This is a genomic window from Amycolatopsis dongchuanensis (assembly GCF_039542405.1).
GTDB lineage: Bacteria > Actinomycetota > Actinomycetes > Mycobacteriales > Pseudonocardiaceae > Amycolatopsis_E > Amycolatopsis_E sacchari.
In genome coordinates, this window is record NZ_BAABIB010000170.1 from 1 (window position 1) to 47,058 (window position 47,058).

Genomic DNA, 47,058 nt, shown 5'->3' on the forward strand with positions numbered 1-47,058 from the left:
TGAACAGAGCCTCCGGTAACGCCCTGACCAGGTAAAACGTACTAACTTAGCGGTATTGGGCCGGCGGGCAGGCTCCAGGATGATCGGGGCCCAAAGGGATCTCACCTGGGGTGGGTGTTCGAGTTGAGTGATCATCCCGTCGCCTGCGGTTTGTGCATGGACCACCGGTATCAGGCGACGGGATGATCACCCAACTCTAGGGTGCGAAAACCCCGCCGCACCTGGCGGTGCGACGGCCTTTCCCTCTCAACAATGCGGCGCCACAGGCCCATCCGACCCGGTGTACAGATAGGCGTCCGAAACGTACTGACCCGGCCCGATACGGTCCCAGATCGCGCTCGTTCCGTAAGTCCCTGTCACCGAATCGCCTTCGACGTAGCATTCTATGGTCACCTTGGCGTAGTTCGCGGCCAGGCCCTTGACGCTCGCCGTCGTGCTCGGGGCGGAACGGACGTTCATCGGGCCACCCGCGGTCTTCACCTTGCCGGTCGGGCCGGTGCCGGTCCACAGGTACGTCACGTCGACCCAGCCGTTGTCCGGCATCTGCAGCCCGTCCCAGAAAGTGCCGTCCGCGAGGTCGATCCCGGCCGGGTTGGCCACCTTGCGTCCGTACTGGTCCTTGCCCCCGTTGTTTGTACCCGTCCTGGTACGCGGCCTGCGCCTCCGGTTCACCCTGCGGCAGGTCCGTCCACATCTGACGGTCCGCGTTCCAGTAATCGTCCTGGGTGTTCCACGGGCCCTTGTCCCACACCGGCGCGTACTCGCAGCGGCTGTTGTCCGTCTTGCAGACCCGCACGGTGTAGTCGCCGGTGCCCTTCGGCGACATGCTCCTCCCCGAAGGCAGCGCCACGAAGTGGTCCCGGCCGGTGATCACGTGCCCGTTCGCCGTCTGGTTGCCCGTCAGGCCCTCGCGGGTGGCGAAGACCCGGTACGTCAACGGCGTCGCCGCGGCGGTGACCAGGATCCGTGCGACTTCATCCGCCGTGAGCCGGACGCCGGTGACGGCCGAGCGCTGGTCGGCGACCTCGACCCGGACCTGCACGGTGGTCACCTCGGCGGGCAGCACGGCCGCTCCCCCGCTCGCCGGAATCCACTCGGTCCAGTCATGGCCGTCGAGCCGGCCGCGCACGTCCACCTCGAACCCGCCGCTGCCACGGGCTTCGGCGACCACCCGGTTCACGCGGCGGTCCAGCTTCCGCGCCGGCAGCACGAGGTACCCGGACTCGGTGCCGGTCGCGCGCAGTGCGCCCCCCATGTAAGCCACCCCGGCGTCATCATCGTCCACAGTCGACAGATCGGCCTGCCAGCTGACCCCGCCCGGCACGGCCTGCGCAGGCGCGGCGAGCGCGAGCGGCACGGACAACACGGCCGCGACGGCCAGCGCGATTCTCCGGTTCATCCCAGCCACGGTGTAGTGCTTACCCCGCGGAGTCTCGAAAACCCCTGTACACGATCCATACAATCGCAAGGGTGAACGAGCCGCTCACCCCGTTCCGCATCGACGTGCCGCAGGAGCAGCTGGACGACCTGCGAGAGCGCCTGCGCCGCACCCGCTGGCCCGACCCCGAACCCGTGGCCGACTGGTCGCAGGGCGTGCCGCTGTCCTACGTCCGGGACCTGTGCCGCTACTGGGCGGAGGAGTACGACTGGCGCACGACCGAGGCGCGGCTGAACGCGCTTCCCCAGTACATCACCGAGATCGACGGTGTCCGCGTCCACTTCGCACACGTGCGCTCGCCGCACCCGGACGCGCTGCCGCTCGTGCTCACCAACGGCTGGCCCGGCTCGCTCACCGAGTACCTGAAAGTGGTCGAACCGCTCACGAACCCACCGGACCCCGCCGACGCGTTCCACCTCGTCCTGCCGACCCTGCCGGGCTACGGGTTCAGCGGCAAGCCCACGACCACGGGCTGGGGTGTGCAGCGCATCGCCCGCGCCTGGGCGGAACTGATGGCGCGCCTGGGTTACGCGCGTTACGGCGCCGCGGGCAGCGACTGGGGCACGAGCGTCACGACGAGCCTTGGCCAGCAGGACGCCGCGCACCTCGCGGGCATCCACGTCATCCCGCCGATCGCCGCGCCGGACCCCGCGACGTTCGACGACCTCACCGACGACGAGCGCGCCACGCTGGAGGCGCTCGAGCACGCCGGGGAGCACGAGTCCGGCTACTCGGCGGAACAGTCGACGAAACCGCAGACCCTCGGCTACGGGCTGGTGGACTCACCGGCGGCGCTGTGCGCGTGGATCGTGGAAAAGTTCCGCTCCTGGACCGAACGGCCGGACGTGCTGACCCGCGACGAGCTGCTGGACAACGTGATGCTGTACTGGCTGCCGGGCACGGGCGCGTCCTCCGCGCGGCTGTACTGGGAGAGCTTCCGGCAGGTCTCGGAGTGGTTCACGCGCACCACCGACGACACGATCGACGTGCCGGCGGGCTGCTCGGTCTTCCCGCGCGAGGTGCCGAGGCCCTCCCGCCGGTGGGCGGCGCGCCGCTACACCGACATCCGCTGGTGGCACGAGCCGCCCCGCGGCGGGCACTTCGCCGCGCTGGAGGAGCCGGAGCTGTTCGCCGAGGAGCTGCGCTCGTTCTTCCGGCTGGTCCGCTGACGCGACCCAGCATCTGGACGTCGTTGCGCGCACGGGCGTGCGGCGGTGCACTCGGACAGCCGGCCGAACCGAGGAGCACCCATGTCAGTCACCGACGAACTGCTCGCGAACAACGCCCGCTACGCCGAAACCTTCACCTGCCCGCTCCCCCTCCCGCCGGCGAAGCACGTCGCCGTGGTCGCTTGCATGGACGCCCGGATCAACGTCTACGGCGTGCTGGGCCTGGCCGAGGGCGAGGCGCACGTGATCCGCAACGCGGGCGGCGTGGTCACCGACGACGAGATCCGCTCGCTCGCCATCAGCCAGCGGCTGCTCGGCACCGAGGAGATCATCCTCATCCACCACACCGACTGCGGCATGCTCACGTTCACCGACGACGGCTTCCGCAAGTCCATTGAGGACGAAACGGCCGTGCGGGGCTTCGTGTTCGACGTGGCCACCGGCAAGCTCGCCGAGGTGGTCTGACGCCTCACCAGTCCGACAGGACGGTTTCGAAGGCGAGCTCCGCGGCGCCGAGCAGCTTGGCGTCCGAGCCCAGTGACGACGTCACCACGTCGGTGCCGCCGAGGGCCCGGCTGACGAGGCTGCGGCCGCGCATGGTCTCCTGGATCCTCGCCACCAGCGGGGCGGGCAGGGCCGTGAACAGGTCCCCCAGCACGACGAGCTGCGGGCACAGCAGGTTCACGACGTTGCCGAGCCCCAACGCGAGCCACTCGACGAACTCGTCGAGCCGCTCCAGTGCCTGGTCTCCCTGGGCGGCCAGCGCCCGCAGCTCCGCGACGATCGCACCGACCGGTGAGTCCTCGTCGATGCCCAGCGCCCGGCACAGCGCCCGCTCGCCGACCTCGGTCTCCCAGCAGCCGCGCGACCCGCAGTAGCAGGGCAGCCCGCCGGGCTTGACCACCATGTGGCCGACCTCGCCGATGTGGTGCCCGCCGACACCCCGCAGCGACCGGCCGTTGGAGATCACCCCGCCGCCGACGCCCACCTCGGCGCTGATGTACACGACGTCGTCGGCCCGCCGCGCCGCACCCCGCAGGTGCTCGGCCAGCGCGCCCAGCTCGGCGTCGTTGCCCATGTGCACCGGCAGCTTCAGCGCGTGCGACAGCCAGGCGCCCAGCGGCACGTCTTTCCAGTGCAGGTTCGGCGCCTCGTGCACGAACCCGTCGGCCCGCCGCACCACGCCGGGCACGGACACGCCGACCGCGACCGGCCCGACCTCCTGCTCGGCGACCAGCGGGCCGACGTAGTCCATGATCTTCGTGAAGACCTCGCGGGGCTCGTTGCTGCCGCGCACGCGCCAGCTGTCCCTGCCGAGGATCTGCCCGCCGATGCCCACGAGCGCCATCGCCGCGCGCTCCACGCGGATGTCGATCGCCAGCACCACCGCGGCCTGCGGCTGCGGCAGCACCAGCAGCGACGGGCGGCCCGCCCCGCTGCGCTGGGCGGGCACCCGTTCCTCGACCACGCCGTCCTCGGCGAGACCGTCCACCAGCGCCTTGATGGTGCTGCGGTTGAGCCCGAGCGCCGTCGCGAGCGTGGCCCTGGTGGAGGGCCCGTCGACGTGGAGGCGGCGCAGCAGGGCCGCCCGGTTGTGGCGACGGACGTCGTCCGGGCGCGTCCCGGAGGTCGAAGTCGTCGTCACCTAAGGCTTCCCTGCTGCTGTCGTCTCCTCTTCGGACGCCACCGAGCTCAGCGTGCCGCCGCGGCACGCCTGCGGGACAGGGCGTCCACGGCCGCCGCCACCAGCAGCACCAGTCCGGTGATGATGTTAACCGTGTCCGCCTGGTAGCCGAGCAGGCCGAGTCCGTTCTGGACGGTCGCCAGCACCAGGCCACCGATCACGGCGTCCCGGATCCGGCCACGGCCACCGAACAGCGACGTGCCACCGATGACCGCGGCGCCGACGGCGAACAGCAGCGTGTTGCCGTTACCGGCGTTGCCGTCCACCGAACCGACCTTGGAGCTGTAGACGATCGCGCCGATCGCCGCGACCGACGAGCAGATCACGAACACGCTCATCCGGATCTTGTCGACCTTCACACCGGCGCGGCGCGCGGCCTCCTTGTTGCCGCCGACCGCGTAGACGTGCCTGCCGTAGCGGGTGCGGTCGAGCACGAACGTGCCCGCGACCAGGAGCACCAGGATGATCGGCACCACCCACGGCACACCCGAGATCGTCGTGAGGTCGGGGTTGGGCGAGCGGTTGATCGTCAGCAGGTAGGTCGCCACGGCGCCCAGCACCACCACGGCGCCAACCTTGATCGCGATGAGCGTGGTCGGCTGGGCCACGAGACCGTTCCGCAGCCGCGAGAAGTGGCGGAACAGCACCACGACCGCGTACCCGCCACCGGCCACGATGAACAGCACCCAGCTGGCCACGGTCCCGAGGTTGCCGTTCGCGACGTCGTAGAGCACCTTGCTGTCGCGGATCGTGATCGTGCCGCCCTCACCGACGAGCGCGAGCACGACGCCGTACCAGGCGATGAACAACGCCAGCGTCACGACGAACGACGGGATGCCGATCTTGGACACGAGCGCGCCGGTGATGGAACCGATCACGCCGCCGATCGTGATCGCGAGGACGATCTCGACCCACGGGTTGTTCGTGAACCCGACCAGCAGCACCAGCAGCGCGACGGCGGACAGCGCCGCGCCGATCCAGATCCGCATCCACGCGCACAGCGCGATCGCGACCACGGCACCGATGACGAAGCCGTAGAACATCGTCGGCCCCATGGCGCCGAGCAGGTTGCCGTGCTGCGTCCAGTGCAGCGCGAGGATGGAGGCGCACACTCCGGACGCGGTACCCGCCGACAGGTCGATCTCGCCGAGCAGCAGCACCGGCACGATGCCCATCGCGATGATCGTCTGGCCGCCGCCCTGCGCGAACAGGTTGGCGATGTTGTTGAGCGTCAGGAACGAGTCCGACAGCCCGGTGAACACCAGCACCAGCACCAGCAGGCCGAGCAGCGCGGGCACGGCGCCCAGCTCGCCGCCGCGCAGGCGGCGGAAGTAGTCGCCGATCGCCTCGCCGGTGGTGCGGGAGGTGGTGTCGATCCCGAAGTCGGCGATCGCCGAGTCGGGCTCGGAAGACTTGATGGGTGTCTCAGTCATTTCGGTTTCCTGCCCTTACACGGCCGCGACTTCGGGCCGGGCCAGTCCGAGGTCACCGGACCGGCCGGCGGTGATCAGCTCGACCACCTGGTTGTTGGTGACGTCCTTGGTCGCCACGTCGGCGGCGAGCCTGCCGAGGTAGAGCACCGCGATGCGGTCGGCGACCTCGAAGACGTCGTTCATGTTGTGGCTGATCAGGACCACGCCGAGGCCCTGCTCCGCGAGCCGGCGCACGAGGTCGAGCACCTGGCGGGTCTGGGCGACGCCCAGCGCCGCGGTGGGCTCGTCGAGCAGCACCACCTTGCTGTTCCACAGCACGGCCTTGGCGATCGCGACGGTCTGCCGCTGCCCACCGGACAGCGCGGACACGGGCGTGCGCACCGACTTCACCGTCCGGACCGACAGCGAGGCCAGCGTCTTGCGCGCGGCGAGCTCCATCGAGGCCTCGTCGAGCAGGCCGCGCGCCGTGCGCTCGCGGCCGAGGAACATGTTCTGCACGATGTCCAGGTTGTCGGCCAGCGCGAGGTCCTGGTAGACGACCTCGATGCCCAGCGCGGCGGCGTCGCGCGGGTTGTGGATCTGCACGGGCTCGCCGTCGAAGAGCACCTCACCGCTGTCGATGCCGTGGATGCCCGCGATGCACTTGACGAGCGTCGACTTGCCGGCCCCGTTGTCACCGACGAGTGCGGTCACCTCCCCCGGGCGCACCGTGAGGTCCACGTCGTGCAGCACGTGGACCGGGCCGAAACTCTTGTTCACACCGCGCAGCGCGAGGATCGGCTCGTTCACCGCGGTACCTCCACATCATCGGGGGCAGCAGGCGCGGGGAAGCGCCGAGGGGCGGCGCTTCCCCGCTGGTCCCGCTGCGCAGGGATCAGGAAATGCCCAGCTGGGTGCACACGGCGGCGGCGCTGTCGGTGCAGATCTCGCTGGCCTTCACGTAACCCTGGTCGATCACGGTCTTGACGTTGTCCTTGGTGATCGACTGCGGGGTGAGCAGCACGGACTTCACGGTACGACCGTTCTTCGGGTCCTGCGAGGACGCGGTCGCGATCTTGTCGGCGGCGGCGGTGTCACCCTTGGCCAGCGCGGCGGCCAGCTGCGCGGCGGCGTCGGCCTCCTGCTGGATCGGCTTGAACACGGTCGAGTACTGCAGGCCCTGCAGGATGGCCTTCAGGCCGGCCGCGCTCGCGTCCTGCCCGGTCACCGGCACCTTGCCGGCCAGCCCGGCCCGCTGCAGCACGGTGATGATCGCGCCCGCGAGACCGTCGTTGGCGGCGAGCACGCCGTCCACCTTGCCGCCGTTGGCCGACAGCAGCTGCTCGAAGGTGGTGCCGCCCTTCTGGTTGTCCCAGCCGTCGATGGCCTGGCTGGCGACCTTCTTCAGCGCACCGGAGGTGTACAGCGGGCCGACGATGTTCTCCTGCCCGTTGTGGAACAGGGTCGCGTTGTTGTCGGTCGGCGAGCCTTCGATCTCGATGACCTGCGCGCCCGGCTTGTCCTTCAGCGAGTCCGCGAGCGCCTGGCCCTGCAGCTCACCGACGCGGGTGTTGTCGAAGCTGACGTAGTAGTTGGCGCTGCCGCCCAGGTTGAGCCGGTCGTAGTCGATGACCGGGACACCCTGCTGCGCGGCCTTCTGCTCGACGGTGGCGCCGACGTCACCGCTGGGCGCACCGATGATCAGCACCTTCACGCCCTGGCTGAGCATGCTGTCGGCGTACTGCGAGAACTTCTGGTTGTCGCCCTGGGCGTTCTCGATGATCGGGTTGAGCCCGGCCTTGGTGAGCGCCGCCTGCAGCATGGGCTGGTCGAACGCGGCCCATCGTGCGGAAGTCGCGGTCTCGGGGAGGATGACGCCCACCTTCGGGCCGCCGTTGTTGCTGCTCCCTTGGTCGCCGCTGCCCGAGCCGCCGCTGGAACTGTTCGCCCCGCAGGCCGTCAGCGCCAGGGCCACGCCCGTCCCGGCGGCCAGCAGGGCAAGGGTCTTTCTCCGCTTCATTGCGTCCCCTAGAGGAAATGTTGTGGTCGGCAACATTTGAATGTTGTGTGCGACAACATACGTCCGGAGACGGCGGAAGTGGAAGATCTCCGGATCGATTCAGTCACGAAGAGTTCTCACGTTCTGGTAACGGTCGCCCGATCGGCCCCCGGGAGCGCGATGTCGAGGAAGGCCCGGGTGGCCGGGGTGACCTTGCCCGCCCGGTGCACGAGCCACTGCGGCAGCCGCTCCGGCGGGTCGAAGCGGCAGACCTCCGCACCCGCACGCAGCGCCAGCTCGGCCCAGCCGTCGGGCATCAGACCGGCCCCGATACCCCGCAGCACCATGGGCAGCACGACGCTGCGGTCCCCCACCTCCGCGGCCACGGCGAGACCGGGCACCGCCTCGGCGAGCCGGTCGAACAGCGCCCGCACGGCTGTCGCGGGTTTGGTCACGACGAACCGCATGTCCGTCAGATCGCGGAGAGTCACCACGCCGTCGCGGCCGGCACCCGTCCCCGGCGGGGCCACGAGCAGGAACTCCTCGTCACGCAGGTGGTGCGCCACGAGCCCCTGCCCCGCCGGGCGTTCGGCGCTGCCGCACACCCCGACCTCACACCGCCCCTGCGCGACCATCGCGACGACCTCAGCGGCCGACACCGCCGACGACGTGCTGACCAGGACACCCGGGTGCCGTTGGCGCAGCCGCGCCACGATGCTGATCACCGGCTCCAGCGCGGAGGACGACGTCGCGGCGACGTCCACCCGGCCCACCGGCCCGTCCCCCACGGCCCGCGCGGCGGCACGCAGGGCGTCGAAGTCCCGCAGCACCAGCCGCGCCCGGTCGGCCAGCAGCTCCCCCGCACTGGAGAGCACCGCGTGCCGGCCGACCCGGTGGAACAGGGCGACGCCCAGCTCGTGCTCCAGTTTCGCGATGGCCCGCGACAGCGAGGGCTGCGCCACCCGGAGCGCCTTGGCGGCGTGCGTGAACCCGCCGTGCTCGACGATCGCGACGAAGTACTCCAGCTGACGGCGTTCCATAGCCGGACGCTATCGAAGTAGTGCCACACATGTCTTGGACGACCGGCGCCCTGACGCGGGACACTGCGAGGATGTTCCAGACCCGCCCCACGCTGCAGGGCACCTTCGGCATGGTGTCGTCCACCCACTGGCTCGCCTCGGCCACCGCGATGGCGGTGCTGGAGGACGACGGGAACGCCTTCGACGCGGCCGTCGCCGCCGCCTTCGTGCTGCACGTGGCCGAACCGCACCTCAACGGCCCCGGCGGCGAGGTGCCGATCATCGTGGCGCCGGCGGGCGGGGCACCGCGGGTGCTGTGCGGGCAGGGGCCCGCCCCGGCGGGCGCGACCATCGAGCACTACACGTCCCTCGGGCTGGACCTCGTGCCCGGCACCGGCCCGCTCGCGGCCGCCGTGCCCGGCGCGGTCGACGCGTGGCTGCTGCTCCTCCGCGACCACGGCACGAAGTCCCTGCGCGAGGTGCTGCGCTACGCCATCGGTTACGCCGAGCACGGCGTGCCCGCGGTCGAGCGCATCGGCGCGACCGTCGAGACCGTGCGTGAGCTGTTCGAGACCGAGTGGACCACCTCGGCGGAGGTCTACCTGCGCGGCGGGCGGGCGCCGAAGCCCGGTGAGCTGCTGAAAAACCCCGCGCTCGCGGAGACGTGGCGGCGGCTGCTCGCCGAGGCGGAAGCCGCTGCGGGTGATCGTGAGAACCAGATCGAGGCCGCACGCCGGGTGTGGCGTGAGGGCTTCATCGCCGATGCGATCGCCGAGTTCGCCGCCAGGTCCACAATGGACACTTCCGGGCAACGGCACGCCGGTACGCTCACCGGCGACGACCTCGCCGCGTTCTCCGCCACGTACGAGGACCCGGTGACCGCAGACTGGAACGGCTGGACGATCGCGAAACCGGGGCTGTGGAGCCAGGGACCGGTGTTCCTCCAGCAGCTCACGCTCCTGCCCGGCGAACTCGACTATGGCACGCCGGACTACTACCACACGCTCATCGAGGGCACCAAGCTCGCGATGGCCGACCGCGAGGCGTGGTACGGGGACAGCACTGATGTACCTGTCGAGGCGCTGCTTTCCCGTGAATACAACGATTCCCGTCGCGCGCTGATCGGCGAGAAGGCGTCGCACGAGCTGCGCCCCGGCCGCCCGGGAGGCCGTGAACCGCGGCTGAGCAAGCACGCCGAGTTCGTCGCGGCGGGCGGCACGATCCTGACCCCCGCCGGAGCGGGCGAGCCGACCGTCGCGAAGGACGGCGCGACGCGCGGGGACACCTGCCACGTCGACGTCGCCGACCGCTGGGGCAACCTCGTCGCGGCCACCCCGAGCGGCGGCTGGCTGCAGTCCAACCCCGTCATCCCGAGCCTGGGCTTCCCGCTCGGCACCCGCCTGCAGATGGCGTGGCTCGACCCCGGCCTGCCGAACTCGCTCGCTCCCGGCAAGCGCCCGCGCACGACGCTCACGCCGTCGCTCGCCCTGCGTGACGGGGTGCCGGTCATGGCGTTCGGCACCCCCGGCGGCGACCAGCAGGACCAGTGGAACTTCCACTTCTTCCTCGCCGTGGCGCTGCGGGAGCAGGTGCGTGGCGGACTCGACCTGCAGGGCGCCATCGACGCCCCGAACTGGCACACCGACAGTTTTCCGGGGTCGTTCTACCCGCGTGGCATGGTGCCCGGCGGCGTCACGGTCGAATCGCGCATCGGCGACGACGTGATCGGGGCGCTGCGGGAACGCGGGCACGTGGTGACCGTGGGCGGCCCCTGGTCTGAAGGGCGGTTGTGCGCCGTGGCACGCGACCCGGAGACCGGCGTGCTTTCGGCCGCCGCGAACCCCCGGGGAATGCAGGGCTACGCCGCCGGGCGATGACGCCCGGTCCCTTGTGCCCGGAAGGTACAAAACCGCGATTCCGCTCACTCTGCGCGTTGTGCGAATTCGACGATGGGTGAGCGTTACCCGCTGCCCGTACTGGAAAGCGCTTCCGTGACTTTTTCCCGGCGGCCGCAACCCCTTGAATGCAAATTGCGCGGCACCTACCCTTCTCCGCACCAGCTCACCGTTTTTCCGAAGGGATGCAGGATCTCCGGTGGACACCGCTCGGCTGCGCAGCAGCTGGAACACCGTCGCGGGTTTCGGCGGCGGAGTCCCGTTGTTCTTCTATTCGACCTTGTTCCTGACCCGGCCGCACCTGCGTGAATTGTTTCCGGCGGGTATGTCCGCCCAGCGCGACAAACTGGTGCGCGCACTGGGCCGGGTCGTCGCCTCGGTCGACGAACTCGACGCCGCGGTCCCGTTCCTGCGGCAGCTCGGCCGCGACCACCGCAAGTTCGCGGTGACCGCGGACCACTACCCCGCGGTCGGCCAGGCACTGCTGACCACGCTCGAACACTTCCTCGGCGAGGAGTGGACACCCGAACTGGCCGCGGACTGGGCCGCGGCGTACAAGATCGTGGCCGACGTGATGACGGCCGCCGCCAAGGAAAGCGCGCACACCACACCGGCGTGGTGGAACGGTGAGGTCCTGCGGCACGAGCGCCGCGGCCTCGACGTCGCGGTGCTCACGATCCGGACCGACCGCCCGCTGGGTTACCGGGCCGGGCAGAGCGTTTCGGTGGAAACCGCGCTGCGGCCCCGGATCTGGCGGTACTACTCACCGGCGACGGCGCCGCGTGAGGACAACCTGGTGGAGCTGCACGTCCGCATGGTCGACGGCGGCACGGTCAGCTCGGCGCTCGTCCAGGCGGTCCGGCCCGGCGACGTGCTGCGGCTCGGCGCCCCGGTCGGCTCGCGGCTCACGATCGAGCACGAGCAGGACGTCGTGCTGATCGCGGGAGGCACCGGGCTCGCGCCGTTCAAGGCGCTGCTCGGCCAGATCGCGAACGAGTCGCTGCCCTCCCGGCGGGTGGAGCTGTACGTGGGTGCCCGCACGGCGCGGGAGCTGTACGACCTGCCCGCGTTGCGCGCGCTGGCCTCGGCGCTGCCGGAGCTGCGCGTGGTGCCGGTGGTGTCGGACGATCCGCGGTTCGGCGGGCCCCGTGGCACGGTCGGCGAGGTGGCGGTGCGCCACGGGCCGTGGCCGGGACGGGAGGTCTACGTGTGCGGCTCGCCCGCGATGGTGTCGGCCACGCGGAACCTGCTGGCGGGCGCGGGGGTCGCGGCCGAGCACGTGCACTGGGAGGACTTCTCCGGTTACCAGGACCCGGCGGAGGCCGGGGTCGGCTTCTTGACGAGGGGATGAGGACTTCCCGCGATGACAGTGCAGGCCAACGAATCCCGGCAGCCCGCCGCCCGGCGGATCCTGACCCCCGAGCGGATCCGCAGCATCACCTTCAGCAAGTCGCCGCTGGGCAGGCGGGGGATCGACCCGGACGAGGTGGAGTTGTTCCAGCGGCGGCTGGCGGAGGAGATCGCGGCCGGTGAGGCCGAGAACGCGCGGCTGCGCGCGGAGGTCGAGCGGTTGCGCGACTGGTACCGCAGCCACGGCGAGAACGTGGACCCGGTGCTACTGCCCGCGCAAGTGGACGTCGAGGCGGTGACCCTGCTGTCCGAGGCGCAGTTGCAGGCGGAGGCCTACATCGCGCAGGCGGAGGCGCACTGCCGTCGGCTCACCGGTGACGCGCGGCGGCAGGCGACCACGCTGCTGCGGGACGCGGAGCAGCGGGCCGAGGTGGCGGCGCGGGAGGCGGTGCGCGCGTACCGCGCCGACGCCGGGCCCGACCACACGGCGGAGCTCGAGGAGATGGAGCGGCGGATGGCGTGGCTGCGGGCGTTCTGCCACGCGGTGCAGGTCCAGCTGCACGCGGCCTCGGACGCGTTCGCGGAGGAGATCGACAAGCTCACCCAGTTCAGCCCACCGGAGCGGAGGCGGCCATGAGCAGCATCTACGAGCAGATCGGCGGCGAGGAGGCGTTGAGCGCGGTCGTGGAGGACTTCTACGACCGGGTGCTGGCGGATCCGGAGCTGCGGGTCTTCTTCGCCGGTGCCAACCTGAACCGGTTGAAGGGCAGGCAGGTCGAGTTCTTCTCCGGCGCGCTCGGTGGTCCGGACCACTACGAGGGGCTGAGCATGAAGGAGGCGCACCGCGGGCGCGGCATCGGCCAGGACCACTTCGACCGCGTGGCCACCCTGCTCGCCGCTTCCCTGCGCGACGCCGGGGTGCCGCCCGAACTGGTGGACCGGATCCTCGCGGCGGTCGCCCCGCTCGCGACGGACATCGTGTCCCCGGCGGCGGCCCCCACCCCGCGCGGCTGAAAGCCGGGGGACGCCCTACCCCGGACCGCGCCGCCCGCCTCCACGGGCGGCGCGGTTTTTCGGGGGTGGTGCGTGGGTGTGGCGGGGGTGTTGCGGGGTGGGCTGCGAGCGTCGTTCCCGGCCCCGCGTCGTTCCCGGCGACGGTGAGCCGCGTCGGTGGGCCCGACTGCGGGGTCGTCGCAGTTCGGCTCGGCAGCCGCGGGTGCCCCTGTGGCCACCATCGTCGCCTCCCAGCGGCGACAGCGGGCCCGACCACGAGGCCACCGCAACTCGCCCCGCCAGTGACGAATGCGGCCGACCCTCCCCTGCAGCCACGATCACCGGTTCCCACCGGCGCCCGTCCACGAGACGACCGCAACTCGCCCCGCCGGATACGGCCAGCCCTCCCCGCGCGGTCCCCATCACCGGTTCCCAGCGGCGCCGGTCCACGAAGCCACCACAACTCGCCCGCCGGACCGACCCTCCCCCGTGCGGCCACCGCTTGCTCGCGCTGCCCCGGCGGTCGCCGTTCCGCCCCGGCCCCGTCAGCCGTGGATGGCGGAGAGCCCGGCCGCGGCGAGGAGCTCGCGCACCTCGGCCTGCTCGCGTTCGCCGAGCGGGTGCATGGGCAGGCTCGTGGTGCCGTGGGCCAGGATCCCGCGGGCGACGAGCGCGTGTTTGAACGCGCCGATCGCGGAGGCGTAGGGCCCGAGGTCCGCGCCGCCGACGGTGATCATCCGGAACAGGGCGCGCAGGCGGCGTTGTTCGGTCGCGGCCTCGGCCCAGTCGCCCCGGCTGGCGGCGTTCCAGAGCCGGAGGTAGCCGTGGGGGTCGACGTTGCCGAGGCCGGGGACGAGCCCGTGCGCACCGAGGAACACGGCGACGTCTGCCATGGTCTCGGAGCCGGTGAAGACCCGGAAACGCGTGGTGTCGACGAGTTCGAGCACGGCGCGGAGGCCGTCGAGGTCCCCGCTGGAGTCCTTGAGCCCGTCGAGGGTGCCGTCGGCGGCCAGTTCGGCGACGGTGTGCGCGGGCAGTTTGGCGTGCACCGAGCCGGGGATGTCGTAGGCGACGAGCGGCAGGTCGACGGCGGCGCGGATGGCGCGGAAGTGCGTGCCGAACTCGACGGGCGCGGTGGGCGCGTAGAACGGTGCCGTCGCGACGACGGCGTCCGCCCCGTGTGCCTGGGCGGCACGGGCCTGCGCGATGACGCGGGGCGTGGTGGTGTCCACGACGCCGGCCAGCACGGGCACCTGCCCGGCCGCGACGGAGGTGACGACGTCGAGCACCCGGTGGCGGACGTCGTCGGTCAGGTAGGCCACCTCGCCCGTCGAACCGGTGACGAAGAGCCCGTGCACGCCCGCGTCGAGCAAGAAGCCGGTGAGCCGTTCCAGCGAGGGAACGTCCAGCTCGCGCCCTGGCGTGAGCGGCGTGCACAGCGGCGGGATGACGCCGTGGTCGGGGACGGGGGCAGGCATGAAACTCCGATCAGGACATAGGACGTTGGACGTCCTATGTTGCCGCTGGAGCGGGCCGGGGTCAAGGGGCGAAGTGGCAGCGGAGGGGCTACGGCGAGACAAGGCAAGGAACAAGGGCAAGCCAGCCTGAGCGGCCGCGGCGAGGAGGGCTTCCACGCCATGCGGCGATGAGCGGCGGGAAGGCAGCGGAGCCGGTTTCCGCCTGGGAATTTCGTCCTGATCACGTCGAAATCCTCATTCCTTCTGGCGCGGAAGCTGGATTCCCATCCACTCCGAACCGTCGGACGTCCTGGCAATCGGGAGAGCGCCGCCTAGAAAATCGGGAAGGGCGCCAGCCTAATTCTGCGAAGGCGCCATTTGCCCGATTTCACGGCATGCCTCGACGGCTGGCGGAATTGACCTTTCCTTGCTTCCGGAACGGGAGCAAGGAACCGATCCTGAATTCACCCACACCAAGACCGCCTTGGCCAGACCGCGCCACCAGTGCCGGAGGCCGAACACCATCCAGGCCCAACCAGCTCGAGCCGTCAGCCCCAACCCCCACGCAGCAAACCGCAAGCCCAACCCCACCCCGCCTCAACCCACGCCGGAGCCCCAAACCCAGCAGCCCAACCCCACCCCGGCCTCACCCCGCCGCGATGCGCTGCCGGATCTCGTCGAAGTGGCGGCTCACGGCTTCGCCGATCGCGCGGGGGTCGGCGGCCGCTATGGCCTCCAGGATCTCCTGGTGCTTGGCCACCAGGCCCTCCGGCTGCGACGTCGGCGCGCCCACGTGCGACTCGGTCTGCCGGTAGACGTCCCAGAACAGGCGGATCAGCTCCAGCGCCAGCTCGTTGCCCGCGGCCTCGCCGATCAGCTCGTGGAAACGGCGGTCGGCGGCGGGCGCGGTCGCCGGGTCGGCCATCCGGTCGACACACTCCCCCAGCGCGCTCAGCAGCTTCCCGTCCCCCACCACGCGCCGCGTCAGCTCCGTCTCCAGTATCTGCCGCACCTCCAGCAGATCACTGAGCCCCCGCAGATCGTCCCTCGACCGCGCCCTCGTGCGGAACAGCAGCGACGGGCTCAGCGCCGCCATGCTGGCCTCCCCCACGAACGTGCCGTACCCGTGCCGGATCTCCACGATCCCCAGCGCCTGCAACGTCCGCAGCGCCTCCCGCACCGAGTTCCGCGCCACCCCGAACTCCTCCATCAGCCGCGGCTCCGGCGGCAGCGGGTCACCCGGCCGCAGCTGCCGCCGGTCGATCAGCTCGACGATGGAATCGACCAGCTCCTGGCTGCGTGTGGTGCGCACTCTTGCCTCACTTCGACGTTCTGGGCTAGCGTACCGGCGCATCATATGACGTCCAACGTCCTACCACTCCTCGACGAAGAGGTGACCATGAGTTCCCCCCGCATCCCCTGGTACCGCCAGCTCGGACCAGGGCGGTGGAAGGCGTTCGGCGCCGCCTGGCTGGGCTACCTGCTCGACGGCTTCGACTTCGTGATCATCACGCTGGTCCTCACCGAGATCCGCACCGAGTTCCACCTGTCGCTGGCCGGCGCCGCGACGCTCGTGTCCGCCGCGTTCGTGTCGCGCTGGTTCGGCGGGCTCGCGCTCGGCGCCTTCGGCGACCGCTTCGGCCGCCGCCCCGCCATGATCCTCAGCATCGTCTGCTACGCCGTGGGCACCGCGCTCTGCGGCTTCGCCTGGAGCTACTGGTCCCTGTTCGTCTTCCGGGCGATCGTGGGCATCGGCATGGCGGGCGAGTACGGCTCCAGCAGCACCTACGTCCTGGAGAGCTGGCCGAAGCACCTGCGCAACCGCGCGAGCGGCTTCCTGCTGTCCGCCTACCCCGTCGGCACGATCCTCGCCGCCCGCGCGTACGACCTCGTCGTCCCGCACCTGGGCTGGCGGTGGCTGTTCTGGATCGGCATCGTGCCCGTGCTCGTCGCGCTGTGGCTGCGCCGCGCCCTGCCCGAGGCGCAGGACTGGACCGAGGAGGTCGCCGCACGCCGGGAAGGCAGCACGAGCGCCACGGCGCTGCTGAACCGCCGGTGGACCGCCGTCAACGTCGTCATCGGCGTGGTGATCGCCGTCTGCCTCGTGCTCATCTTCTCCGGGCACGCCGGCTCGCTCTACCCGCTGTACATCGCGCTCTGCGTCGCCGGGTTCGTCGCGTTCGCCGTGCAGGTCGCGGGCCGCTCGTGGGCGATGGCCGTCGGCCTCATGGCCACCGTGTTCTGCGCCTTCCTCTACTCCTGGCCGATCCAGTCGCTGCTGCCCACCTACCTCAAGACCGCGCTGCACTACGACGCCGGGCAGGTCGCCAACGCGCTGACCTGGGCCGGGCTCGGCTACGCGGCGGGCTCGTGCCTCGCGGGGATCGTCGGCGACCGGTTCGGCACGCGCACCACCTACGTCGGCGGGCTCGTGCTGTCGCTGGCGTTCGTGTTCCCCGCGTTCGCGCTCGGCGGGGGCAACGTCGTCGCCGTGTGGGTGCTGTTGTTCGCGCTGCAGGCCACCAGCTCCGGCATCTCCGGCCTGCTGCCGAAGTACATCGGCGACCACTTCCCGGTCCGGGTGCGCGCGGCGAGCCTCGGCTTCACCTACAACGTCGGCGCGCTCGGCGGCGCCGTGGCCCCGCTCGCCGGTGCCCAGGTTTCGGCGCACATCGGGCTCGGCCCGGCACTGGTGTGGCTCGCGGGCGGCCTGACGCTGGTCACGGCGCTGCTGGTCGGGTTCAACGTCCCGGCCAGGCTGGACCGGGCGCGCCGCGAGGAGGCCTCCGCCGCCGCAGGGTGAACCCCAGCAGCGCGCCGACGAGGAACCCGGCGACGTGCGCGGCGTAGGCGACCGAGCCCGCCTGCGCCGTGCCGTAGCCGGTCGCGTAGAACGCCTGCAGGACGAACCACATGCCGAGCATCAGCCACGCCGGCACGCGCAACGGCAGGAAGAACAGCACCGGGATCAGCCCCCACACGCGGGCACGGGGGTAGATCACCAGGTACGCGCCGAGCACGCCCGCGATCGCGCCGGACGCCCCGACGAGCGGCTGCGTCGAAGACGGGTCGGTGAGCGCGAAGCCGTAGCCCGCGGCGTACCCGCACACGAGGTAGAACAGCAGGAACCGCACGCGGCCGAGCCGGTCCTCGATGTTGTTGCCGAAGATCGCGAGGAACAGCATGTTGCCGAGCAGGTGCGTCCAGCTGGAGTGCAGGAACATCGACGTCAGCACCGACAACACGGGCGACTTGCCGTAGCCGGGCGGGCCGAGCAGGCAGCCCGCGCCCTGCGGGGTGAGCACGGCGCGGCCGGTGGGCACGAGCGCGGGTCCCTGGTTGCGCAGCAGCTCGGCGGGGACGGCACCCCACCGTTCCACGAACGCCTGCAGGTCGCACAGCTGTGCCAGGCCGGGGTTGCCGACGAGCGTGTGCGCCGCGGCGGGCATCAGCAGGAACACCACCACGTTCGCCGCGACGAGGGCGTAGGTCAGCCAGGGCGTGCGGCGCAGCGGGTTGACGTCGTGGACGGGGATCACGCGTCAGGCATACCCCACGAAAGCCCGGGTAGCATTCCGGGCGTGCGCGAGATCGCCGTTTTCAGCGGTAGTGCCCATCCCGAGCTGGCCGAGGAGATCTGTGCCCACCTCGGCGTCGACCTGCACCCGGTGAGCGTGCGGCGGTTCGCCAACGACTGCCTCGAGGTGCAGCTGCAGGCCAACTGCCGCGAGCGGGACGTGTTCCTCATCCAGCCCATCGTCGCCCCGGTGCAGGAGCACCTCGTCGAGCTGCTGCTCATGCTCGACGCCGCGCGGGGCGCCTCGGCGGCCCGTACGACCGTGGTGATGCCGCACTACGCGTACGCGCGGTCGGACAAGAAGGACGCGCCGCGGATCTCGATCGGCGGGCGGCTGGTGGCGGACCTGCTGGTGACGGCCGGCGCCAACCGGGTGCTCGCGATGACGCTGCATTCGCCGCAGGTGCACGGGTTCTTCAGCGTGCCGGTCGACCACCTGCACGCGCTGCGGGAGCTGGCCCGGCACTTCCGCCGCCACGACCTGGGCAACACCACCGTCGTCTCCCCCGACCTCGGCAACGCCAAGCCCGCGTCGCACTTCGCGCGCCTGCTCGGCGTGCCCGTCGCGGCCGGGGCGAAGGAACGCTTCGCCGACGACCGGGTGAGCATCACGTCGATCATCGGCGAGGTCGCCGGGCGGGACGTGATCGTGCTCGACGACGAGATCGCCAAGGGCAGCACGGTGCTGGAGCTGCTCGCGCGGCTGCGGGAGATGGGTGTGCGGTCGATCCGGGTGGCGTGCACGCACGGGCTGTTCGCGGACGGGGCGCTCAAGCGCATCGCGGACCAGCCCGACGTGGTGGAGATCGTCTGCACGAACACCGTGCCGGTGCGCCCCGACGAGACCACGCCGAAGCTGACCGTGCTGTCCATCGCGCCCGCGCTGGCGGAGGCGATGCGCCGCATCCACAACGGTGAGTCGGTCAGCGCCCTGTTCGACGCGCAGTGATCACGTCAGCCGCTGCCTGCTCAGGAAGTCCCACATCACCGTCGCCGCCGCGGCCTGCTCGCTGACGGCCGTGGTGTAGGGCGCGGAGATGTGGCCCGCGGTGGGCCAGTAGTGCGTCAGTCCGTTGTAGACGGCCGACGCCAGCTGCGTGCCCGCCGCGCACCCGGTCCACGTCGACAGCGTCAGCGGGCCGGTGTGGCTCGTGCTCGGCGCGCCCGGGCAGCTGTCGCGGCGTTGCCACTGCGAGATCGCCTGGGCGAGCGCCGCGGTGGCGCTGGGCGAACCGTGTTCGGCGCGCACCAGCGGGTCGGCCGTGCCCGCGGCGAGCAGTGCCGAGACCGGTTCGCCGCCGGGGCAGTCGGCGAGCGGAACGGCCCCGTAGGTCGCGATTCCGGCGAAGATCCCTGGATGTGCGCAAACCTCCTCGAACGACAGTTTCGCCCCATTGCTGTAGCCCACCAGGTAGACCCGGCGCGGATCGCTCGCGAAGTACCGGGAAGCGTCGGAAACCACGGCGGTCACGAACGCGGTGTCGGGCACGCCTTCCCGGCCCGCCACCCCGCAGCAGCCGTGCCCTGCGTTCCACGACTGGGAGATCCCGGAGGGGTAGACGATGTCCGCCAGCCCGCGCTGGGCGTAGGGCAGGAACCCGGTCCGCGCCGACTCCTGCTGCGCGGTGATGCCGCGGCCGTGCAGCACGACGAGCAGGGGAAGTCCCTTGTGGTGCAAGGAAGGACCGACTGCGAGGTACGTCCGCTTCGTCCCCGCCACGGTGAGGTGGCGCTGCACCGTCGTGGTGGCGGCGGTGACGGCCGGCTGCGCCGGCGCCGTGTGGGCGGCGGGCGCGGACGGCGCGCTCGCGGCGGGGGCGGCGCAGGCGGCCAGTGTGACGAACGCGGCGAGGCACGCCACCAACAGTCCTGTTTGTCCAGTTGCGCGCGGAAACCGCCGGTAGCGCCGCCTTTTCATGACCACCAGTGTGCCGGAACGACCGCGAAAAAAGCGTGAGCCGCGGGCGTTCTCAGCTCCCTCTCATCCGCCTGCCAGCGGGCTCCTAGGAACACGGACGAAACTCGCTCCGTGTCCGGCGGAACGCGCGAGGAGGTTTTCATGACGGTGTCCCGGTTGTTGTCCACCCGGGCGGGCGAGCGGCCGGAGGAGGCCGCGTTCCTGTCCGGCGAGGACGGACGGGCACTGACCTGGCGTGCGGTGGCCGGGCACGCCTCCCGGTGGCACGGTCTCGCCCCGCCCGGCAGCCGGGTCGGGCTCGTCGTCGCCGACCCGCTGGCCTTCACCGCCGCCTACCTCGGCTGCCTGTCCGCGGGCCTCACCGCTGCCCCCGTCGACCCGCGGCTCACCGCGGCCGAGCTGTCCGACGTGCTGGCGCGGCTGCGGGTGGACGTGCTCGCCACCGACGCCGCGGACCCCGTCATCCGGCCCGAGGTGGACACCGTGCTGGTGGACCTCGCCGGCCCGCGGCGGATCTGGTCCGCCACCACGGCGGCCCTGCCCAGCGACGACGCCGCGCTGCGGCCGGCAGTCCTGCTCACCAGCTCCGGGACCACGGGGCGCCCCAAGGGCATTCCGCTCACCGAGCGGCAGCTGCTGCACGCCGCCGCCCGCGTCGCGCGGCACCACCGCTTCGGCCCCGGCGAGCGCGGGTACACGCCGCTGCCGTTGTTCCACGTCAACGCCCAGGTGATGGGCCTGCTCGCGACCGTGGTCAGCGGGGCGTCGCTGGTGCTGGACCGGCGGTTCGACGCGGGCGAGTACTGGGCGCGCGTGGAACGCCACTCCCCCACGTGGCTCAACGCGGTTCCCGCCGTGCTGGCGTCGCTCGCGGCACGCCCGGCCCCGCCCGAGCACGTCACCGACCGCATCCGGTTCGCGCGCTCGGCGTCCGCTCCACTGCCGCCCGCGACCGCGACGGCCTTCGCCGAGCGGACCGGGATCGGCGTGCTGGAGACCTACGGCATGTCCGAGGCGGCCGGGCAGATCACGGCGAACCCGCTCGACCCGGCGCGGCGCCGGGCCGGGTCGGTGGGCCTGCCGGTCGAGCTGGACCTCGTCGTCGCCGGCCCGGACGGCCGCGAAGCCGGACCGGGCGAGGAAGGCGAGGTGCTGCTGCGCGGCCCGCAGATCGTGTCGCGGTACCTGGAGCTGACCGAGCGGGGGCCGGAACGGACCCGCCCCGCCCGTGACGACGACGGCTGGCTGCACACCGGCGACGTCGGCATCCGTGACGAGGCCGGGTTCCTGCGGCTGGCGGGCCGCGCGGACGACGTGATCAACCGGGGCGGCGAGAAGATCTACCCGCAGGAAGTGGAAAACGTGCTGCTCGCGCATCCCGGGGTCGCCGCGGTGGCGGTGGTCGGCGCGCCGCACGAGCGCCTCGGTCAGGTGCCGGTCGCGTTCGTGACCACCCGCGAACCGGACGCCGACGCCCTCAAAAGGCAACTGGGCACCTGGTGCGAGCAGCGGCTGGCGCGCTACAAGCGGCCCACCGTCGTCGAGGTCACCGACGCGCTGCCGCTCGGGCCGACGGGCAAGGTGCTGCGGCGGGCCCTGCGCGCGGAGCTGGCGGGCAAGGCGTGAGCGCCCGCGGCGAGCACCTGCACTACGTCGACCTGATCCGGGTGCTGACCGTCGGCCTGGTCATCGGCACGCACGTGCTGGCGCTCGCGCCCGTGCCGCCGACGGTGCTCGACGGCGCGCTGGGCATGGTCTTCCACGTCAGCCGCGAGGTGTTCTTCCTGCTCACCGCGTTCGTGCTGACCTACAGCACGGGCCGGAAGCAGGTGCGCTGGCCGCGGTTCTGGCGGCGGCGCTACCTGTTCGTCGTGGTGCCCTACGTGGTGTGGACGGTGCTGTACTTCCTCGCCGACGGTGGCCCGTTCCTCGGCGAGAACCTGCTGCACCAGCTGCTCACCGGCACCGCGCGGTACCACCTGTACTTCCTGCTCGTCTCGATGCAGATCTACCTGGTGTTCCCGCTGATCAGGGCACTGCTGCGGGCGACGGAGCGGTGGCACGGCGCGTTGCTCGCGGGTGCGGCGGTGTTCCAGCTGACCTTCACCTACGCCGTGCAGCAGCAGTGGGACCTCGGCCCGCTGACGGGCTGGGTCCGCACGCCCGACGCGCTGCTGCCCAGCTACCTCGGGTACGTCCTCGCGGGCTCGATCGCCGCGTGGCACCGGGACGCGCTCGTGACCTGGACCCGGCGGCACGCACGGGCGGTGTTCGCCGCGTGCGCGGCCATGATCACGCTGAGCGTGGCCGTCTACCTGGTGCACGTGTACGCGCTGGGTCAGCCGCCGTTGCAGGCGAGCGTGGTGTTCCAGCCCGTCGTCGCGGCCGAGAGCGTGGCGATCGCGTGGGCGTTCCTCGCCGCCGGGCTGCGGTGGCAGGAAAGCGGCCGCTTCGGGGAAAAGCTCGTCACCGCGACGTCGGACGCCTCGTTCGGCATCTACCTGCTGCACCCGCTGGTCCTGCAGGGCGCGCTGCTCGGCGCCACCTCGATCGGGCTCGTCGGCTTCGCCCAGACGGTGCCGAACGCCGTCGTGCTCGGCGTGCTCGTGGTCGTCGCGCTACCCCTGCTCTACCTCGTCTCCGGGGTCGTCACCGCCGCCGCCCGGCGCACCCCGGCGAGCCTCGCGCTCACCGGCCGCGCCCGCGCACGGGCGTCCCGGCCCGCCCCCGCCCCCGAACTCGCGCTCGTGAACTCAGGAGGAGCCCGATGAGCCGCACCACGATGATGATCGACACCGGCCTGCCGACGGGACTGTTCACCGACGTGATCGCCAGCCACGGCGAGCTCGTCGGGCTGGTCAAGTTCGGCTGGGGCACCGCGCTCGTCACCAGGGAACTCCACCGCAAGATCGCCGTGCTGCGAGAGGCCGGGATCGGCTTCTACTTCGGCGGCACGCTGTTCGAGTGGTACCTCGTGCAGGACCGGGTCGACGACTACCTGGCACTCGTCGAGCGCACCGGCGCCACCCACGTCGAGGTGTCCAACGGGACTATTCCCCTTGACCAGCAAGGCAAAGCGGAGTGGGTGCGGCGGATGTCCCGGTACCGGCCGGTGCTGGCGGAGGTCGGCTACAAGGACGCCGAACGCTCCGCGCGGCTGTCCCCCGCCGACTGGGCCGGTGCGATCCGGGAGGACCTGGACGCCGGGGCCGAACTGGTGATCACCGAGACGCGCGAGAGCGGCCGCAGCGGGATGGCCACGCCCGACGGGCACCTGCGTGACGACGTGCTGCGTGCCGTGCTGGCGCGGATCGACGCCGGGCGGCTGCTGTTCGAGGCCCCCACGAAGGACCTGCAGGTCGAGCTGATCCGCGCACTCGGGCCCGACGTGAACCTCGGCAACATCGCGCCCGCCGACCTGGTCGGCGTGGAGACCCTGCGGCGCGGGCTGCGCGGCGACACGCTGCTGCAGCTCACCCCCGTCGCCGTGCCCGCCTGAACCGTCCACAAAGGAGAGAGAATGCGCAACACCCACGACGCCTGCCACATCGCCGTCCCGGCGAAGGACCTCGACGAGGCGGTGGAGTTCTACGTCTTCGGCCTCGGCGCGAAGCTCGCCCGCCGCTACGACGACCGCGTCACCTTCGACTTCTTCGGCGACCAGCTCGTGTGCCACCTGTCCGACGACGTGCCCGAGGAGCCCGTGATGTACCCGCGGCACTTCGGCGTGAGCTTCGCCGCGGCCGAGGACTTCGACCGGTTGCTGCGGCTCGTCGAGCACCGCAAGCTGCGCGTGCTGGCCGGTCCCGCGCTCCGCTTCGAGGGCACGGCCGAGCAGCACCGCACGATCGCGCTCGCCGACCCGTCGAACAACGTGATCGAGTTCAAGAACTACGACGACCCGCGGCTGCAGTTCTGATGGCGGTGCTGCACCTGGTGCGCCACGGCGAAAGCGAATGGAACCTCGCCGGGCGCGCGCAGGGACAGTCCGCCGAGGCCGGTTCGCTCACCGCGCGTGGGCTGCGGCAAGCGGCGGAGACGGCGGAGTTGCTCGTGCGGCGGCCCGTCTCGGCGATCTTCAGCAGCGACCTGCCCCGCGCCAGGGCGACCGCCGACGTCATCGCCCGGGCGCTCGGGCTGCCCGTCCGGGAAGACCCGGCACTGCGGGAACAGCACCTGGGCCACCTGGAGGGACGTCGCTTCACCGACCGGCTCGGTGAAGGCACCGTGCAGGACGAGATCGACCGCCTGTGGCGCGAACCGTGGCGGCGGCCCGAAGGCGGCGAGAGCATCGCGGAGCTCTACGAACGCATCCACACGACACTGAACCGCTACGCCGCGCACGACGGCGAACTGGTCCTCGTCGCCCACGGCGGGCCCGTCCGCGTGGCCACCACCAGCGCCGATCCCCGGCTGCGTGAACCCGTGCCGCGCGTCGCTGTCGGTAACGCCTCGGTGACCACTCTGGACCGCTCGCGCTGTTGCTGAACAGACATCCGCGGACCGCACCGGCTATGGGAAAGTTACCGCGATGTCGTTCGAGTCCGGAAGCAGAGCATGGCGCCTCGTCGGTGCGGGCGCCGCCGCCGCGGTGGCCGTCGCCGCGGGGTTGCTCACGAGCGGGGGCACGCTCCCCGGCACCGTCGGGTGGACGATCGAGGTGGTCGCCGCGGCGGTGACCGGTCTGCTGGTGCTGCTCGCGTTCCGGCCGCCCCGGCGCGCGCCGCGCCCCGATCCGCCACCGCCGGTGCCGGCGCGGCCGGCGTCCGCCCCGGCGAGGGCGATCCGGACCCTGCGGATCGGCGAACTGGACCCGGTGGCGCTCGGCGTCCACCCCGCGTGGCTCCTGCCGGGCGGGGCACCCCTCCCCCCGTACGTCCCGCGCACCGCCGACGCCGAACTCGACCGCGCCCTCGCGCGCGGCGGGCTGGTGCTCGTCCAGGGCGACGCGGCGACGGGCAAGACCCGCACCGCGTACGAGGCCGTGCTGCGCAACGCGGAGCGCCTCGGCTGGGAGAACGTGCTCGTGCTCGCCGACGCGGGTGCGCTGCGGGAGCTGGCGCGCGCGCTGCCGCCGAAGACGGTGGTGTGGCTGGACGACCTCGAGCGCTACCTCGCGACCGACAGCCTCGACGACCGGGTCCTGACCACCCTGTGCACCCGCGGCCCGTCGGACACGGTGATCCTCGCGACGCTGCGGTCCCGCGCCAGGGAAGCGCTCGGCGTCGACACCGACGGTCCCGGCGGCCGGGCCCGGCGGGTGCTGACGCGGGTCACGCCGGTGGAACTGGAGCGGGCGCTGGACCGGACGGAAACCGCCGCGGCACACCAGTTCCAGTCGGATCCGCGGATCGCGGGCGCGTTGCTCGACGAGACGCGGCCCGGGTTCGGGGCGCACATCGCCGCCGGCCCGGAGGCGGTGCGACGGTGGCGCGAGGCCGAGAACGAGCGGGGCGCCGCGCTGGTGAGCGCCGCGGTCGACCTGCGGCGTGCCGGGTACCTCGAGCCGGTGCCGCTGGACTGGCTGGTGGCGCTGCACCCGCACTACCTGTCGCCGCGGTTCCGCAACCGCCTCGGCGAGCCGGACCTGGCGGGGGCACTGGAGTGGGCGACGCAGCCGGTGCGCGGCGCGAGCCCGTGCCTCAAGCCCGCCGGGCCGGACCGCTACGTCGCGTTCGACTACCTCGTGGACGCCGCCGAGACCGGTGGTGACGTGCCGGAGCCGGTGTGGCAGCGGCTGCTGGGCGCGCACGCGCTGACGCCGGACCAGACGTTCCGCATCGCCAGGGCGGCGGTCCGGTTCGGGCGGCTGTCGGAGGCGGCGAACCTGTGGCAGCGGCTCGCGCAGCGGGGCGACCAGCACGCGTTGTTCGACCTCGGGTGGGCGGCGCAGGCGGCCGGGGACCAGGCGGTGGCGGAGCAGTGGTACCTCCGGGCCGCCGAGGCGGGCAACGGCTGGGCGATGTCCAACCTCGGCACGCTCGCCGAGAACCGGGGCGAAGTGCAGGTCGCCGAGCAGTGGTACCAGCGGGCCGCCGAGGCCGGGGACACCACGGGCATGACCAACCTCGGCGGGCTGCTGGCGCAGACGGGGCGGATCGACCAGGCCCGCGCGGCCTACCAGCGGGCCGCCGCGGCGGGTGATCCGAACGGGCTGCGCAAGGAGGCCGTGCTGGAGTTGCTGCACGGGGACCGCAAGCGCGGGGCGGCGTTGTTGCGCAAGGTCGCGCTGTCCGGGGATCCGGCCGCGGTGCGGTTGATGGGGCTGTTGTCGCAGACCGAGGAGAACGCGCCGCACCGCCCGGACGTGGAGGCGCTGCGCCGGCTGGCGGCCGAGATGGGTGACGGCCAGGCGGCGCTCGACCTCGCGCGGAACCTGTGGAACCAGGGCGATCTCGACGCGGCGGAGACGTGGTTCCGCCGGGCGGCGGAGACGGAGAACGGCAGGGTCGCGGAGTTCGGGCTGGCGGTGCTGCTGGAGCAGCGGGGGCGGCCGGGTGACGCCGAGGTGTGGTACCGCCGGTCCGCCGAGCACGGCCTGCCGGAGGCGATGCTGAACCTGGGCACGCTGCTGCAGGACCGGGGTGTGTTCGCGGAGGCCGAGCGCTGGTACCACCGGGCGCTGGAGGCCGGGCACCTGCCCGCGGAGGTGAACCTGGGGGCGCTGCACTGGCGGCGCGGGAACCTCGCGGAGGGCCGGGCGTGGTACCAGCGGGCCGCCGACCGCGGGGACGAGCTGGCGAAACAGGCGCTGGAGAACCTCGAACCACGCCGGTGAGCGGCGTTCCCGGGCCGGGAGCGCGCTTCCCCAACGACCACCGCCGGCCGTCCAGCCGGGCAGGACGGGCGCGCCGGACCCCCGAATGCTTGTAGCATCCCCTTGATACAAGGAGGTGCCCGATGGCGCTCGACAACATCCTGGCCGTGGCGGTGCTGCTGGGCCTGTTCGGCCTGGTGCTCCTCGTCGTGCTGTGGCCGGGGCCCAAGCAAGGCCGCCGCCTGCTCGTGCGCTGGGGCGTGCCCGAACCGTCCGAAGTGGACACCGCGGAAGCGGTCCGCTACCTCAAGCGCCGCAGGTTCTGGTACCCCTGGCTGTTCCTGGCACTGCCCCTGCTCGGCGACGCCGCCGGCCTCGCGCGGGCGGACGACTGGACTCTCGTGTGGACGGTCCTGGTGGGCGGCCTGCTCGGCGAACTGCTCGGCTGGCGGCCTCCGGCCGGTCCCCGCCGCGAGGCGATGTTGCGGCACCGCGGCGTCAGCGACCTCGTGCCCGTCTGGGCGCTCGTCCTGCTCGCGCTCGCCGTCGCCGGGGGCGTGGTCCGCGCCGTGCTCGCGCGGGACTGGGCGTGGCTGGGCGTGGACGCCGGCTGCACGCTCATCGTGGCCGCGGTGGTGCTGCTCGCCCTGCGCCGGCCCGCCGCCGGGGACGCCGCGGTCGACCTCGTGCTGCGGGCCCGCAGCGCACGCGTCGCCACCGGGCTCGCCATCCTCGTCCCGGCCGCGCTGCCCCAGGCCTCCCAGACGCTGAGCCTGGGCCCGGTGCTGGTGTTCGTCGTGAGCCTGGCCGCCACGATCGCCGTGCTGGGGCCGGACCGGCACGTCGCGGCCGCCGCGGTGGCATGACCGCGCTCCGGGTCGTCGTCGACGTGGGCAGCGGGCTCGCGCCGTGGCGCCAGGTGCAGGACCAGATCGTCCGGCTCATCACGCGCGGGGCGCTCACGCCGGGCACCCGCCTGCCGCCGATCCGCCAGCTGGCGGGCGACCTCGGTCTCGCGTCGGGCACGATCGCCCGCGTCTACCGCGAACTGGAGGCGGCGGGCTGGGTCCGCACGGCACGCGCGCGCGGCACGGTCGTCGCGGACACCGCACCCCGTGCGGACGCGGCGGCGTTGCTGAGGGCGGCGGCCGCGGAGTTCGCCGCCACCGCGAAGGACCTCGGCGTCGACGCGGAAACAGCCGTCGCGGCGGTGCGCGAGGCCTACGGCCCGGGCTAGCCTGCCCGGCATGGTGCTGGAGTGGCTGCTCGACGCCGACCCCGGTCTGCGGTGGCAGGTGCTGCGTGACCTGACCGGCGCGCCGCCCGAGGAGGTGGCCGCCGAGCGCTCCCGCGTCGCGCACGAGGGCTGGGGTGCGCGCCTCCTCGCACTGCGCGACGACGGGCAGTGGGCGGGCGGGGCGTGCTTCCCGGCGGGGTTCGGCCGCGACTTCTCCGCCGGGCAGCCGTGGACGTCGACCCTGCCGACCCTGACCCTGCTGCGGGAACTCGGCGTCGATCCCGCGGACGCCCGTGTGCGCGAGACCATCGCGCTGGTGCGGGAGAACTGCCGGTGGGAGCACGCCGGGCAGCCGTTCTTCGCCGGCGAGGTCGAACCGTGCATCAACGGGCGGACCGTCGCGGTCGGCGCCTACTTCGGTGTCGATGTCGACGGGATCGTCGAGCGGCTGGTCGGCGAGCAGCTCCCCGACGGCGGCTGGAACTGCGAGGCCGAGAACGGGTCGGTCCGCTCTTCCTTCCACTCGACGATCTGCGTCCTCGAAGGGCTGCTGGAGCACGAGCGGGCGACCGGCGGCTCGCCCGCCTCCCTCGCCGCCCGGCAGCGCGGCGAGGAATACCTGTTGCGGCGGCGGCTGTTCCGGCGGGCGAGCACCGGCGAGGTGGTCGAGCCGGACTGGCTGCGCTTCTCCTTCCCCACCTGGTGGCACTACGACGTGCTGCGCGCCCTGGACCACTTCCGCGCCGCCGGCGGCGCACCCGATCCCCGCCAGGAGGAGGCGATCGCCGTCGTGACCAAGGCGCGCACGCCCGACGGACGGTGGCTGCTGGAGAACACGCACCCCGGCGCGGTCCACTTCCCACTGGAGGACGGCGACGGCGCGCCGAGCCGGTGGAACACGCTGCGTGCCCTGCGCGTCCTGAACTGGTACGACGGTGGCCGCCCGCCCGGCCCGGCCGGTCTCTAAGCTCACGGCATGGCGAAGTACTTCGACGTCCATCCCGAGAACCCCCAGCGCCGCGCGATCGACCAGGTCGTCGGGATCGTCCGGGACGGCGGGCTCATCGCGTACCCGACGGACTCGTGCTTCGCGCTGGGCTGCCGGCTCGACAACAAGGACGGGCTCGACCGCATCCGCGAGGTCCGGCACCTCGACGACCGGCACCACTTCACCCTGGTGTGCTCGGATTTCGCGCAGCTCGGCCAGTTCGTCCACCTCAGCAACACCGTGTTCCGCGCCCTCAAGGCCGCCACCCCGGGCAGCTACACCTTCATCCTCCCGGCCACCAAGGAGGTGCCGCGGCGGCTGCTGCACCCGAAGAAAAAGACCGTAGGCGTGCGCATCCCGGACCACGTCGTCGCGCAGGCGCTCGTCGCCGCGCTCGGGGAGCCGCTGGTGTCGAGCACCCTCCTGCTGCCGGACCACGAGGAGCCGCTGACGCAGGGCTGGGAGATCAAGGACGAGCTGGACCACGCGCTCGACGCCGTGATCGACTCCGGGGACTGCGGCACCGAGCCGACGACCGTGGTCGACTTCTCCGAGGACGAGCCGGTGATCGTGCGCCGCGGCGCGGGTGACCCGGCGCGGTTCGAGTCCTGACGGGCGCGGGCGTGGACGCCGGCATCGTCCGCGGCACCCCGGCCTGGCGGTACTTCGGGGACTTCCGCGGCATCCTGCTCGCCGGTTCGACGCTCGTGCTGCAGACCGCGCACCCGGTGGTGGCCGCCGGGGTGCGCGACCACTCCGACTACACGCGCGACCCGTGGACCCGCCTGATGCGGACGGCCGCCTCGCTGTCGATCTACGTCTACGGCGGCCCCGAGGGCGCGGCGTTCGAGGCACGGCGCCTCCGCCGCCTGCACCGGGCGTTCACTGGGATCCGCGAGGACGGGAGGCGCTACTCGGCGCTAGACCCGCACGCCTACGCCTGGGTGCACGCGACCCTCGTCCAGCTGCCCGTGGACACGCAGCGTTTCTTCGGGCGCCCGCTCAGCGCCGCCGAGCTGGCGGAGTACTACGCGCAGATGCGCCGCGTCGGCCTGCTGCTCGGCGTCCGCGACCAGGACCTGCCACCGGACTGGCCCGCCTTCCGGGCCTACTACGACGACATGGTCGAGTCGTTGCGGCCGAACGACACCATCACGGCGCTGTTCGACACGATCCGCACCGTGCCCAAACCGGTCCGCCCGCTGCCGGACGCCGCGTGGCCCTGGCTGCGGGACCGGCAGGCCACGCTGCAGCTGTTCCTCATCGCCGCGACCCTGCCGCCCGTGTTCCGCGACCGGCTCGGCCTGGACTGGTCACCGGCACGCCGGCGGCGGTTCGACCGGTTCCGCCGCGCCGTGCGCCTCGTGGCCACCGCGGTGCCGCCGCCGCTGCGGGCCGCCCACATCCGGGCCGTGGCGCGGCTCAACGTCTGGTACCGGCAGCGGGCGTGAGGTTCAGTTCAGCGTGGGATTGGGCGGCAGGCACACGGCGAGCCGGGACCACGGCGGCGCCTGACGCGCGGCGGACGGCGAAGGCAGCGTCAGGTACGCCCAGACGCTCATGCCCTCCTCGCGGTACACCACGCCCCAGCCCGCCGAACCCTGCGGGCCGTGGCCGTCCATGAACCCGGGCCGGGTGGGCGGGACGAGCTGGGGCCCTTCCACGTCGATGCGCAGGTAGTGCGGGTCGGTGCCGCGGACGAGGCAGACCTCGATGGGGAACTTGTCGGCCTCCGGCGCGCCGCACAACTCGTCGACGAACGACAGGACGCTGACGACCGTCTGGGCCGCGCAGTCGAAGAGCAGCCCGCAGATGGCGTTGCGGAGCCGCCCGAGGTCGGCGAACCCTCGGACACGCCTCCACACGATCTGCTCTCCGCAGGGTCGTTCGAGCGACATGAGCGGTTCCTCCGCTGTCGGTCTCAACGGTCGGTCCCGGCGAGTACCCCGCGCGCCGCGGTTAAACCACACCTTCGGAGGTTGTGCTGGCGTCCCGTCCGCGCGTGGGCGAGACTGAGCCGATGACGGACCGGACAGCCCCGCCGAAGCAGCCGTCCGGCGACGATCTGACCCTCGCCGAACTCCTCGGTGACGTGGTGCGCACGCTCGAAGCCGAGCCCGATGTCGAAAGCACGGTCGAGCGCGTGGTGCACGCCGTCCTCGGTACCGTACCCGGCGTCGAGGAAGCCGGGGTGTCGCTACTGGAGCGGGACGACGTCAAATCGGTCGCGCCGAGCAGTTCCCTGGTGGCCCGGCTCGACCGACTGCAGCACGAGCTGCGGGAAGGGCCCTGCGTGGGCGCGGTGTTCGACGACCCGGTCTACCGCACCGACCAGATCGGCTCCGACACCCGCTGGCCCCGCTTCGGCGCCGCGGCCTTCGACCTGGGCATCCGCTCGATGCTCAGCGTCCGGCTGTTCACCACGTCGGCGAACCTGGGTGCGCTGAACCTCTACGCCACGCGCGAGAAGGCGTTCGACGCCGACGCCGCGCACCTGGCGGGGCTGTTCGCGGCACACGCGGCGGTGGCGCTGGCCGGGTCCCGGCGGCAGGAGCAGCTGCGGGAGGCGCTGCGCACCCGCGACGTCATCGCCACCGCGAAGGGCATCCTCATGCAACGCCACTCGATCGGGGAAGACGCGGCCTTCCACCTGCTGGTCCGCGTGTCGCAGCAGACGAACCGCAAGCTGCACGACGTGGCGGCGCTGCTGGTCCGCCAGGTTTCCGGCGGCGACGCCGGGGACTGAGCGCGGTGCCCTCAGGCCGCCTCCTCCTCGGCGAGCCGGGCCAGCACCTGCTCCGAGATGGCCGCCAGCGCCTTGACCTGCTCCGGCGTCAGCGCGTCGAACACCAGGCGGCGCACGGTCTCCACGTGCCGGGGCGCGGCGTTCTCGATGGCCGCCCGGCCTTGCGGCGTGAGCACGATGAAGGCGCCCCTGGCGTCCGACGGGCACTCCTCACGGGCGATGAGCCCCCGCTTCTGCATGCGCGCGAGGTGGTGCGACACCCGGCTCTTCTCCCACTCCAGCGCCCTGGCCAGCTCGAACACCCGCACCCGCTCCTCCGGCGTGTCGGTGAGCTGCACGAGCACGGCGAAGTCCGCGTGGGACAGCTCCGAGTCCGCCTGCAGCTGTTTGCTCAGCCGCGCGTTCAGCTGGGTCTGCATGGACACGTAGGAGCGCCAGGCGTGCTGCTCGGCGTCGGTCAGCCATCGGGTACCGGTCACGAGATCGAGTATAGCGGGAATAGTTGACACGTCACCGAGGTTGGTCCAGGCTAGATGACACATCATCAAACCGGAAGGAACCTCATGACCGCCCCGACGAACTACGCCCAGCTGACCGGGACCTACACCCTCGACCCCACGCACACCCGCATCGGGTTCGTCGCGCGGCACGCGATGGTGACGAAGGTCCGCGGCGCGTTCAACGAGTTCACCGGCACCGCCCAGATCGACGGGGAGAACCCGGAGAAGTCGAGCGCCACGGTGAGCATCAAGGCGAACAGCATCGACACCCGCAACGCCGACCGCGACGCCCACCTGCGCAGCAACGACTTCCTGCAGATGGACGAGCACCCGGAGATCACCTTCACGTCCACCGAGGTCAAGCAGACCGGCGAGGACACCTTCGACGTCACCGGCGACCTGACGATCAAGGGCGTGACCAAGCAGGTGACCATCCCGTTCACCTACGAGGGCACCGCGCAGGACCCGTTCGGCAACACCCGCGTCGGCTTCGAGGGCTCGACGGTGATCAACCGCAAGGACTACGGCATCACCTGGAACGCCGCGCTCGAGACGGGCGGCGTGCTCGTGAGCGACAAGGTGACGCTCGAGTTCGAGGTCTCGGCCGTCAAGAACGCCTGACCTGCGGCCAGGATGGCGTGAAGAAGGCCCCCGCCGCGGCGGGGGCCTTCTCGCACGATGCGGGGACTACCCCGCGGCTGTGGTCAGCGCACGCTTGGTGAGCACGCGCGCCAGGTGCTCGCGGAACTCCGCGCTCGCGTGCGGCTCCGACACCGGGCTGGTGCCCTCCGCCGCGACCGCGGCCGCGTCCTCGATCGACGCGCCCGAGGCCAGCGCCTGCTCCGTGGCACTCGCCCGCAGCGGCGTGCCACCCATGTTGATCAGCCCGACCCTGCCGCCGACGACGGCGACGCCGACGATGGCCCAGTCGATGCTGCGGCGCGTGAACTTCTCGAAGCCCCAGCCCCGCCCGGTCTGCACCGGCACCCGGATCTCGGTGACCAGCTCGTCCGGCTCCAGCGGCGTGGTGAACGGGCCGAGGAAGAACTCCGCGGCCGGGATCTCCTTGCGCCCCTGCGGGCCCTGCACGACGAGCACGCCGTCGGACGCCAGCAGCGCCGCCGGCAGGTCGGCCGCCGCGTCGGCGTGCACCAGCGAGCCGCCGATGGTGCCGCGGTGGCGCACCTGCTGGTCGCCGATCGCGCCGGCCACGTGGGCCAGCAGCGGCGCGTGCTCACGCAGCACCGCGTCGGTGTGCAGGTCGTGGTAGCGCGACAGGGCACCGATCGCGACCGTGCCGTCCTCGACGCGCACGTACCGCAGCTCGTCGACCGGCGCGATGTCGACCAGCAGCTCCGGCGTGGCGAAGCGCAGTTTCATCAGCGGCAGCAGGGAATGCCCGCCCGCCAGGACCTTCGCGTCCTCGCCGTGCTCGCCGAGCACGCTCAGCGCTTCGTCCACAGTGGACACCCGGCGGTAGGTGAACGGGGCCGGGATCACCGGTCGACCTCCTGTCCGGACGCGTCGATCACCGCGTTGACGATGTTGTGGTAACCCGTGCAGCGGCACAGGTTGCCCTCCAGCCCCTCGCGCACCTCTTCACGCGTGGGCTTCGGGTTCTGCGCCAGCAGCGACACCGACGCCATGATCATGCCCGGCGTGCAGAAGCCGCACTGCAGCCCGTGCTGCTCGCGGAACGCCCGCTGCACGGGGTGCAGCTCGCCGTCACCGGAAGCCAGGCCTTCGACGGTGGTGACGCGGTGCCCGTCGGCCTGCGCCGCGAGCACCGTGCACGACTTCACCGCCTCGCCGTCGAGCAGCACCGTGCACGCCCCGCAGGACGTGGTGTCGCAGCCGATGTTCGTGCCCGTCAGCCCCGCCGTGTCGCGCAGGTAGTGCACGAGCAGCGTGCGGTCCTCGACCTCCTCGGCCACGGTGGAGCCGTTGACCTCGATGGAGACCTTCACTTCGCCTCACCCTTCACAGAAAGCGCTTCCCACACCCGTTGCGGGGTCGTGGGCATGTCCAGGTGGCGCACGCCGAGGTGCGCCAGTGCGTCGACCACCGCGTTGTGCACCGCCGGGGTCGAGCCGATCGTCGCGGCCTCACCGATCCCCTTGACGCCCAAGGGGTTGCGGTCCGTCGGCGTGACCGAGTCGACCAGCTCGAAGTCCGGCAGCTCCGTCGCGGTGATGAACGAGTAGTCGGCCAGCGTGGCCGTGGTCGGGTTGCCGTCCTCGTCGTAGCTCATGACCTCCAGCAGCGCCTGCGCGATGCCCTGGCCGAGCCCGCCGTGCCGCTGCCCGCGGAACACCAGCGGGTTGACCACCGGGCCCGCGTCGTCCGCGGCGATGATCCGCTTCACCACGACCTTGCCGGTCTCGGTGTCCACCTCGACGACCGCGAGGTGCGCGCCGAACGGGAACGTCGGCGTGCCCTCACCGAACCAGACGTCCGCCGACAGCGCGCCTTCCTCCGCGCGGGCCGCCAGCTGGACCCAGTCCACCGCGCCGCTCGACGGCGCGCCCTTGACCCGCCACGCGCCCTCGTCCACGTCGAGCTCGAGGTCGTCGGGCGAGGCTTCGAGCAGGTCCGCGGCGATCTCGCGCGCGTTGGCGATGACCTTGTCCGCGGCCTGGCGGATCGCCGAGCCGCCCAGCTGCAGCGAGCGCGAGCCGAACGTGCCGATGGCCCTGGGGATCTCGTCGGTGTCGCCGTGCTTGACGGTGATCCGGTCCATCGGGATGCCGAGCTGGTCGGACAGCAGCATCGCCAGCGACGTGTGCAGGCCCTGGCCGTGCGGGGAGCTGCCGGTGTACGCGGTGACCGTGCCGTCGGGGTTGATGTCGACGCGGCCGCTTTCGCCACCGCCGTCGCCACCGGTGATCTCGACGTAGCTCGCGATGCCCAGGCCCAGCGCGACCGGGTCACCGGCCTCGCGCCGCCGCCGCTGCTCGGCCCGCAGCTCCTCGTACCCGGCGGCCTCCAGCACCTTGTCCAGCGCCTTGGCGTACTCGCCGCTGTCGTAGTTCGCCCCGGACTTGGTGGTGAACGGGAACTCCTCCGGGCGGATGAAGTTGACCTTGCGCACCTGCGCGGGGTCCATGCCGATCTCGGCGGCGAACAGGTCCATCGCCCGCTCGACCGCGGCGGTCGCCTCGGGGCGGCCGGCCCCGCGGTAGGCGGCGACCGGGGTGGTGTTGGTGACGACGCCGCGGCTGCGCGTCTCCACCTTCGGGAAGTGGTAGACGCCTGAAGCCATCAGCTCCGTCAGCGTCGGCAGGAACAGGGTGCGCGGGTAGGCGCCCGCGTCCTGCACCACGTCGAGGCGGAACACCTCGACGGTGCCGTCGCGGCGGCCGCCGATGGTGACGGTGTTCTGCTGCGCGCGGCCGTGCGTCATCGAGGTGAAGTTCTCGCTGCGCGATTCCGTCCACCGCACCGGCCTGCCGCTGCGGCGCGCGGCCCAGCCCAGCACGATCGGCTCGGGGTCGGAGCCGATCTTGGCGCCGAACCCGCCGCCCACGTCGGGCGCGATCACCCGCACCTGCTCCTCGGGCACGCCGAGGCCGGCCGCGATGGCGCCGCGGCCCAGCTGCGCGTTCTGCGTCGACAGCCAGACCGTGAGCCTGCCGTCCTCGCCCCACACGCACGACGCGCCGCGCACCTCCAGCGGCGCGGGGGCGACGCGCTGGTTCACGATCGTCTGCGTCACCACGACTTCGCAGCCGGCGAAGCTGTCCTCCGGGAACTCCTCGATCCCGTGGACCTGCATGACGTTGCCGCCGGACTCGGGGAACAGCACGGTTTCGCCCGACAGCGCCGCGTCGATGCTCGCCACCGCGTCCAGCGGGTCGTAGTCCACGTCGACGAGCTCGGCCGCGTCGGCGAGCTGGTAGCGCTGCTCGGTGAGCACCAGCGCCACCGGTTCGCCGACGTAGCGCACGACGTCCGACGCGAGCCACGGCTCGGTGACCGGTCCCGCCTGCCGCGGCGCCAGGTCCAGGTCGGCCGCGGTGTAGACGGCGACCACGCCGGGCGCGGCGAGGGCGGCGGAGGTGTCGATCGACGTGATCCGCGCGTGGGCGATGGGGCTTCGTACGAACGTCGCGAACACAGCACCCGTGAGCGCCGGTTCACGCAGGTCGTCGACGTACGTGCCACCCGTGGTGATGAGCTTCTGGTCCTCGATCCGGACCACTCTGGTCCCGACAATGCTCAACTCTGGGCCTCCAACTGATGGGTACGTCCGAGATCATGCCTCACCGGTGGCCCAACTTCCCAGCACCCGCCCCGTGTTCCGCCTTGTCTTCCGCAGCGCGGAAATCGCCTTTACGCGGCGAAGGCCTGCCAGGCAAGGGTTCCGGCGAGGCCCAGGCCCGCCAGCCCGATCCCGATCCGCAGCGGGGTCGCGGGCAGCCGCCGCACGACGGCCGGGCCGACCCACGATCCGAGCACGGAGCCGAGGCACAGCGCGACGACCGAGGGCCAGTCGACCTCGCCGGTGAACGCGAAGACCACGGCGGCGATGAGGTTGGCCGCACCGGTGGCGATGTTCTTGGCGGCGTTGGAGCGGGCGAGCGACTGCGCCCACACCGTCGACAGCAGCGCGAGCATCAGAACTCCCGCCGCCGCGCCGAAGTAGCCGCCGTAGATGGCGACGGCGAACGCCGCGGCTCCCGTGACGGGGCCGAGGCCGGACGAGTTCGCGCTCACCTTCCGCAGTTTGGGTGCGACGAACAGCAGGATCGACGCACCCGCGATGAGGAAGGGGACGATGAAGGTGAACGTGTCGGACGGGGTCCACAGCAGGAGGGCGGCGCCGAGCGCGCCCCCGGCGGCGGTGATGGAGCACAGCACCTTCAGCCGGCCGCGCTGCCCGGCGAGCTCCGGCCGCGAGCCCGCGGCGGCGCCGATGGTCGTGCCGAGCATCGCGACGGTGTTGGTGACGTTGGCCGAAACCGGCGACAACCCGACGGCCAGCAGTGCCGGGTAGGACACGAGGGACGCCAGCCCGGCGATGGACCCGGTGAGGCCGGCCCCCACGCCGGCGGCGAACAGGAACAGCAGTGCCAGGGGGTCGAAGCTCACGACGAGGCATTATCTCCGGCGCACCGGCCGGGAGCGGCGGTGGGAGGCGGAGGGGAGACGGGGCTCACGGGAGGTGCGGGCGGTCGTGGGTGGGGCGGGGCGGTTGGGGCGCCGGGTGGGTTCAGGGGCTGTGGGTTCGGTGGTGGCAGGTTTCGCCGGTGGCAGGGCGGTCGGGGCGGAGAGTGCGGAAACGGCTGGGGTTTGGGCGGGGAGCCAGGCGGGCTCGGCGGTAGGGCGGCTGGGCCCGGGGTGCGGGGACGGCTGAGGTTGGGGCGCCGGGTGGGTTCAGGGGCTGGTGGGTTCGGTGGTGGCGGCTTCGGCCGGTGGCGGGGTCGGGACGCCAGGTGGATTGAGCGGTGGCGGGCAGCTGCGCGTGGGGATGCGGGGACGACTGCTGAGGTTTGGGCAGGCAGGTTCCGCGGTGGGATGCCTGAGCCTGGAGCTGCTGGGGCGACTGGCGGCTTCGGCCGGTGGCGGGGCGGCGGGGGCCTGGCGGGGGTCGGGGGCGCCAGGCGGCTCCCCTCAAAACTGGCCTCCCCGGATCCGGCACGGCCTCCGTGCCGAATCCGGTTCGCCACGTCCGGTCCGCCATCCGCGCCGGAATCGAGCCGCCACGCCCGACTCGGCGGCGGCGGCCGAACCCAGTTCTACCGAACCCCACGGCTTTCCCCTCCCCGCGCAGGGCGCTGCGCCGTTCGGGGCACGGACGTCCGATGTCGGAAAATACCTACCCAAGTCTCTTGAAGGTCTGGACCACTGCGCCCATACTTTGTTCCCGCTCACAACAAACGAGCCGACCGAGAGGCAGTGATGTCGATGAAGACTCGCACCCGCCTGTCCCGCCTCCTGCGGCTGAGCGTGCCCGCGCTCGCCGTCGCCGCCGTACTGGTGGCACCGGGGAACGCCAGCGCAGCCACGGTGTTCAACGACGACTTCGACGGCCCCGCCGGAGCCGCCGCCGACGCCTCGAAGTGGACCAACGAGACGGGCGACAACGTCAACAACCACGAGCTGCAGTGGTACACCCCCGGCGCGCAGAACGCCGCGCTCGACGGGCAGGGCCACCTCGTGATCACCGCGCGCCAGGAGGGTGGCCACAACTGCTGGTACGGCCCCTGCACCTACACCTCGGCACGCCTCAACACCGCGGGCAAGTTCACCCAGACCTACGGCCACTTCGAGGCCCGCATGAAACTGCCGCGCGGGCAGGGCATGTGGCCCGCGTTCTGGGCGCTGGGCAACGACATCGGCAGCAACGGCTGGCCCAACTGCGGCGAGATCGACTTCATGGAGAACGTCGGGTTCGAGCCCAACACCGTGCACGGCACCATCCACGGCCCCGGCTACTCGGGCTCCGGCGGCATCGGCGCGGCCTACAGCGGGCCGAACTTCTCCGACGACTTCCACACCTTCGCCGTGGACTGGGCGCCGAACAGCATCAAGTGGTACGTCGACGGGAACCTGTACCAGACCCGCACGCCGGCCGACCTCGGCGGCAACCGCTGGGTCTTCGACCACCCGTTCTTCATCATCCTCAACCTCGCCGTCGGCGGCTACTGGCCCGGCAACCCCGATGGCAGCACACAGTTCCCGCAGCAACTGGTCGTCGACTACGTGCGCGTGACGGCCTGACCCACCAGATCCCCGGGCGCCACCCGGCGCCCGGGGACTGGCCTCCAGCAGTAGAACGTGTTCTAATTCCAGGCATGCGCCACGGCATCGTGCTGTTCACCAGCGACCGCGGGATCTCCCCCGCCGACGCGGCGCGAGCCGCCGAGCGGGCCGGGTTCTCCTCCTTCGCCGTCCCCGAGCACACCCACATCCCCGTGCGGCGCCAGGCCGCCCACCCCCGTACCGGCGACGCCTCCCTGCCCGACGACCGCTACCTGCGCACGCTCGACCCGTGGGTGGCGCTCGCGACCGCCGCCTCGGTCACCGAGCGGATCCGGCTGTCCACCGCCGTCGCGCTACCCGTCGAGCACGACCCGATCACCCTCGCGAAGACGATCGCCTCACTCGACCACCTCTCCGGCGGCCGCGTCACGCTCGGCGTCGGCTTCGGCTGGAACACCGACGAACTGGCCGACCACGGCGTGCCCGCGAACCGGCGCCGCACCGCGCTGCGCGAGTACCTCGAGGCGATGCGTGCACTGTGGACGGACGAAGAGGCTTCCTACGCCGGGGAATTCGTCGAGTTCGGGCCCAGCTGGGCGTACCCGAAACCGGCCGGGGCGGTACCGGTCGTCGTCGGCGCGGCGGGTACCGAGAAGACGTTCCGCTGGCTCGCCCGGTCCGCCGACGGCTGGCTCACCACGCCCATGGAAGCCGGCCTGGACGACAAAATCGCGTTGCTGCACCGGATCTGGCAGGAGGCGGGACGCGCGGGCTCACCGGAAATCGTGGTGCTGGCCGGAAAACCGGAGCCGGGACTACTGGAGCGGTACGAGGAACTGGGCGTGACGGAAGTCCTCTTCGGACTTCCCGACCGGTCCGCCGAGGAGGTCACCGCCTACCTCGGCAGACTGGCCGGGAAGCTCGGCATTCACTCCGAAGCCTGCTCCGTGACCGGCAGCAGCGTCTGAAACCGCGTGTCCCCCGGCACCGACTTCACGCGCAGGTCCCCGTGGTGACGCTCCACCACGATGCGCCACGAGATGTCCAGCCCCAGCCCGGTGCCCTCGCCGACCGCCTTCGTCGTGAAGAACGGCTCGAAGATCCGCTGCCGGTTCTCCTCGGGCACGCCGGGCCCGGTGTCGCCGATCTCGACGCACACCTGGTCCTCGACCAGCGCCGTGTGGAGGGTCAGCGTGCCGCTGCCGCCCATCGCACCCAGCGCGTTGTCGATCAGGTTGGTCCACACCTGGTTCAGCTCGCCGGGGTAGGCGGGGATCCGCGGCAGGGTGCGGTCGTAGTCCTTGACGACCTTCACCCCCGGCCCGATCTTGCTGCCCAGCATGACGAGCGTCGAGTCGAGCCCGTCGTGCACGTCGATCCACTGGTGCGGCGCGCGGTCCATCTGCGAGTACTGCTTCGCCGCGCCGACGAGCGCCGAGATGCGGGTGGTCGAGTCCTCGATCTCCCCCATCAGCATCTCGGTCTCCAGCGCATACGCCAGCCAGCGCACGGCGCTGTCGATCAGCTCGTCGCCGACCGAGTCCAGCACGTCGTCGAGGCTCGCGGCGCTCAGCCCGGCGCTGACGAAGATCGGCGCGAGGTCCCAGCCCTGCTCCAGCCCGTGGTCGGAGAGCCAGTCGCCGATCTCGTCCTCGCGGTCGGCCTGCTGCATCGCGGTGAGCGGCGGCGCCGACGCGACCTGCTTGACCAGCTGCTCCTGCACGTCGATCAGCTGCTCGAGCAGGTTGGGATCGATGTCCTTCTTCGCCAGGATCGCCAGCTTGTGCCGCATGCCCGCGACGCGTTCCCGCAGGGAGGCGGTCGCCCGCACCGCCGCGGCGGCCGGGTTGTTCAGCTCGTGCATCAGCCCGGCGGACACCTGCCCCAGCGCCAGCAGGCGCCGCCGCCTGCCGATCAGCGCGTCGGCGTTGCGCCAGCCGAGGTAGGAACCCTCCAGCAGGTGCGTGGCCATCGGGAACCAGCGGCGGAACTGCTCGGCGAACTCCCGCGCGGGCAGGGTCAGGAACGTCAGGTCGCTCAGCGCGTACACCGAGGCGCCGTAGTTCAGCTGCTCCTGCCCGAAGAAGAACATCGTGGCCCCGCAGTACGCGCCACGCTGGTCGGACCGGGTGGTCTCGACCTCGCCGCCGGAGTCCAGCTTGGTCATCCGCAGCGCGCCCGAGAGCAGCACGTAGAAGCACGTCGCCGGGTCGCCCTCGTTGATCACCTTGACGCCGCCCTCGTAGTGCTCCACGGAGGCGTGCTCGAGGATCCAGTCCAGCTGGGCGTCGGACAGGCTGGTGAACAGGAACAGCTCCCGCAGGAACTCACGGGTCAGTTCGGGTTCGGGAATGGGTTCGCTCACTGCTGCTCCAGGTACCGGTGCACGAGGGTGACCGCCATGGCGCCCTCGCCGACGGCGGAGGCGACGCGCTTCACCGACTGCGAGCGTACGTCGCCGGCGACGAACACCCCCGGGATCGACGACTCCAGGTGGTGCGGGTCGCGGTCGAGCGGCCAGCCCGGCGGCCGCTGCCCGTCCACGAGCAGGTCGGTCCCCGTGCACACGAACCCGTGCGCGTCCCGCACCACGTCGTCGCCGAGCCACTCGGTGCGCGGCGCCGCGCCGATGAACACGAACAGGTGCCCCGCCTCGACGGTCTCCTGCACCCCGTGCCGGTCGCACAGCGTCAGCTTCTCCAGGTGCTCGTCCCCGTGTGCGCGCACGACCGTGGTGTGCGTGCGCACGTGGATGTTGCCGATCTGCTCGATCTGCTCGATGAGGTAGTGCGACATCGAGGCCTGCAGCGACTCGCCGCGCACCAGGATCGTGACGTCCTTGGCGTAGCGGGAGAAGAACACCGCCGCCTGCCCCGCCGAGTTCGCGCCGCCCACGATGTAGACGTGCTGGTCGGTGCACTCCCCCGCCTCGGTGGCGGCGGAACCGTAGTACACGCCGCGCCCGGTCAGGTCCGCGCAGCCCTCGGCCTCCAGCTCGCGGTACGACACGCCCGTCGCGAGCACCACCGAGTGCGCGGCCAGCTCCGTGCCGTCACCGAACCTGATCACGCGCGCGGAGCCGCGGGCCTCCAGCCCGACGACGTCGCGGGCCGTGAGCACCTCGGCGCCGAACTTCTGGGCCTGGCGGCGGGCGCGGTCGGTCAGCTGCGCGCCGGACACCCCGTCCGGGAAGCCGAGGTAGTTCTCGATGCGGGAACTCTGCCCGGCCTGGCCGCCGGTCGCCTTGCGCTCGACGAGCACCGTGCGCAGGCCTTCGGACGCCCCGTACACCGCCGCGCCGAGGCCCGCGGGACCGCCGCCGACGACGATGAGGTCGTAGAACTCCTCCGCCGGGCGGGTGGACAGGCCGACGGCGTTGGCGATCTCCTCACCGGCCGGCTTGCGCAGCACCTCCCCTTCCGGGGTGACCAGCACGGGGATGTCGTCGGCGGTCGCGCCCGCCGCCTCCAGCAGGCGGGCGCCCTCCGGCTCGTCGACGGAGTACCAGCGGTAGGGCACGGAGTTGCGGGCGAGGAAGTCGCGGACCCGGTACGAGGGCGCGGACCAGCGGTGGCCGATCACCTTGGTCTCGTCGACCGGCCGGTCCCCGGCCGCCCGCCACGCCTCCACGAGCGCGTCGACCACCGGGTAGAGCTTCTCCTCCGGCGGGTCCCAGGGCTTGAGCAGGTAGTGGTCGACGTCCACCACGTTGATCGCCTGGATGGCCGCGTCGGTGTCCGCGTAGGCGGTCAGCAGCGCGCGGCGGGCGTGCGGGAACAGGTCCATGGCCTGTTCCAGGAAGGAGATGCCGTCCATGTTCGGCATCCGGTAGTCGGCGAGGATCGCGGCGACCGCGTCCCCCCGCAGCTTGATCTCACGCAGGGCGTCGAGCGCGTCGGCACCGGAGCCGGCGCGGACCACGCGGTAGTCCTGGCCGTAGCGACGGCGGAGGTCACGCGCGACCGAGCGGGACACGGCGGGGTCGTCGTCGACCGTCATCAGGATGGGCTGGCTCACGGGAAAACCCTACGGGGCGCGGGCCACCTCAGTCGATGGTGTGGCCCCCATTGACCGTCACACGTTCGCCGTTGACGAACGAGGCCGCGTCGGAAGCGAGGAACGACACGACCGCCGCGATCTCCTCGGGGCGGCCGAACCGGCCCAGCGGCACGTCGCCGGTGTACGCACGCCGTTCGTCCTCGCTGGTGCCGGCGTGCCGTTCGACCGGGATCCAGCCGGGCGCCACGAGGTTCACGGTGATGCCGTGCGGGCCGAGCTCACGCGCCCAGCTGCGGGTGAGGCCGTCCTGCGCGGCCTTCGCGGCGAGGTAGGCCGACATCCGCGGCAGCCCGCGCGCGACGATGTCCGAGCCGACCTGGACGATCCGGCCGCGGCCCGCGGCCTTCATCCCGGGCAGCACGGCCTGCAGCAACAGGGTCGGGCTTTTGACGAAGAACTCCAGCTGCGCGAGGTGCGCCTCCCACGTGAGGTCCTCGACGGGGATCTCCGGCTGCGGCCCGGTGGCGTTGGGCACGAGCACCGCGACGGGCCCCAGCGCCGACTCCACGTCGGCGACGAGCCGCCGCACGCCGTCCTCGTCGGTCACGTCGGCGGCGAAGGCCGCCGCGGTGCCCCCGTCCGCGCGGATGCCGTCGACCACGCGCTTGGCCCCGTCGGCGTCGGAGCGGTAGTTGACCGCCACCGCCCAGCCGTCACCGGCCAGCTGCCGGGCGATCGCCGCCCCCAGCCCGCGCGAAGCGCCCGTCACGAGAGCCACGCCGCGTGATGCGCTCACCGAGCCTCCTGTGCCTGTTGGTCCGCGCCAGGAGCGACTCTACTGTTCACCGCCTCCAGCACCCGGCCCGTGGTGCGGGGACCGAACAACGCGACGTCGACCACCACCAGCACCATCGCGAGCGCGACGACCGTGAACAGCACCCCGGCGCCGGCGGAGTGCAGCAGGGGCAGCAGCACGAACGGCATGACGCCGCTGGCGAGCCTCGACAGCGCGTACGTGCCGCTCGTCGCCGTGCCGCGCAGGGCCGTCGGGAAGATCTCGGCCTGGTAGATGTGGAACGCGTTGGAGAACAGGTTGCTCGCGGTGGTGTAGAGGAACCCGCAGACCACGATCAGCCACGCCGCCGTCGCGAGTCCGAACGCGACGCCGAACACCGCCATCACCACCGCCGAGCCCAGCACGAGGAACTTGCGCTCGACCCGTTCGACGACCGGCAGCGAGAGCGCGGAGCCCACGGGGTAGCCGAGGTAGGTCAGCGCCGTGAACAGCAGCGACTGCACGACGGGGAAGCCCTTGGCCACCAGCACGATCGGTGCCAGCGTGCCGAAGCCGTAGTAGCCGATCGTCTGCAGGACGTGGAAGACGGCCATCATCCCCGTGCGGCGGCGGTAGGGCGGCACGAACAGCTCCCGCAGTCGCCCGCTTTCCGTTGGTGCTACGGGATTTTCGGTGGGTTCCGACAGCTCGCCCGCGTCGCGCTCGAACCGCGCCACCACCTCCTCGGCCTCGCGTGTGCGGCCGACGGCCTCCAGCCAGCGCGGCGACTCGGGCAGTCCCGTGCGCAAGGCGAACACGATGACCGAGCCCAGCGCGCCGAGCACCAGCAGCCAGCGCCAGCCCTCGAACCCCAGCGGCGCGGCGGGCGCGAGCCAGCGGCCGAGGAATCCGGCGGCGGGCACCCCGAGGAACGCGATGGTGTAGGCCCAGGCGGTGTACCGGCCGCGGTGCTTCGGCGGCAGGAGGTCGCCGAGGTAGGTGTCCGACACCGGCGGCTCGGCGCCGATCCCCAGCCCGGCGAGGAACCGCGTCACGACGAGCATGGCCGGGCCCGTGCTGAACGCGCCGAGCAGCGAGAACAGCGAGTACGTGCCGAGGCTGAGCAGGAACGCGCGGCGGCGGCCCAGCCGGTCGGCGATCCGTCCGAAAAGGACGGCGCCGGCGAACATGCCGAGGAACGCCGAAGCCAGCAACAGCGCAAGCGCCGATTTGGACAGGTGGAAGTGCTTTTCCAGCACGCTGCCCAGGACACCGGCGAGGAAGATCTCGTACAGGTCGAAGAACAGCCCCAGCCCGATCGCGACGGTGGCGAGGCGGTGCCGTCGTGTGATCGGCAGCCGGTCCATCCGCGCGGCGATCGTGCCTGCCATCGGCTGCCTCCCGTTCCGCTCCAACACCCGGCGAGGGGAGCCTAACGGGACACGCGCGCGGACAGCAATTGCCTCACTGCGGGTGGGATTCGGGAGTGGCTTCCCGGCGAGGGGGCGAGGGGGTTTGTGGCGGAGTGCGTGGGTGGCTCCCTGGCGCGGGGGACGGGGAGTTCGTGGGCGGGATGCGCCAGTGGCTCCCGGCGCCGGGCAAGGGGGTTTGTGGCGGGGCTCGCAAGTGGCTCCCAGCGCCGGGGGCAAGGGAACCCGCGGGTGGGATGCGCATGCGGCGTCCGGTGCGAGGACAAGGGAGTTCGCGGACGGGGGTTCGCCAATGGCTCCCCGGCGCGGAAGGCCAGGGAGCCCGCGCGGGCGGGACGCGCAAGTGGCTCCCGGCGCGGGGGGACAAGGGAGCCCGCGGCCGGGAGCCACCCGCCCGCCACGGCACCCCGAGGGGGAGTCCGAGCGCCGGGCGAGACCGGGGGTGCCGCATTTACCGGCACCGTCCCGTTGTGCCCCGTAGTCGCGGCCTTCGCGCCCGCCGTTACACCCACCTCTTTGTCCTGTTTGTCCGCTCTTTACTGTCCTGTGTGTAGCACTTCGCCCGGAATTCCCGACTACGAAGAGATGGCTTGTGACTGGAGGAGCGGTGGGGGCGGAACGAGACCCGGTGGCCGTGGTGGTGGGCGCGACCGGCGGGATCGGCAGCGCGGTCGCCACCGACCTGGCCGCACGCGGCTTCCGCGTGTGGCTCGCGGGCCGCGACGAGCACGCGCTCGCGGAGCTGACCGGCAAGCTGCCGGGCGCCGCGGCGTGGCCGCTCGACCTGGCCGCCGGACCGCTGGTGCCGCCGTCCGGGCTGGTGGGCGTCGACGTGCTCGTGCACTGCGCGGGGGTGTTCGACGCGGGGCCCGTGGCCGAGACGTCCGCTGACCGGTGGCAGCAGGTGTTCGCGGTGAACCTGTTCGGCGTGGTCGAGGTGACGCGGGCGCTGCTGCCCGCGCTGCGGCGGGAGCGGGGCAGGGCGATCCTGGTGAACTCGACGGTCGTGCGCGGGGCCGCGGCGGGGCGCTCGGCGTACGCGGCGAGCAAGGAGGCGCTGCGGGTGTTCGCCGAAGCCCTGCACCAGGAGGAACTCGAAAACGGCGTCCGCGTGACGACGGTGTACCCCGGCCGCGTGGCGACCGGGATGCAGCGTGAGGTGCGTCAGCGCGAGGGCGGGCCGTATGAGCCCGAGCAGTACCTGGCCCCCGAGGCGGTCGCGGCCGCCGTGGCGTCGGTGGTGTCGTCTCCGGACGAAGCGCACGTCACGGAGCTGACGGTGCAGCCCGCTCGGGGGCGGTTCCCGCGCTGAGGCGGATCGGTGGTTCCGCTGGTCGAGGAGACTGGCGAGAAAGCGCTTTCCCACACGGCGCCCCAAACACCCGACCCGGCCCGACTCACGCGTCCAGCAACCGCTTCACCTGGGAAAGCGCTTCCCGCACGTTCGCCTCCCCCGTGGCTTCGAGCGCCTCGTCGACCGGTAGCCAGCGCAGCGGCGCCTCCGGCTTTTCCGGGCGGATCGCGTCGGGCTGGGTTGTCGCCAGGACGAACCGGAGGTCTGCGTGCTCGTGCGCGGGTTCGGCGCCTTTCGCGGGCACCGGGACCACGGCCACCTGGAGCAGCGAGTCGTCCGGCCAGGGCGTCAAATCGGGCAGGCCCGTCTCCTCGCGGCCCTCGCGCAGCGCGACGGCGAGCGGGTCCCGCTCCCCCGGGTCGCCGTGCCCGCCCACCTGCAGCCAAGCCTGCTGACGCTCGTGCCACCGCAGCAGCACCCGGCGGGTCGCGGGGTGCACGACGAACGCGGAGGCCGTGAGGTGCAGGGGGAGGTCCCGCCGCCACGGGTCGGGCTCGGCCGCCAGCAGCCGCCGGACTCGCGCCACGTCGTGGTCCTCGGCGCCGTACTGCGCCAACATCGCGTTGACCGTCATGGGCGCAGCCTAGGAGAAGGCCTAGCTGTATGAGGCGTTGACGTTGGTGACGCCGGTGTGGAGCCGGGAGGCTGGCGGCTGG

Annotated in this window: 45 protein-coding genes; 24 read left to right on the forward strand and 21 right to left on the reverse strand. The window is 72.1% G+C overall.

Features of this window, described 5'->3' with window-relative positions:
- Positions 1–196: 196 nt before the first annotated feature.
- Positions 197–1,408 carry a hypothetical protein gene (locus ABFX51_RS38450; protein WP_428832540.1) on the reverse strand — a complete coding sequence of 404 codons (1,212 nt, stop codon included), beginning with the start codon at positions 1,406–1,408 and terminating at the stop codon, positions 197–199.
- A gap of 62 nt (positions 1,409–1,470) precedes the next feature.
- On the opposite strand from ABFX51_RS38450, the gene ABFX51_RS38455 reads away from it, so the two are divergent.
- Positions 1,471–2,607 carry an epoxide hydrolase family protein gene (locus ABFX51_RS38455; RefSeq protein ID WP_346056773.1) on the forward strand — a complete coding sequence of 379 codons (1,137 nt, stop codon included), beginning with the start codon at positions 1,471–1,473 and terminating at the stop codon, positions 2,605–2,607.
- An 81-nt stretch (positions 2,608–2,688) separates the two neighbouring features.
- A complete protein-coding gene (locus ABFX51_RS38460) occupies positions 2,689–3,072 on the forward strand; it encodes a beta-class carbonic anhydrase (RefSeq protein WP_346056774.1) in 384 nt (127 codons plus the stop codon).
- Between the two features lie 4 nt (positions 3,073–3,076).
- Here ABFX51_RS38460 and ABFX51_RS38465 read toward each other — a convergent pair whose 3' ends face one another.
- The 5 genes from ABFX51_RS38465 to ABFX51_RS38485 form a co-directional block, all read right to left on the reverse strand.
- Positions 3,077–4,252, reverse strand: coding sequence for an ROK family transcriptional regulator (locus ABFX51_RS38465; RefSeq protein ID WP_091505230.1), 1,176 nt, complete (start codon positions 4,250–4,252; stop codon positions 3,077–3,079).
- A 47-nt stretch (positions 4,253–4,299) separates the two neighbouring features.
- Entirely contained in the window at positions 4,300–5,724 is a 1,425-nt protein-coding gene (locus ABFX51_RS38470; RefSeq protein WP_346056775.1) for a sugar ABC transporter permease, read from the reverse strand.
- 15 nt (positions 5,725–5,739) lie between these two features.
- Positions 5,740–6,513, reverse strand: coding sequence for an ATP-binding cassette domain-containing protein (locus ABFX51_RS38475; protein WP_346056776.1), 774 nt, complete (start codon positions 6,511–6,513; stop codon positions 5,740–5,742).
- 85 nt (positions 6,514–6,598) lie between these two features.
- Positions 6,599–7,723 carry a sugar ABC transporter substrate-binding protein gene (locus ABFX51_RS38480; protein ID WP_346056777.1) on the reverse strand — a complete coding sequence of 375 codons (1,125 nt, stop codon included), beginning with the start codon at positions 7,721–7,723 and terminating at the stop codon, positions 6,599–6,601.
- A 116-nt stretch (positions 7,724–7,839) separates the two neighbouring features.
- The gene (locus tag ABFX51_RS38485) at positions 7,840–8,742 is read right to left on the reverse strand and encodes a LysR family transcriptional regulator (RefSeq protein WP_346056778.1); all 903 of its coding nucleotides are present in this window, start codon (positions 8,740–8,742) and stop codon (positions 7,840–7,842) included.
- 71 nt (positions 8,743–8,813) lie between these two features.
- On the opposite strand from ABFX51_RS38485, the gene ABFX51_RS38490 reads away from it, so the two are divergent.
- The 4 genes from ABFX51_RS38490 to ABFX51_RS38505 all read left to right on the forward strand — a co-directional run bounded on the left by ABFX51_RS38490 (position 8,814) and on the right by ABFX51_RS38505 (position 12,980).
- Positions 8,814–10,598, forward strand: coding sequence for a gamma-glutamyltransferase family protein (locus tag ABFX51_RS38490; RefSeq protein WP_346056779.1), 1,785 nt, complete (start codon positions 8,814–8,816; stop codon positions 10,596–10,598).
- A 217-nt stretch (positions 10,599–10,815) separates the two neighbouring features.
- Positions 10,816–11,967, forward strand: a complete 1,152-nt coding sequence (locus tag ABFX51_RS38495) for a globin domain-containing protein (RefSeq protein WP_346056780.1) — start codon at positions 10,816–10,818, stop codon at positions 11,965–11,967.
- Between the two features lie 12 nt (positions 11,968–11,979).
- Positions 11,980–12,603, forward strand: a complete 624-nt coding sequence (locus tag ABFX51_RS38500) for a DivIVA domain-containing protein (RefSeq protein ID WP_346056781.1) — start codon at positions 11,980–11,982, stop codon at positions 12,601–12,603.
- On the forward strand, positions 12,600–12,980 hold the full coding sequence (locus ABFX51_RS38505; RefSeq protein ID WP_091505238.1) for a group I truncated hemoglobin: 381 nt from the start codon (positions 12,600–12,602) through the stop codon (positions 12,978–12,980). The genes ABFX51_RS38500 and ABFX51_RS38505 overlap by 4 nt, the downstream gene beginning before the upstream one ends.
- Before the next feature lie 524 nt (positions 12,981–13,504).
- Here the strand turns inward: ABFX51_RS38505 and ABFX51_RS38510 are convergent.
- Both ABFX51_RS38510 and ABFX51_RS38515 read right to left on the reverse strand, forming a co-directional pair.
- Positions 13,505–14,437 (reverse strand): dihydrodipicolinate synthase family protein, encoded by a 933-nt coding sequence (locus ABFX51_RS38510; RefSeq protein WP_346056782.1) that lies wholly within the window; start codon positions 14,435–14,437, stop codon positions 13,505–13,507.
- A 625-nt stretch (positions 14,438–15,062) separates the two neighbouring features.
- Positions 15,063–15,728 carry a FadR/GntR family transcriptional regulator gene (locus tag ABFX51_RS38515; RefSeq protein ID WP_346056783.1) on the reverse strand — a complete coding sequence of 222 codons (666 nt, stop codon included), beginning with the start codon at positions 15,726–15,728 and terminating at the stop codon, positions 15,063–15,065.
- Positions 15,729–15,815: 87 nt separating this feature from the next.
- On the opposite strand from ABFX51_RS38515, the gene ABFX51_RS38520 reads away from it, so the two are divergent.
- Positions 15,816–17,219, forward strand: a complete 1,404-nt coding sequence (locus ABFX51_RS38520; RefSeq protein ID WP_346056784.1) for a sialate:H+ symport family MFS transporter — start codon at positions 15,816–15,818, stop codon at positions 17,217–17,219.
- On the opposite strand, the gene ABFX51_RS38525 is transcribed toward ABFX51_RS38520, so the two are convergent.
- Positions 17,158–17,955, reverse strand: coding sequence for a rhomboid family intramembrane serine protease (locus ABFX51_RS38525; protein WP_346056785.1), 798 nt, complete (start codon positions 17,953–17,955; stop codon positions 17,158–17,160). The two genes, ABFX51_RS38520 and ABFX51_RS38525, sit on opposite strands and share 62 nt — an antisense overlap.
- Positions 17,956–17,997: 42 nt before the next feature.
- On the opposite strand from ABFX51_RS38525, the gene ABFX51_RS38530 reads away from it, so the two are divergent.
- The gene (locus tag ABFX51_RS38530) at positions 17,998–18,942 is read left to right on the forward strand and encodes a ribose-phosphate diphosphokinase (RefSeq protein WP_346056786.1); all 945 of its coding nucleotides are present in this window, start codon (positions 17,998–18,000) and stop codon (positions 18,940–18,942) included.
- Here ABFX51_RS38530 and ABFX51_RS38535 read toward each other — a convergent pair whose 3' ends face one another.
- Positions 18,943–19,854 carry a CE1 family esterase gene (locus ABFX51_RS38535; RefSeq protein ID WP_346056787.1) on the reverse strand — a complete coding sequence of 304 codons (912 nt, stop codon included), beginning with the start codon at positions 19,852–19,854 and terminating at the stop codon, positions 18,943–18,945.
- A gap of 198 nt (positions 19,855–20,052) precedes the next feature.
- Here ABFX51_RS38535 and ABFX51_RS38540 point away from each other — a divergent pair, with 198 nt between their 5' ends.
- The 11 genes from ABFX51_RS38540 to ABFX51_RS38590 all read left to right on the forward strand — a co-directional run bounded on the left by ABFX51_RS38540 (position 20,053) and on the right by ABFX51_RS38590 (position 30,344).
- Positions 20,053–21,537 carry a class I adenylate-forming enzyme family protein gene (locus tag ABFX51_RS38540; RefSeq protein WP_346056788.1) on the forward strand — a complete coding sequence of 495 codons (1,485 nt, stop codon included), beginning with the start codon at positions 20,053–20,055 and terminating at the stop codon, positions 21,535–21,537.
- On the forward strand, positions 21,534–22,682 hold the full coding sequence (locus tag ABFX51_RS38545) for an acyltransferase family protein (protein WP_346056789.1): 1,149 nt from the start codon (positions 21,534–21,536) through the stop codon (positions 22,680–22,682). The genes ABFX51_RS38540 and ABFX51_RS38545 overlap by 4 nt, the downstream gene beginning before the upstream one ends.
- Positions 22,679–23,410: a phosphosulfolactate synthase gene (locus ABFX51_RS38550; protein ID WP_346056790.1), complete on the forward strand. Its 732-nt coding sequence runs from the start codon at positions 22,679–22,681 to the stop codon at positions 23,408–23,410. The genes ABFX51_RS38545 and ABFX51_RS38550 overlap by 4 nt, the downstream gene beginning before the upstream one ends.
- A 21-nt stretch (positions 23,411–23,431) precedes the next feature.
- On the forward strand, positions 23,432–23,830 hold the full coding sequence (locus ABFX51_RS38555; RefSeq protein ID WP_346056791.1) for a VOC family protein: 399 nt from the start codon (positions 23,432–23,434) through the stop codon (positions 23,828–23,830).
- Positions 23,830–24,399: a histidine phosphatase family protein gene (locus ABFX51_RS38560; RefSeq protein WP_346056792.1), complete on the forward strand. Its 570-nt coding sequence runs from the start codon at positions 23,830–23,832 to the stop codon at positions 24,397–24,399. Before ABFX51_RS38555 ends, ABFX51_RS38560 begins: the two co-directional genes overlap by 1 nt.
- A 43-nt stretch (positions 24,400–24,442) precedes the next feature.
- Entirely contained in the window at positions 24,443–26,689 is a 2,247-nt protein-coding gene (locus ABFX51_RS38565; RefSeq protein WP_346056793.1) for a tetratricopeptide repeat protein, read from the forward strand.
- A gap of 122 nt (positions 26,690–26,811) precedes the next feature.
- Entirely contained in the window at positions 26,812–27,534 is a 723-nt protein-coding gene (locus ABFX51_RS38570; protein ID WP_346056794.1) for a hypothetical protein, read from the forward strand.
- The gene (locus tag ABFX51_RS38575; RefSeq protein ID WP_346056795.1) at positions 27,531–27,905 is read left to right on the forward strand and encodes a GntR family transcriptional regulator; all 375 of its coding nucleotides are present in this window, start codon (positions 27,531–27,533) and stop codon (positions 27,903–27,905) included. The genes ABFX51_RS38570 and ABFX51_RS38575 overlap by 4 nt, the downstream gene beginning before the upstream one ends.
- 10 nt (positions 27,906–27,915) lie before the next feature.
- Positions 27,916–28,872, forward strand: a complete 957-nt coding sequence (locus tag ABFX51_RS38580; protein ID WP_346056796.1) for a squalene cyclase — start codon at positions 27,916–27,918, stop codon at positions 28,870–28,872.
- Positions 28,873–28,881: 9 nt separating this feature from the next.
- On the forward strand, positions 28,882–29,505 hold the full coding sequence (locus ABFX51_RS38585; RefSeq protein ID WP_091505252.1) for an L-threonylcarbamoyladenylate synthase: 624 nt from the start codon (positions 28,882–28,884) through the stop codon (positions 29,503–29,505).
- 11 nt (positions 29,506–29,516) lie between these two features.
- Positions 29,517–30,344: an oxygenase MpaB family protein gene (locus ABFX51_RS38590; RefSeq protein ID WP_346056797.1), complete on the forward strand. Its 828-nt coding sequence runs from the start codon at positions 29,517–29,519 to the stop codon at positions 30,342–30,344.
- A 3-nt stretch (positions 30,345–30,347) separates the two neighbouring features.
- Here the strand turns inward: ABFX51_RS38590 and ABFX51_RS38595 are convergent, their stop codons facing one another.
- Positions 30,348–30,791: a hypothetical protein gene (locus ABFX51_RS38595; RefSeq protein WP_091505254.1), complete on the reverse strand. Its 444-nt coding sequence runs from the start codon at positions 30,789–30,791 to the stop codon at positions 30,348–30,350.
- 122 nt (positions 30,792–30,913) lie between these two features.
- Here ABFX51_RS38595 and ABFX51_RS38600 point away from each other — a divergent pair, with 122 nt between their 5' ends.
- On the forward strand, positions 30,914–31,639 hold the full coding sequence (locus ABFX51_RS38600; RefSeq protein ID WP_346056798.1) for a GAF and ANTAR domain-containing protein: 726 nt from the start codon (positions 30,914–30,916) through the stop codon (positions 31,637–31,639).
- Positions 31,640–31,650: 11 nt separating this feature from the next.
- On the opposite strand, the gene ABFX51_RS38605 is transcribed toward ABFX51_RS38600, so the two are convergent.
- A complete protein-coding gene (locus tag ABFX51_RS38605; RefSeq protein ID WP_245782985.1) occupies positions 31,651–32,058 on the reverse strand; it encodes a MarR family winged helix-turn-helix transcriptional regulator in 408 nt (135 codons plus the stop codon).
- 144 nt (positions 32,059–32,202) lie between these two features.
- Between ABFX51_RS38605 and ABFX51_RS38610 the strand changes: the two genes are divergently transcribed.
- Complete coding sequence (locus ABFX51_RS38610) at positions 32,203–32,760, forward strand: YceI family protein (protein WP_346056799.1); 558 nt, start codon at positions 32,203–32,205, stop codon at positions 32,758–32,760.
- A gap of 66 nt (positions 32,761–32,826) precedes the next feature.
- Here ABFX51_RS38610 and ABFX51_RS38615 read toward each other — a convergent pair whose 3' ends face one another.
- The 4 genes from ABFX51_RS38615 to ABFX51_RS38630 all read right to left on the reverse strand — a co-directional run bounded on the left by ABFX51_RS38615 (position 32,827) and on the right by ABFX51_RS38630 (position 37,230).
- Entirely contained in the window at positions 32,827–33,639 is an 813-nt protein-coding gene (locus ABFX51_RS38615; RefSeq protein WP_346056800.1) for an FAD binding domain-containing protein, read from the reverse strand.
- Positions 33,636–34,106 (reverse strand): (2Fe-2S)-binding protein, encoded by a 471-nt coding sequence (locus tag ABFX51_RS38620; RefSeq protein ID WP_091505258.1) that lies wholly within the window; start codon positions 34,104–34,106, stop codon positions 33,636–33,638. The genes ABFX51_RS38615 and ABFX51_RS38620 overlap by 4 nt, the downstream gene beginning before the upstream one ends.
- Complete coding sequence (locus tag ABFX51_RS38625; RefSeq protein WP_346056801.1) at positions 34,103–36,361, reverse strand: xanthine dehydrogenase family protein molybdopterin-binding subunit; 2,259 nt, start codon at positions 36,359–36,361, stop codon at positions 34,103–34,105. Before ABFX51_RS38625 ends, ABFX51_RS38620 begins: the two co-directional genes overlap by 4 nt.
- Positions 36,362–36,471: 110 nt before the next feature.
- Positions 36,472–37,230, reverse strand: a complete 759-nt coding sequence (locus ABFX51_RS38630; RefSeq protein WP_091505260.1) for a sulfite exporter TauE/SafE family protein — start codon at positions 37,228–37,230, stop codon at positions 36,472–36,474.
- An 816-nt stretch (positions 37,231–38,046) separates the two neighbouring features.
- Between ABFX51_RS38630 and ABFX51_RS38635 the strand changes: the two genes are divergently transcribed.
- Both ABFX51_RS38635 and ABFX51_RS38640 read left to right on the forward strand, forming a co-directional pair.
- Complete coding sequence (locus ABFX51_RS38635; RefSeq protein WP_428832541.1) at positions 38,047–38,862, forward strand: glycoside hydrolase family 16 protein; 816 nt, start codon at positions 38,047–38,049, stop codon at positions 38,860–38,862.
- Positions 38,863–38,936: 74 nt separating this feature from the next.
- Positions 38,937–39,812 (forward strand): LLM class F420-dependent oxidoreductase, encoded by an 876-nt coding sequence (locus ABFX51_RS38640; RefSeq protein WP_091505262.1) that lies wholly within the window; start codon positions 38,937–38,939, stop codon positions 39,810–39,812.
- Here the strand turns inward: ABFX51_RS38640 and ABFX51_RS38645 are convergent.
- From ABFX51_RS38645 to ABFX51_RS38660, 4 genes are read right to left on the reverse strand one after another with little or no spacing between them, the layout of a single operon-like run.
- The gene (locus ABFX51_RS38645; protein WP_346056807.1) at positions 39,773–41,197 is read right to left on the reverse strand and encodes an ATP-binding protein; all 1,425 of its coding nucleotides are present in this window, start codon (positions 41,195–41,197) and stop codon (positions 39,773–39,775) included. The two genes, ABFX51_RS38640 and ABFX51_RS38645, sit on opposite strands and share 40 nt — an antisense overlap.
- Positions 41,198–41,205: 8 nt before the next feature.
- Positions 41,206–42,861 carry an NAD(P)/FAD-dependent oxidoreductase gene (locus tag ABFX51_RS38650; RefSeq protein WP_346056802.1) on the reverse strand — a complete coding sequence of 552 codons (1,656 nt, stop codon included), beginning with the start codon at positions 42,859–42,861 and terminating at the stop codon, positions 41,206–41,208.
- Positions 42,862–42,889: 28 nt separating this feature from the next.
- Positions 42,890–43,639: an SDR family NAD(P)-dependent oxidoreductase gene (locus ABFX51_RS38655; RefSeq protein WP_346056803.1), complete on the reverse strand. Its 750-nt coding sequence runs from the start codon at positions 43,637–43,639 to the stop codon at positions 42,890–42,892.
- Positions 43,636–45,009 (reverse strand): MFS transporter, encoded by a 1,374-nt coding sequence (locus ABFX51_RS38660; RefSeq protein ID WP_346056804.1) that lies wholly within the window; start codon positions 45,007–45,009, stop codon positions 43,636–43,638. The genes ABFX51_RS38655 and ABFX51_RS38660 overlap by 4 nt, the downstream gene beginning before the upstream one ends.
- A 667-nt stretch (positions 45,010–45,676) precedes the next feature.
- Between ABFX51_RS38660 and ABFX51_RS38665 the strand changes: the two genes are divergently transcribed.
- Entirely contained in the window at positions 45,677–46,360 is a 684-nt protein-coding gene (locus tag ABFX51_RS38665; RefSeq protein ID WP_346056805.1) for an SDR family oxidoreductase, read from the forward strand.
- An 85-nt stretch (positions 46,361–46,445) separates the two neighbouring features.
- Here ABFX51_RS38665 and ABFX51_RS38670 read toward each other — a convergent pair whose 3' ends face one another.
- Positions 46,446–46,976, reverse strand: coding sequence for an NUDIX hydrolase (locus tag ABFX51_RS38670; RefSeq protein WP_346056806.1), 531 nt, complete (start codon positions 46,974–46,976; stop codon positions 46,446–46,448).
- Positions 46,977–47,058: the final 82 nt, after the last annotated feature.

What these genes read in the sequence shown, in the direction of transcription:
- ABFX51_RS38460 (WP_346056774.1), top strand. Translation starts at nt 2,689, where the DNA reads ATGTCAGTCACCGACGAACTGCTCGCGAACAACGCCCGCTACGCCGAA.
- ABFX51_RS38470 (WP_346056775.1), bottom strand. Translation starts at nt 5,724, where the DNA reads ATGACTGAGACACCCATCAAGTCTTCCGAGCCCGACTCGGCGATCGCC.
- ABFX51_RS38480 (WP_346056777.1), bottom strand. Translation starts at nt 7,723, where the DNA reads ATGAAGCGGAGAAAGACCCTTGCCCTGCTGGCCGCCGGGACGGGCGTG.
- ABFX51_RS38485 (WP_346056778.1), bottom strand. Translation starts at nt 8,742, where the DNA reads ATGGAACGCCGTCAGCTGGAGTACTTCGTCGCGATCGTCGAGCACGGC.
- ABFX51_RS38490 (WP_346056779.1), top strand. Translation starts at nt 8,814, where the DNA reads ATGTTCCAGACCCGCCCCACGCTGCAGGGCACCTTCGGCATGGTGTCG.
- ABFX51_RS38500 (WP_346056781.1), top strand. Translation starts at nt 11,980, where the DNA reads ATGACAGTGCAGGCCAACGAATCCCGGCAGCCCGCCGCCCGGCGGATC.
- ABFX51_RS38505 (WP_091505238.1), top strand. Translation starts at nt 12,600, where the DNA reads ATGAGCAGCATCTACGAGCAGATCGGCGGCGAGGAGGCGTTGAGCGCG.
- ABFX51_RS38510 (WP_346056782.1), bottom strand. Translation starts at nt 14,437, where the DNA reads ATGCCTGCCCCCGTCCCCGACCACGGCGTCATCCCGCCGCTGTGCACG.
- ABFX51_RS38520 (WP_346056784.1), top strand. Translation starts at nt 15,816, where the DNA reads ATGAGTTCCCCCCGCATCCCCTGGTACCGCCAGCTCGGACCAGGGCGG.
- ABFX51_RS38540 (WP_346056788.1), top strand. Translation starts at nt 20,053, where the DNA reads ATGACGGTGTCCCGGTTGTTGTCCACCCGGGCGGGCGAGCGGCCGGAG.
- ABFX51_RS38550 (WP_346056790.1), top strand. Translation starts at nt 22,679, where the DNA reads ATGAGCCGCACCACGATGATGATCGACACCGGCCTGCCGACGGGACTG.
- ABFX51_RS38555 (WP_346056791.1), top strand. Translation starts at nt 23,432, where the DNA reads ATGCGCAACACCCACGACGCCTGCCACATCGCCGTCCCGGCGAAGGAC.
- ABFX51_RS38560 (WP_346056792.1), top strand. Translation starts at nt 23,830, where the DNA reads ATGGCGGTGCTGCACCTGGTGCGCCACGGCGAAAGCGAATGGAACCTC.
- ABFX51_RS38565 (WP_346056793.1), top strand. Translation starts at nt 24,443, where the DNA reads ATGTCGTTCGAGTCCGGAAGCAGAGCATGGCGCCTCGTCGGTGCGGGC.
- ABFX51_RS38570 (WP_346056794.1), top strand. Translation starts at nt 26,812, where the DNA reads ATGGCGCTCGACAACATCCTGGCCGTGGCGGTGCTGCTGGGCCTGTTC.
- ABFX51_RS38575 (WP_346056795.1), top strand. Translation starts at nt 27,531, where the DNA reads ATGACCGCGCTCCGGGTCGTCGTCGACGTGGGCAGCGGGCTCGCGCCG.
- ABFX51_RS38580 (WP_346056796.1), top strand. Translation starts at nt 27,916, where the DNA reads ATGGTGCTGGAGTGGCTGCTCGACGCCGACCCCGGTCTGCGGTGGCAG.
- ABFX51_RS38585 (WP_091505252.1), top strand. Translation starts at nt 28,882, where the DNA reads ATGGCGAAGTACTTCGACGTCCATCCCGAGAACCCCCAGCGCCGCGCG.
- ABFX51_RS38595 (WP_091505254.1), bottom strand. Translation starts at nt 30,791, where the DNA reads ATGTCGCTCGAACGACCCTGCGGAGAGCAGATCGTGTGGAGGCGTGTC.
- ABFX51_RS38600 (WP_346056798.1), top strand. Translation starts at nt 30,914, where the DNA reads ATGACGGACCGGACAGCCCCGCCGAAGCAGCCGTCCGGCGACGATCTG.
- ABFX51_RS38605 (WP_245782985.1), bottom strand. Translation starts at nt 32,058, where the DNA reads ATGCAGACCCAGCTGAACGCGCGGCTGAGCAAACAGCTGCAGGCGGAC.
- ABFX51_RS38610 (WP_346056799.1), top strand. Translation starts at nt 32,203, where the DNA reads ATGACCGCCCCGACGAACTACGCCCAGCTGACCGGGACCTACACCCTC.
- ABFX51_RS38635 (WP_428832541.1), top strand. Translation starts at nt 38,047, where the DNA reads ATGAAGACTCGCACCCGCCTGTCCCGCCTCCTGCGGCTGAGCGTGCCC.
- ABFX51_RS38640 (WP_091505262.1), top strand. Translation starts at nt 38,937, where the DNA reads ATGCGCCACGGCATCGTGCTGTTCACCAGCGACCGCGGGATCTCCCCC.
- ABFX51_RS38660 (WP_346056804.1), bottom strand. Translation starts at nt 45,009, where the DNA reads ATGGCAGGCACGATCGCCGCGCGGATGGACCGGCTGCCGATCACACGA.
- ABFX51_RS38670 (WP_346056806.1), bottom strand. Translation starts at nt 46,976, where the DNA reads ATGACGGTCAACGCGATGTTGGCGCAGTACGGCGCCGAGGACCACGAC.